The following is a 54104-nucleotide window of genomic DNA, read 5'->3' on the forward strand; positions in this document are numbered from 1 at the left end:
CGGTCGTCGCGGGACGGGGGGGGGCGCGGGCGGCGGCGTGGAAGCGGGGGGGGGGGGGGGGGGGGGGGGCCGGGGGGGGGGGGCGGGGGGGGGGGGGGGGGGGGGGCGGGCGGGGGGGGGGGGGGGGGGGGGGGGGGGGGGGGGGGGGGGGGGGGGGGGGGGTTGGGGCGGGGGGGGGGGGGGGGGGGGGGGGGGCCCCCCCCCCCCCCCGGCTCGCCACGCCGATGTCGACCGGCGCGAGGGTCGGCGCGGGCGGCTCGGCGCGCAGATCGCCGTGCTGACGCTCGTCCAGTTCGTCGGGATGATGAGCGGCACCATCATCGCCACGGCCCTCCCCGCGATCACCAGGGAGATCGACGGCACGACCCTGCACTACACGTGGATGTTCGTGACCACGGCCCTCGCGTCCGCGGTCACGACCCCGCTCTGGGGCAGGCTCGGCGACATCTTCGACGCGAAGGTCGTGCTGCAGTGGTCGCTCGGGTTCTACACGGCGGGTGCTCTGCTGTGCGGGCTCGCCCCGACCGCCGATCTGCTGATCGCCGCGCGCGTCATCCAGGGCATCGGCATCGGCGGACACATCGCGCTCACCCAGGCTCTCGCCGCGCGTCTCGTCGTCCCCCGCAGGCGCGCGCAGGTGAACGGCGTGATGGCGGTCTCGCAGATCGTCGCGACGGTCTCCGGTCCGCTCGTCGGAGCGCTGCTGGTCGGCGTCCCCGGCATCGGGTGGCGGCTGTGCTTCCTGCTCGGCGTCCCGGTCGCCGTGTTCGCCGCCATCGTCGTGCAGATCGTCCTGCCAGGGGCGACGGCGCCGGCCCGGGGTCGCGTCGACTACCTGGGCGCCGTGCTCCTCGTCATCGGACTCACGGGGATGCTGGGCTGGATCTCCCTCGTCGGCGACGTGGTGCCTCCCTTCGGAGCGCCCTCGCTCCTCTGGGTCGCATCGAGTCTGCTCGTCCTCGCCGCCGCCGCGTGGTGGGAGTGGCGGACCGCGGATGCGATCGTGCCGCTTCGCGCTCTCGCCGGACGTGTGCCGGCGCTCGCCGCGGCGGCGAGCCTGTGCGTGGGCGTCTCGATGTTCGGCGGGACCATCTTCGTGACGCAGTACCTCCAACTCGGGAGAGGGCTCGATGCGCTCACCGCGGGCGTCCTGCTCATGCCGATGGCGGCGACCACGTTCGTGTGCGCACTGCTCGTCGGGCGCCTCAGCGCCAGGTCCGGCCGCATCCGGCGCTACCTGCTCGCCGGCGTCGTGCTCGTGCTCCTCGGCAATGCGGGGCTCATCCCGCTGTCGACAGGGACGCCGCTGTGGTGGGTGGTCGTCTCCTCTTCGCTGATCGGCGCGGGGTTGGGGATGACCGTGACGAACCTCGTGCTCGTCGCGCAGAACGCCACGCGGCTGCGCGACACCGGAGCGGTGAGCGGAACGGTCATCTTCACGAGGACGCTCGGCTCGACGGTGGGGCTCGCCGTGTTCGGCGCGATCGTCGCCGGATACGTCCCCGCCGTGGATGCCGTACCCGCATCGGCGCTGCCGGGGCTCTACGCCCAGGCCTCGTCGACGGTCTTCCTCGTGGCGACGGCGATCTCACTCGCGGGGCTCCTCGCCGTCGTGCTGCTGCCGCCCATCAGGCTGCGCTCGACCGCCGATCTGCCCGAGGCGACGCCGACGGTCACCGGATGATCTCCTCGAGAGCGGCCAGACGCTCCTCCGGGGTGCCCGCGAGCTCGATCATTCGGACCGAGCCAGGCACGAGGTCGGGATCCTCGGTGAGGGTCAGTAGTGCGGCATCCATCTCCTCGCGCAGGTCGAGGTCCTCGTCGGCGGGGAGGTGGATGCCGGATGCCGTTGACAGCGGCAGGACGACGAGCAGATCGACGGCCGCCATCGCGGACACGGCCGGCTCGACGAGGTCGGGGATCGCCGCCGCAGCCCGTCCGGGGCGGCCGAGCGCATCCCAGGCCTCGAGGTAGGCGAGGAAATCCAGCGGGCAGCGCTCGAGCACGGCGTCCCGCCCTGCAGGGAGCCGCTGCAGGCGCCGGGCGGCGACGTGGAACTGCTCGATGAAGGAATCCACGCCGCTGCCGCTCCCGGTGAGGTCGTGCGGGTCAGCGTGCACCTCGAAGGTCGGATGCCGTGCGGCGAACGCCGAGATCACCGTCGACTTGCCGGTGCCGTGCGTCCCGGAGACCACGATGCGCATGAGCGCACTCTATCGGCGGGGGCCGGTGAGGGTGAGCACGTGCTCCCACGCGGCGTCGGCGAGCGCCGTCGAGCGCTCCGTGAATGCCGTGAAGCTGCGTTCTCCTGGCCAGTCCTCTGGCAGAAGGGCAGCCGGCAGACCAGGATCGATGTACGGGAGCACACGCCAGGCGTCGACGAGGCGGACGAAGGCCGCGAACGGCTCGGCCGGCAGCCGATCGACGGCGGCGAGGAAGGTCTCGTGCTCGGCGCGGAGGGCGACCAGATCCCACCACTGCGGCACCGCATCGCGCAGCGGGCCGGCGGTCAGCGGGGCCCCTGCCCTGAAGAGAACCGCCTGCGTCCGCACCCCCAGCTCGACGAGGATCTCCTCCGCCTCGCCCTCGAGGTGCCCCGGCAGGATCCACAGCGCCGGCGACACGGCGCCCGCCCCGATCCAGTGCAGCCGCCGCCGCAGCAGGTGCCGCAGATCCCGCCTCGCCTCGGGGATCGAATAAGAGACGAGGCACCAGGAATCGCCGTCCTGCATGAGACGCACATCGAAGATGCGGCGGTCGCCGCGCTCCAGCATCCGCTCCGCATCCGGATTCAGCCGGTAGCCGGCGCTTTCGCGGCGCTCGGGGAGGAGCAGGCCCCGCTGTTTCAGACGGGCGATGGCCGTGCGCGCGGTCGCCGCAGGAACGCCGAGATCGTCGGCGAGCCGCACGAGCCCGGACGTGGGGATCCAGCCGCCGAGGCGTCGCAGGTACAGTCCGACGACCGTCCGCAGCAGCGAGGCGGTGCTCCCCGGCCGTGCGTCGATGTCGTCGAGCACGGGACGGTCCGCTGATGCGACGGCGGTCATGCGGCCAGTGCGTCCCGCACGGCGAGGATGCCGCGCGCGGTCTCCTCGTAGCCCGTGCTCAGCGGCGACAGCCCGAGTCGGATGCCGTCGGGGAACCGGAAGTCGGGGATCACGCCGCCCGCCCACAGCGTCTCGGTGGCGCGCCGGGCATCGGGATGGCCGATCGTCACGTGCCCGCCCCTGGCTGCGGCCTCCCGGGGGCTGAGCAGACGCGCGCCGAGCGGTGCGAGCAGCTCGTCGAAGGCCTGCACGGCGAACCCGGTCAGCGATGCCGACTTCGCCCGTACGGCCTCGATCGACGCCTCGGCGATGAGCTCGACCATCCCCTGCATCGCCAGCATCCCCAGCACCGGCGGCGTGCCGCTGATGAACTGGCGGATCCCGGCGTCCGGCACGTATCCGGCTCCCATCGCGAAGACGTCAGCGGCGCCCATCCACCCCTGGATCGGCTGGTGCAGCACTCCCTGGTGGTCGGCACGGACGTAGGCGAAAGCCGGAGAACCGGGGCCGCCGCCGAGGTACTTGTACGTGCATCCGACGGCCAGGTCCACGCCCCAGGCATCCAGCTGCATGGGCACGACCCCCGCCGAATGGCAGAGGTCCCAGAGCACGAGAGCGCCCGCATCGTGCGCGATCTCGGTGATGGCCGCCATGTCGGCGAGCGCGCCGGAGCGGTAATCGACGTGGCTGAGGACCACGAGCGCCGTGCGTCCGGAGACGGCCGCCGCGACATCGTCCGGCTGCACGCCGAGCACGGGGTCGGGGGAGAGCCAGCGGATCGTGAGACCGCGCTCGGCGGCGACGCCCTCGGCGATGAAGCGGTCGGTGGGGAAGTTGCCCTCCTCGATGAGGATCTCCTCGCGACTGGGCCTGGCCTCGACCGCCGCACGCATCAGCTTGTAGAGCAGCACGGTCGTGGAGTCCGCGACGACCGTCTGACCGGCCGCGGCGCCCAGGCAGACGTCGCCGATACGGTCGCCGAGCTCGAGCGGGAGCTCCATCCACTGCTCGTCCCAGGAACGGATCAGGCGCGTGCCCCAGTCGTGGCCGATGAAGCCGGCCACTCTGTCGGCGAGGTCCTTCAGCGGGCGCCCCAGCGAGTTGCCGTCGAGGTAGGCGGTGACGCCTGGCGCGTCGACGAACGCGTCGGTGAACCGCGCGAGCGGGTCGGCTCCGTCGAGGGCTCGGGCGGCGGTGAGCAGGTCGGTCATGTCAGGCCTCCAGGTCGTCGGGGGAGAGCGCGCGGGCGCGGAGCGGGTCGATGTCGATCTCGTCATCGGCGGGGTGGAAGAGCGCTCGGGTGTCGCGAGGTGCGAGGGCGCGGAGGAGGTCGAGGCCGTGGATGCCTGCCTCGCGCAGCGCCGCGATCTCACGGGGGTTGAGGGCGACCGGCGTCGGGCCGTTGCCCATGTCGGTGCCGTAGAGCACGGTGCCGCCTGCGGCGTGGAATCGGCGGACGTTGTCGACGGCGATCTCGTAAGCATCGCCCTCGTGGATCGAGAGCGTCGAGATCCACTGCACCCCGGTGGCGTGAGCGGCGATCTCCGTGTCGTCGAGGCGCTCGGAGAACGGGGCGTGTGCGAGCAGCCGCGCGCCGAGCCGGACGGCCCGCTGCGCTTCACCCGGCCCTTCCGCGTGGACGATGACGGGGAGGCGCGCGGATGCCGCGATCCCCAGGATCGCGCGGAGGAGCTCGTCGGAGAACACCGGCCCGGCGGTGCTGTTGGAGGCGACCTTGACGAAGGATGCCCCGGCCGAGGCCATCTCGTCGACGGCATCCGCCGCGGCGTCCGCATCAGCGATCTCGCGCACCGAGCCGGGCGGAGCCCATGCGCGGTCGGAGGGGTATCCCCCCGGCGGGGTGAGGAACGCCCCGGCGAAGACGATCTCGACGGGGGCATCCTGAGCGAGCGGCTGCCTCCCCTCCGCTCCCTGAGCGAGCGCAGCGAGTCGAAGGGGATCCCCGCCCAGATCGATCACGCGCGCCAGCACCGACTCCGTGAGCCCCGCTCGATCCACGAGCTGCAGGTGCACGTGGTGATCCGTGAAGCCGCCGCCGATGAACCCGCCGGGGACACGGCGCAGCCCCGGCATGGTCACGCGCCGATCTCGGTACGGACCGTGTAGAGCTCGGGGAAGAAGGTCAGCTCGAGCGCGCGCTGCAGGAAGGCCGCGCCGGTCGAGCCTCCGGTGCCGGTCTTCATGCCGATGGTGCGCGTGACCGTCTTGAGATGCCGGAAGCGCCAGAACTGGAAGTTGTCCTCGAGGTCGACGAGATCCTCGCAGGCCTCGTAGAGGTCCCAGTGCGTCTGGGGGTCCTCGTAGATCGCCCTGATGGCGGGGACGAGCTCCGGGTGCGGGCGGTACGGCTCGCGGACATCGCGATCGATCACGGATGCCGGCACGGCGAGGCCCCGGCGTGCCGCGTAGCGGAGGAACTCGTCGTACAGCGTCGGCCGCTCGAACTCGGCCGTGAGCAGGGCGAGGTTCTCCGCATGGTCGGCGAACACCTGCAGCATCCGCTCGTTCTTGTTGCCGAGGGCGAACTCGACCGCCCGGTACTGCACGGACTGGAAACCGGAGGAGTTGCCGAGCGATCCGCGGAACTGGGCGTACTCGGTGGGGGTGAGGGTGGCCAGCACCGACCACTGCTGGGTCATCACGTCCTGGATGCGCTTGATCCTCGCGACCCGCTTCAGGGCCTCGCGGAGGTCGTCGCTGGCGAGGAGGTCGCGGGCACTGGAGAGCTCGTGGCGCAGCTGCTTGAGCCAGAGCTCGGTCGTCTGGTGCTGGATGATGAACAGCATCTCGTCGTGATGGTCGCTCACCGGATGCTGGGCGGAGAGCAGCCGGTCGAGCTCCAGATAGGAGCCGTAGGTCATCCGATCGCGGAGGTCGGTGACGATGCCGTCTTCGAGTGCGCGTTCGTTCTCCGCCATGCCGGATATGTTACGCATTTGTGTCGATCGTCACAAGAGTGGCATGCTCACGGAACGGCCGGCGACGAAGCGCGGAGGCGTCAGAGCGCGGCGAGGATGCCTTCCGTGTCGTCGAGGGTGATCTGCGGTGGATACAGGCCCATCACGTGCAGGGCTGCCGTGTGGTTCTCCGCGGAGGATCCGGCACAGGCATCCGTGGCGATCGTGATGCGCGCACCCGCATCCGCGGCGGCGAGAGCCGTCGAGATCACGCAGCAGTCCGTTGACACCCCGGTCAGCACCACCTCCGCCCCGCGCCCGACGATCGTCTCGATCGCGGGTCCCCACTTCCCGAAGGTCGGCAGATCGATGCTCGGATGCGGAGACAGCGCCCTCGCCTCGGGCACGAGATCGAACAGGGGGTCGCTCTGCGGCTGGTCGGCGAAGGGCCAGGTGTCGAAGTATGCGCCCCAGCTCGTCGCGCGGTCGGCGGTGGGGAGCCATCTCGTCACGAGCACGCGCTCGCCGAACGCATCGGCGAGCGCCCGGATGCGCGGCATCGCCTCGGAGAAGAACGGCGACGCCCAGGCCGAATCCGGCGAGGCGAAGATGTTCTGCGGGTCGATGACGACGAGCCAGCGCGTGGTCATCACGCCTCCTGGCGGCGGATCTTCCCTGCGCGGGCGAAGAAGCACACCAGGAACGAGCCGATCAGAGCGATGAACACACCGAGGTTCGCGTAGGCCCAGACACCATCGGCCCCGCCCACGAGGAACATCAGGTAGCCCTGCCAGGGGAACAGGGAGGAGTAGACCAGCCCCCAACCGATGGCGGTGAAGGCGAGCATCGTGATCACCGACACCCCGTCCACCGCGCCGTAACGACCAGACGAGTCGAACAGCGCGGCCTCGTCGTAGTCCTTCTTGCGCCGCAGGATGTCCGCGATGAGGATGCCGGCCCATGCCGCCATCGGGACGCCGAGCGTGATGAGGAATGTCTCGAACGGGCCCTTGAAGTCCTGCGCGAAGAACACCACGAAGATCGTCCCCGCCGTGAGGAGCACGCCGTCGATCGCCGCGGCGGAGGGACGGGGGATCCGGATCCCGAGGCTGAGCAGCGTCAGACCCGAGGAGTAGATGCCCAGCACCGCACCCGAGACGAGGGTGAGGATCGCGACGATGAGGAAGGGGAACAGCGCCCAGGTGGGCAGAAGCAGCGCGAGCGCGCCGATGGGGTCGCCGCCGACGGCATCCATCAGCTCGGTGCTGGATGCGGCCAGGAGCAGGCCGAAGAACACCAGGACGATCGGTGCGACCGAGCCGCCGATCGTGTTCCAGGCGACGATCCTGGCATCCGACGTGGTGCGCTTCTGGTAGCGCGACCAGTCGGCCGCGATGTTGATCCATCCGAGGCCGAATCCGGTCATGACCATGACCAGTGCACCGAGCATCGCGGGGAAGGAGCCGTCGGGCAGCGATGTCACGACATCCCAGCGGATGGAGCCCGCGGTGAGGAACAGGAACACGATCGTCATGGCGCCGGTGAGCCAGGTGAGCACCGACTGCAGCTTCATGATCGTGTGGTAGCCGAGCACGGAGGCGCCGACGATGAGCGCGGCCACGAGCACGGTCGCGATGATCTGGGCGAGCAGCGATCCGTCCTCGCCGACCCAGCCGAGCGCGTGCAGGACCGTGTTCGTGGCGAGCACCGCGGTGATCGCCAGCGAGGTCTCCCACCCGATCGAGGTCAACCACGAGACGATCCCCGGCAGCTTCTGCCCCTGGACGCCGAAAGCGGCCCTGGAGAGCACCATGGTCGGCGCAGAGCCGCGCTTGCCGGCGATCGCGATGAGGCCGCACAGGGCGAACGAGACGACGATGCCGATGACGGCGACGACCGTCGCCTGCCACAGCGAGATGCCGAATCCCAGGATCCAGGTGCCGTACGACATGCCGAACACCGAGACATTGGCCGCGAACCACGGCCAGAACAGGTCTCGGGGCCTCGCCGTGCGCTCGGACTCCGGGATGATCTCGATGCCCGCGCGTTCGATCAGCGAGCCGCTCTTCTCACTCATGTGCTCATGATGGCACTGTCGCGCCACGGCAGGGGTCAGCGGGCGGAACGCGATTCCCGCGAACCTCCGCCGCACGGAAGCCGCGCACCCCGTCAGCCGACGAAGAACGCTCCTGCGACGAGGGAGAGGTCGTGCAGATCGCTCACCCCGGCGAGCTCCCGTGCCGAGTGCATCGACAGGATCGGGATGCCGACATCGACGGTGCGGATGCCCAAGCGCGTCGCCGTGATCGGCCCGATGGTCGAGCCGCAGGGCACATTGTTGTTCGAGACGAACTCCTGCGAGGCGACACCGGCCGCGGCGCACCATCCGGCCCAGGCGGCGGCCCCGACGGCATCCGTCGCATAGCGCTGGTTGGCGTTGAGCTTCAGGATCGGGCCGGAACCGAGCAGCGGCTGCACCACGGGGTCGTGCTTAGCCGCGTAGTTCGGATGCACGGAGTGGCCGACGTCGCTCGACAGGCACCACGAGGCCGCGAAGGCCTGACGCTGCGCGGCTGCGTCGGCGCCGAGGTCGGCGTGCACGCGCACCAGCACATCCTCGAGGAAGGGACCGGCGGCACCAGAGCGGGATCCTGAGCCGAGCTCCTCGTGGTCGAAGGCCGCAAGAACCGCGATCGGGCCTTCGGTGAGTGGGGTCTGCGCGAGCGCGGAGAGCGCGACGACGCCGGCGTGCACGGAGGCCAGATCGTCCAGACGCCCTGCGGCGAAGAAGGCGTCGTCCTTGCCGAAGACGGCTCCGCGGGCGGAGTCGGCCACCACGGCGTCGAACCCGAGGATGCCGGCCGCATCCACTCCTGCGGCGGCGGCGAGCTCGCCGAGCAGGTCCTCCGCCGTCGGGTCGCCGAGGCCCCAGACCGGCTGGGTATGGAACTGCTTGTCGAGCGAGAGTCCGCTGTTCGCCTCGCGATCCAGGTGGACGGCGAGCTGCGGGAGTCGAAGGAGCGCGCCGGTGGCGGCGAGGACGACGGAGCCGTCGGCCATCGCCAGGCGACCGGCCAGGCGCAGCTCACGATCGAGCCACGAGTTCAGGAGGGGCCCGCCGTAGACCTCCACGCCGGCCTGCAGCCAGCCGCGGGAACCCGTGGTCGGCTTCGGCTTGAGCTTGAAGCCGGGGGAGTCGGTGTGCGCACCGAAGATCCGCGTCCCGGTGGTCGGACCGGCGTCGGAGGGGACCGCCCAGGCGATCGCCGCGCCGTCGCGCACGACGACGAAGCGCCCACCGCGCTGCGCAGGCCACGCCTCGGTCTCGTCCAGGCGAACGAAGCCGATCGCCTGCAGACGGCGCGCGACCTCCTCGGCGGCGTGATAGCTCGACGGCGACGCCGCGACGAAGTCGGCGAGGTCCTCCGCGTGCGCGAGACGGGTGTCGGTGACGGGCATGAATGACCTCCGGTGTTGCTCCCCCACGATCGTAGACCGCCGCGGCGGAGGTCTCAGCGGAAGTCGATCAGCCCCGCGTGCGCGGCGGCGACGAGGATCTGCACCCGGTCCCGCACCTGCCACTTGGTCATGATGCGCCCGAGGTGCGCCTTGACCGTGCCCTCGGAGACGATCAGCGCCCGTGCGATCTCGGCGTTCGACATGCCCTCGGCGAGGCGGTCGACCACCTCGCGCTCGCGGTCGGTGAGGGGTGCCAGATCGTTGCCGCGTCCACTCGTGGTGGTGTCGTTGTCGCGGACGTGGCGCACGAGCAGCGAGGCGATCCTCGGCGACAGGGCGCTCGCGCCGTCGTACACGTCGCGGACGCCCGCGACAACGCTCTCCGCGCTGGAGTCCTTCAACAGGTAGCCGGAGGCGCCGGCGCTCAGCATCGGCAGCACCGTGTCGCTGCCGTCCAGAGTGGTGACGGCGAGCACGCGCACATCCGGCCAGCGGGCGGCGATCGCCGCCGTGGCCGAGATCCCGTCCATCTCGGGCATCTGCACGTCCATGAGGACGACGTCGGGATGCTCCCGCTCCACCGCGGCGATCGCCTCGAGCCCGTCGACGGCATCGCCGATCACCTCGATCTCGGGATCGCGGGAGACGAAGTGGGTGAGGGCGGAGCGCACCAGCGGGTCGTCATCGACGATCAGGACGCGAATCTCAGGCATATCCGAAGCCTAACGGCGCTGTGGGCGAGGAGCGGGGAAGACCTAGACCTTTGGCTAATCACATCTGATCGAAAGGCAGATGTGCGAGGTGGTTCACCCCCGAGAAGATGGAATCGTTCCTGACCGAACGACAAGTATTTGGAGGTGAAATACTATGACTTTCTGGCAGACAGTTGCTTGGGTGCTTGGTATCAATCGCTAGGCTACCTGGCGAATAGGAGAACGTGAACCCTATGGTGCTTGGCCGGTTCAGCCGCAGAGAAGCCGTTGCGCTCCGTCTGGGGCGCGGCGCTCGCCTGAGCCGTTTCGAGATGATCGCCTTCGTCGTGATCCTCGGTGTCATCACCGCGTTCGACCTCTTCCGCCTTTTCAGCTCACCAGGGCAAGACCCTGGTCCCACTCTTCTGAGCATCGCCTCCACGGCGGTGTTCGCCCTTTTCCTCTGGTCGCCGTTGGCGGCGGTGTGTGCCATCGCCGTGATCTTCGGGCTGTCATTCATCGTCGACAGCCAGATCGAAGTCCTCGCCGCCGCGGCCGTGGCCGCCGGGCTCGTGCTCCGTCTCGGATGGAACGCCCTGATACTCGCGTACGCCGGGGCGTTCCTTGTCGCGACGGCGATCATTGCCATCGGCGACAGCGTCTTCCCCGGCGAGATCGCCATCTATCTGATCTTCGCCGCGGTGGCGGGTGGCATCGGTCTCGCCCTGCGCGTGGCCTTCGACAGAGGAAGCCGTCTCGAGCGCGAACTGGAGCAGCGCGCAGAACAGGAGCGGCAGGCGGTTCTCGCGGAGCGACGCTGGATCGCTGGCGAGCTCCACGACAGCATCGCCCACCACCTGACGGTCGTCTCGCTGCACGTGCAGCTGCTCGACGACCCGACCATGAGCACGGAGTCGCAGGATGCGATCCGCATCGCTGCGCGAAAGGCGATGACCGACCTGCGATTCGTCATCGAACTCGCAGACGATGGCCCCCGTTCAGAAGGCATGCAGACCGGCGACCTCGCCTCATCGATCGAGGAGGCGAGCGCCGAGTTCGCCTCGGCGGGTCACGCGGTGCGGCGCGAGGGCGACCCGCGCGATGACCGGATCCCCCGGATGGCGGAGATCATCCTCGCGCGCATCATGCGGGAATCCGCGACCAACGTGCTCAAGTACGCCGGCCCCGGCGAGGTGACGATCGCCCTGAGCGTCGACGACGCGGCATCCACCCTCGTCGTCAGCAGCCCTCTTCCGACGACGCCGAGGCGCGATCTGCCGTCGAGCAGCACGGGTCTGCGTCGGATGGCCGATCGGGTGCTCGGCGCGAGCGGCGACTTCAGCGCCGGGGAGGTCGACGGGCAGTGGAGAGTCGCCGCCACGGTGCCGATCACCTGAGGCATCCGTCGCAGGTCTAGACGAAGGTCTATATGCCTCTCGACCTTCGAACCTGCCCGTCGGTGCGGTCATTGCTTAGATTTGAAGCATCCCCAGATAGGCGTCCCCAGCGCCAAGATCGCGAGCGCGCTCCCCAAGGATTCTCATTCCGACGCGCTCGCGATCATCGGATTCACGGGCCTTTTCTGGTGCCCTCCGAGCCAGGGGGAATCTCCGGTTAACGGGCGCTGAACACTTCCGCCGATCGCCGATCCGGCTCGCATCGCGATGTCAGAGTGACTTCCGGATCCACGATGAACGGGATCGGGAGGGGCCTCATGACCGCAACGGGAATCGCCGATCACAGGCGCCGCCTCCATCCACCGCGCCAGCTCGATCAGGACGGCTGACGTGCGCACGCTGCTGCCCCACGCGCAGCTGCGCGATATCGCATTGCGGCCCGCAGCGTCGGCCCGAGTATGGCTCGGGTCAGGACAGGCGCTGGAGCGCGTCGCAGTGCCCGGTGTGGGCCTCGCGGCAGGGGACGTCCTCGTCGCCGTCGAGTTGTCGACGATCTGCGGCGATGACGTGCGTGTGGCGTGCGGCGACCGCACCTCCGTCGCACCAGCCGTCCTCGGTCACGAGAGCGTCGGGAGGGTGATCGCCCTCGGCGAGGGCGGCGCACGGACGGTGGAGGGAACCGAGCTGCGGGTCGGCGATCGCGTGGTGTGGACGGTCGCCGTGTCCTGCGGGGACTGCGACCGCTGCCGTGCGGGGCTTCCGCAGGCGTGCCGGTCTCTCGCGCAGTACGGGCGAGAGCGCCTCGAGCCGCGCTGGGAGCTCACCGGCGGGTTCGCCAGCCACGTGCACCTGCGCAAGGGGACATCGATCGTGCGGGTGCCCGAGTCGTTGCCCGCGGCCGTCCTGGCTCCGGCGTCCTGCGCGACCGCGACCGCGTGGGCGGCGGTGGCGAAGACTGGACGCGATCTCGAGGGCGCCCGCGTGCGGGTGTTCGGTGCGGGCCTGCTCGGTCTGACCGCGGCCGCGATCGCGGCCGATCGAGGCGCCAGGGTCGACATCGTCGAACCGGTCCCGCATCGGCGTGCGCTCGCGGCCGGCTTCGGAGCGGATGCAGAGCGGACGGACGAGCTCGTGGACGTCGCGATCGAGACGTCCGGGCACGCCGTCGCCGAGGCGATCGATGCCGTGGACATGGGAGGCACGGTCGTGCTGCTGGCGAGTGCGTCGCCCTCGCCCGCGATCGTCGTGCCCGCGGACAGCCTTGTCCGCAGGCTGGTCACGGTGACCGGTGTGCACGGCAGCACCGGCACCGAGCTGTCGGAGGCCGTCGCCTTCCTCGCCGGCCGGGGTCGTGCCTTCGCATTCGCCGATGCCGTCGGAGCGGTGTTCCCGCTGGAGCAGGCGGACGCGGCAGTGGCGGCCGCGTCCTCACCGGATGCGCCGTTGCGAGTGGGACTCGTCCCGCGGTGATCGCGCGCCGGACGCCTGCGCGGTCGGCGTGGAAAGGTCGTGGCAGTCTTGATCAGTGCATTCGTCCACGGCATCCCGCCCGCTCCTCGGCGCAGCGCTGGTGTTCGGCTCGTGCGTCTCGCTGTCGTTCGGCGCCGCGATCGCCGCGCAGCTGTTCCCCGCGCTCGGCGCCTGGGGCGTGACCGCGCTGCGGCTGGGGATCGCTGCCATCGTGCTCATGCTGGTCGTCCGCCCGAAGGTGCGCACCTGGAGCCGCAGGCAATGGAAGGCCGCGATCCTGTTTGGGCTGGCGCTCGGGGGCATGAACGGCGCCTTCTACGCCGCGATCGAGCGGATTCCCCTCGGGCCGGCGGTCGCCATCGAGTTCCTCGGACCGCTCGCTCTTGCGGCGATCCTCACCCGTCGGCTGCGGGACGTCGGCTGGGTGGCGCTGGCCGTCCTCGGGATCGCCCTGCTCGGCGTCGACGGGATGCTCGGCGCCGATCCCCTCGATCCGCTCGGCGTCGCCTTCGTCCTGGTCGCCGCGCTGTTCTGGGCGCTGTACATCCGCGCGAGCGCCCATGCCGGCGCCGAGATCGAGGGCAACGGCGCCCTCGCGATCGCCTTCGTCGTCTCGGCCGTCGTGCTGGTGCCGTTCGGGGTGCCGACGTTCGGTGTCATCGCGGCGGATCCGATGCTCCTCATCCTGGCTCTTGCCACCTCGCTGCTGGGGTCGATCATCCCGTACACGCTGGAGCTCGCGGCGCTGCGCCGCGTGCCGCAGCGCGTCTTCGGCATCCTGCTCAGCCTGGAGCCTGCGACCGCGACGCTCGCGGGCTGGATGCTCCTCGGGCAGGCCGCGAGTCCGCTGCGGCTGGTGGCGATCGGCTTCGTGATCGCGGCGAGCGTCGGTGTGAGCGTCATGGGCGCCAGGGAGCGTCGCGCCGAGCCCCTCGGCGACGCCGCCACGCCCTAACCGGATGGGCAGGCGGACCGCCGCTGCTCAGTGGTCCCGGAGCGCGGAGATGAGCTCGCTCTTGCGCTTGCCGGAGTATCCGGTGAGCCCGAGCTCCTTCGCCCTCCTGCGCAGCGCGGCCACCGTCCAGTCCTCGTAGTCGCCGGCCTCGCCGCCGCGACGCCCCACCTCGCTTCGGCCCTTCTTCGTGCCTCCGGTCGCGTTGGAGATGCGGGCGGCCTTCTCCTTGGACGCGCCGTCCTTGCGCAGCTCCTCGTAGAGCTCTGGATCCTTCAGACGTGATCGTTGTCCGCGTGGCATGTCGTCCTCCTCACAAGGAGATGCTCTCGACGGTCTCGCCGGTCTCCTGCGCCGGCAGCGACCTGGCGATGTCGGCCTGGCTCACGATCCCGACGAGCAGATGATCCTCGATCACGGGCACACGTCGGATCTGATGCTCCTGCATGCGCTCCAGTGCCACGGTCACGTCGTCCGAGGCCTGCACCGTGACCGGCTTGCCCTCCGCCAGCACCCCGGCGCGTGTGGAGTCCGGATCCAGGCCATGGGCGATCGCCTTCACGACGATGTCGCGATCGGTCAGCATCCCCTTGAGCCTGCTGTCCTCCCCGCAGATGGGAAGCGAGCCGACATCGAGCTCCGCCATCAGTGCGGCCGCGATCTGCAGGGAGTCGTTCTCCCCGACGCATCGGGCGCCGGGCGTCATGATGTCGCTGATGAGTGTCATGTCGTTCTCCTCTCACGTGAACGGGAGCCACGCTAGGAGCGCGTGCGCAGACCGGCACGGGGGTTGACACGGCCCGCGCACGTGGTCTTCGCGACAACGCGGTCGAATGATCAGCTCGCGTCGAGATCCTCCGGCACCAGGGTGATCCCGCCGCTCGAGTTCGCCGAATTGGCCATCGCCGTGATCCATTCGGCGTGCAGCTCAGGCGCCTCCGGGGTATCGAAGACGAAGCGGAGGGGGATCGACGGGTGCAGCCAGAGCGTCGAACGCCCCGGGTCATCGCCGTCCGGGTGCTGCCACGACAGTGTGAAGCTCTCGTTGCGCCGCAGCTTGGTGGCGATCACCACCTTGAGATGAGCGAGGGCGCGATCCTCGATCTGGATCGGATCTGCGGAGGATCCGTAGTAGAGCATGCCCATGCCGCCTACGCTACCGGTAGGGGAACGACACCGACAGGAGCGAGGACAAATGGGCAGATTCATCTACGAGGACGGTGTGAAGGCGGAGATCGAGGATCGCGCGCTGACCCACATCCAGCTCGTCATCAGCGCGAAGCTTCGTCGCGGCGAGCCCTTCCCGTTCTCGTGGCGTGAGGATGCCAGCGTCGGCGGCGGGCGGACCACCGTGTGGGTGCATCCCAGCAGCGCGCTCGTCTTCAAGTACTACGGCAGTCGCTCGCCGGCCCTGAACCGCGCGTGGATCGAGGCGCTCGCCTTCACGGCGAACTCGCCCGGCGGCCTCTACCTCGTCCCCGAGCCCGCCGAGTCCAGCGGTGACGACATCCCGGAGGGATCGACGCCCTCGATCTGAGCGGGAAGCGGGAAGGGCTGATCGCTCACCGGGACGATCCCGGTGAGCGTCGCCCATCCGTCGGCGAGGAGCGCGGCATCGCTGCCCGGCTCCCTCGTGAGCGGTAGGTCCTCCACCGCCAACCGGACGTCGTGCTCGTCGAGCTCGGTCATCGTCGTCTGCACGATGCCGAACGGCGCGAGCGGAGCCTCTCGGAGGCCGCGGATGCTCTCGGTGTTCGGGACGTTGAGATTCACCACCGTGCCCCGCGGCCTCGCCAGCAGCAGAGGAAGGACACGGGAGGCTGCGCTCGCGGCGACATCCCAGTAGAAGCGTTCTGGGCGCATGCCGACGTCGAGCGAGACGGCCATAGCCCATGCTCCGCCGAGCCCTCCGGTCAGAGCGGCTCCCACGGTGCCGGAGTGCAGGATTGCTCGGCCGACATTGGCGCCGTGGTTCACCCCGGACAGCACGAGGTCGACGGGAGGTCCGAAGGCTCCGCGCGTCGCGATCATCGCGATCAGGCCCGGTCCGCCGTGGACGGCGTGCGTGCGCACGTCTTCGAGGCCGGGGAGCTCGCGTCGCTCGATGCGGATGCGTCCGCCGGCCTCTTCGGCGAGGATCGATGCGCTCGAACCGCTGGACTGCTTCGCCGGTGCGGCGATGACGACGTCCAGCCCCTCCGCCACTGCGGCGGTGGCGAGTGCTGCGAGACCGGGGGCGTCGATGCCGTCATCGTTGGTGATAAGCGCACGGGTCATGCGTCCTGCTCCCTGCTCGCCCGTGCCGCGAGGCCCTGGGGGCTGATGCGGTGATCGGGTTCGACCGATGAGGAGACGGGGCGCTCCGCGATGCGCACCCTGTCGCGCAGCTGCCGGATCGCGTCGCCGTCGCCGGTGCCGAGGCCATGCCTGGTGACGTTGAGGGCCCCGGCCGCCGCGCCGAGGGTGATCGCCTGGCGAAGCGTCTCTCCGCCGGCGAGCCCGGCCGACAGGCCCGCAGTCAGGGAATCCCCCGCGCCCCTGGTCTCCGCCTCCTGGAACGCGGGGAGGGCGACCTCGATCGTCCCCTGGGCGTCCATGAGCAGCAGCGGTGACGATGCGCGCGTGACGACGACCGCACCGGCGCCCTCCGCGCGCAGGGCAGACATCGCCTCGATGATCGCGTCCACCGAGTCGTCGGCGATGAGCTCGTCGCGGGTCAACTCCTCATGGCTGACCTTGAGGACGTCGACGCCGCCGGCGACGACCGCGCGCAGCCGCTCACCGGCGAGATCGGCGACGACCCAGCGACCCTCCGCATGCAGGTCCGCTGCAAGTCGGCGGTAGACGTCCGCGCGCACGGTGTCGTCGCCGGCCGGTCCGCTGAGGATCACGACGCGCGAGCGCGAGCCGGCCTCCAGCGCAGTCGTGTACAGATCATCGAGCTCGTGACGGCCGAGCGGATCGCCCTGCTCCTCGACGATGGCGGTGCGGCTGCCGCTGCGTCTGTCGTGCACATATGCCGAACCGCGACCGGATCGCTGCACCGCGGCCAGCCGGATGCCCTCGTCGTGCAGGAGGTGTTCGAGGACCCCTCCGACCTCGCCCGTGAGCACGCAGCAGATCGTCACCTCGCAGCCCAGGCGGCGCAGCATCCTCGCCTGCCACACCCCCTGGCCGCCGGCGTGCACATGCACCTCAGAACCCTGCGGGTGATCCTCCACGGTCACGGTCAGGGTCGGCGACGGAGCGAAGACCGTGACCTCGCTCATGCCGTCCTCTCCTGTTTCTCGCCCGCCGGGCGCGGTGCCGGCTCGTGCGGCGGCTCGGCTCTCGAGCGAGATCCACGGGTTCGGGAGGCCTTCTCCTCCGCGGCGATCTGCTCGTCGCCGGGTGGTTGCGCCCGCACGTGCTCCGGACGCAGACCCTGATCGCCGATCTCGCTCATGGTGCCTCCTCGCGGAGGTCCGTCGGCTCGTCGGCGCCCACCGCGTCGGCCGAGAGCACATCCGGCTCGTCCTCGGGGGCGAGATCGCCCTGTCCGTCCTCGCCCAGCTCGGCCTCCTGGGGCGTGCTTCCCTGCGTGTCCGGCTGCTCCTCGGCATCCGCGTGCTCGACGTGCCCGGGGATGAAGGGCAGCTCCTCGTCGGTGATCGCCCGTGTGCCTGACATGGTGGTCTCCTTCACTCGATGAGCTTCCAGCCTCGCCATCCGGCGTACGGGTGTCAGCGGGGTTGACAGATCCGGATCGGGGAGTCGGCGTCGCGGGCCCGCGTGAAGCGGCGCCCCGATCGGCCTGTCAACCCCCTGGACGCGATGCTCGGAGGGAAGGAGTGTCGAGGGCAGACCATCCCCCCGATCGAATGAGGACGCCATGAGCGACATCCGCCAAGACCCCCGCTACGCCCATACCGACGGTCCATTCCCCCCGCAGGCCCAGGACCAGCCGGGGCTCACCGAGCAGACCGTGCCGACGCCGGACCACGGCGAGCAGACCTACACCGGCAGCGGCCGGCTTCGCGGCCGACGCGCCCTCATCACCGGAGGCGATTCGGGGATCGGCCGCGCCGTCGCCATCGCGTTCGCCAGAGAGGGCGCCGATGTGGCGATCGTGCACATGCCGGAGGAGCAGGAGGATGCCGACGTCACGGTCGGCCTCATCCGCGACGCCGGCCGTACCGGCCTCGGCTTCGCAGGGGACGTCCGCGACGAGGCGTTCGCCGAGGAGGTCGTCGTGGAAGCCAGGCGGGCGCTCGGCGGCCTGGACGTGCTCGTGCTCAACGCGGCATACCAGCACGATGTCGACGGTCTCGCGCAATTGCGCACCGAGGACATGCGGCGCGTGTTCGACACGAACCTCGCGGGCCTCCTCTTCTCCGCCCGTGCGGCTCTGCCGTCGCTGGAGGCAGGGGCGAGCATCATCGTGACGGCCTCCATCCAGGCGTTCGATCCCTCCCCTGGACTCATCGACTACGCGATGACGAAGGCGGCGCAGGTCGCCTTCGTGAAAGCGCTCGCCGAGGAGACCGGCCCTCAGGGCATCCGCGTCAACGCCGTCGCGCCTGGGCCGATCTGGACCCCCCTGATCCCCGCGACTGGCTGGGATGCGGAGAAGGTCGCATCCTTCGGTTCCGACACGCCGCTGGGCAGGGCCGGCCAGCCGGCCGAGCTCGCCGGCGCCTACGTTTATCTCGCCTCGCCGGAGTCCTCCTACACATCGGGCGCGGTGCTCGCCGTGACCGGGGGGAAGGCGCTGTGAGCATCGTGGCGCCTCCGGACCCTCCCGCCGCGGCAGCATGGGAGATCGTGCCGCTCGGCCGTGCGGGGTGGCGGATCTGCGACGCCTCGAGGGCGCACGGAGATGCCGCGCGCCTGGTCGCGTATGCGGAGAAGAGCGAGACGGGCGCGATCGAGGTGCTGTGGCTGCGCAGCCCCTGCCCGAGCAGATCGCGGTACCGCGACGTCGACGAGATGCTCGCGGATCTCGATGCGGCGGTGGCCGCGGCTTCCGGAAGCAGAGCGAGGCGTCCGTGGGAGATCCCGCACTTCCCTCCCCTGAACGGGTAGATCAGCGCCCGCGGTCCGCCTCGTCGGGGATCTCCTCGACGGGGATGACGACGACATCCTGCACCTTCCAGTCCAGCTGCGCCACGCCCTCCGAGGCGTGGCGCAGCCGGTCCATCCGCACGCGGGCGCGGTGCGGACGCACGAACGCCTCGATGTGGAAGACCTGGCCCTCATCGCGCATCCGAACCCCGGATTCGGCGACCCATGGCAGCTCGTTCAGGTAGCCGACGATGCGGTCGGCGAGGGGATGCGGCTCGGCGTCGTCGTAGGTGCGGGCGCGCTGATCCATGAGGTCCGCCACGGCGGCGCGCACATTGCGCACACCGTCGCGCACGATCCCGATGGAGATGAACAGCGCGGCCGCGCCGTCGAGCCACCACGCGCCGACGCCGATGCCGAGCACGCCGACGATCGAGGCCGCGTTCGTCTGCCAGTCGGCCTTGGCCATGGCGGCATCGGCGTGGAGCAGCTTGTTGTGCAGCACAGGAGCCAGACGAGACTTCGCCGGGCCGTAGAAGAACACCGGGCCGATGACGATCACAGCCATCACGGCGATCATGAGCCAGCCCAGCCAGATCGTGTGCCCGAACAGGCGGACCGTGCCGATCGTCGGATGCTCGCCGGAGACGAGCCCGACGACGGCCTCGATCGCCAGGTTCGCACCCACGGTGGCGAGGGCGACGCCGGCGACGACGTGCCCCACCCCCATCGCGCGATGCATGCCGTACGGATGCCGCTGGGTGGGCGGCCGCCGCACGAGGAGCAGCGCGACGAGGAAGGCGACCTGCGGGAGCAGCGACAGCATGTCCTCGATCCAGGCGGTGCGCATCGACTGGGATCCGCCGACGACGAATGCGACGACGGCGATGGTCACGCCGGTGTAGACGATGGTGAAGAACTCCCATCGGATGGCGGAGCGCAACGCCCGGTGCTGCTCCGGCGGCAGATCCGTGCGCCCGAAACGGTGCGGCGGCAGCCGGCTCATCCCTCCGCCTCCTCGTCGAGGTATGCCTCGAGCTCCGCGAGCAGGGCGTTCTCGCCGGCGGGAACCAGGAGCACGATGCTGCGTCCGTCGAGGCCGGGAAGGCCGTCGTAGCCTCGGGTGGCGCCGACACGCTCCGCCCAGGGGGTGCGGTCGCTGAAGCCGCCGACGGCAAGGTCTATGCCGCCGTCCTCGAGCATCCCGATGAGGGTCTCCTCGCCCGCAGCCGTCCACTCCACCGACGCGCCGAGTTCCGCCGCGAATCCGTCCACCACCTCGGCCAGCGGCCCATCGGGCGACGGTGCGCCCGCCTCGATGACTCCCGGCTCCACGCTCATGCCCACCTGCAGCGTGCCTCCGCGCACCTGAGCGAGGGTGCCTCCAGGGTCGACGGGAATCGATGCGACACACCCCGCGAGCAGCCAGGCGAGTGCTGCGAGAGCGAGCGCGGCGTAACCGCGGCGGAGCGGAGGATGATTCATGGATCAACCGTGCGTCCGGGCGAGCCACCGCTCAATCCGGTTGACCGCGCCGCCTCGGCGCGCTAGTCGATCACTCGGCGGGCAGGGGATAGCGGCGTCGCAGGATCACGCGCTGCACGAGCGTCCACGCGACCGTCACCGTGAGGTAGAGGGCGGCGGCGAGCGGTACGAACACGGCGAAGGCCGCGGTGAAGTAATGCAGCGCGCTCATCGTGCGCAGCATCCAGGGAGACGACATCGGGGAGTCCTCCTGCACGATCGGACGGAACACCCTCCGCGTGATCTCCGCCACGACGATCATCACGGCGACCACCGCGCCGAAGTCGATGAGCGTCGCGGCGGAGAACGGCCCGACGAAGAGCATGTGCACGAGGCTCGTGCCGAGCGGTGCGCCGAAGAGCTCATGGGCGAGCAGGTCGTTGGGGTGCCCCGCGATCTCCGTGCGCAGGAACAGCGTGTAGAGGATGCCGACGACGGGCGCCTGCAGCAGGACGGGCAGGCAGCCGGCGAACGGCGAGGTGTTCTCGTCCTGGTACAGCTGCATCGTGGCGCGCTGCAGCTTCTCGGGGCTCTTGCCGTGTCGGCGCTGGAGTTCGCGGAGCCGGGGCGCCAGGCGAGCCCTGGTCTGCTCGGCCTTGGCCTGCGAGACGCCGACGGGGATGAGCAGGGCGCGCACGAGGAGCGTCACGAGCACGACGGCGGCGGCCGCCGCCGATGCGCCGGCAAGAGGTTCGAGAAGGTCGGCGAGGCCGGCCAGGGCGCCGTAGGCGGCGTCCAGCAGCGCGGCGAGGGGAGGGAAGGCGAAGATGTCCATGGGGGTCCGTTCGGTCGTCGGGAGGGTCGGCGGATGCCGTGTCCCGACGCGAACGGACGGGTCACACGGCGCGCACGACTCCCGGCGCTCGCGGACGAGGGTGGCCTGCGGCATCAGGGTCGCTCTGCGGCAGGAGCACTCCGACGTCGATGGCGCGCAACGGATGCGCGGCAGAGCCGCCGCCGACGTGAACCACGCCGATGGTCACCGCGACGATCAGCGCCGTCATGGCGAGCAGCGCGATGGCGAGGCCGATGGCGGCGAGATCGGGGAGCGCGGTCAGCCCGAGCGCGGACAGCGCGAACCGCGTGAGCAGTTCGAGGAAGTCCGTCATGGGGCAGAGCGTATCAGCGCCGCCGGGGGATCAGCTCCATGGTTCGGCCGGATCCCCATCCACGTCTGGTGCGGTCGCACCCTGGCGATCGCCTGCGAGACGCTCGGTCGTGGACGAGCGGTGCGTCCCTGAGTCGGAGCCGCCTTGGCCGGAGGCATCCGCGGTTCCCGGATCCTCGGCGCGCAGATCCGTCTCCTCGGCATCCTCATCGGCCATCGGGATGTCGGCGTCGACGGGATCCCCGGAGTCGCCCCGGTAGTCAGGACGCGGCGGCTGCAGCGGCTGATCGGAGTACTCGCCGCCCTGGCGGCCGCCGAACGGACGGCCGTGGTCGGCGGACTCCGCGCGTCCGTACACGAGCTGCCACTCGCCGATGGTGAAACGCGCCCCCGTACGGAGGATCTCCGTGCGTGCACCCGAGTCGTCGAGGGAAGCGGCGTTGGTCTCGCCCTCCCCGTGCATCGTCAGGACGTACTCGTCGCGCTCATCGTGCGTGATCGTCGCGTGCACGGGGTCCGTTCCGGAGAGGACGAGGGTGCAGCCTTCCGCCGAGCCGATCTGCACGAGGTCGTCCCGCAGGGGGAAGACCGTGCGCTCGTCGCCCAGAGTGATGCGCAGATGCGGATCGCCTGCGCCCCAGCTGTCGTGCGTCGTCGTGGGTGTGCTCATGACTCGAACGCTATGGGTGGTCGCCACCGTCTGCGAGGGGGTTGACAGACGTTTCGGGCGTAGCCTCGGAGCATGAGCGATCTGCGCGAACTCCTCGGCCTCCGGCATCCGATCGTCCTCGGCCCCTTCGGCGGTCTCTCCTCGGTCGCCCTGACCGCGGCCGTCAGCAATGCAGGAGGGCTGGGTTCCTTCGGCCTCTACGGCTATGACGGGGTCCGCATCAGGGAGACCGTGGCGCAGCTGCGTGCGGCGACCGACGGCCCCTTCGGTCTCAACATCTGGCTGCCCACCGGGGACGAGGTCGAGCCGGGGCCGCAGCATGCCGTGTTCGCGCAGGCGCTGGAGCCGTTCTTCGAAGCCGTCGGCGTCGAGGTGCCTCCGCGCCCCGAGCGCTATCTCCCGGGTCTCGACGAGCAGCTCGACGCGATCTGGGACGCGGAGCCTGCGGTGCTGAGCGTCGTGTACGGCGTGCCGTCCGCCGAGCTCATCGAAGAGGCGCACCGCCGCGGCATCCGCGTGGTCGGCACCGCGACGACGGTCGCCGAAGCGCTGGCGCTGGAGGCGGGCGGCGTCGACGCCGTCGTGGCGACGGGCATGGAGGCCGCCGGCCACCGGGTGTCCTTCCTTCGTTCGCCCGCCGACTCCCTGGTCGGCACCTTCGCGCTGGTCCCGCAGGTCGCCGATGCGGTCGAGATCCCCGTCATCGCCGCGGGAGGCGTGGCGGATCGGCGAGGCGTCGCCGCCGCGTTCGCGCTCGGCGCCACGGGCGTGCAGGTCGGCACCGCGTTCCTCGTGACGCGGGAATCGGCGGCGAACGATGCCCATCGAGCGGCCATCCGGCGTACGGCGGCTGACGGCAGCATCCTCACGACCGCGATGAGCGGGCGACTGGCCAGGGGCGCGCGCAACCGGGCCATCCGCGCCATCGAGGCGAGCGGCACGATCGCTCCGTTCCCGATGCAGAACTGGCTCACCGGACGGTTCCGTCAGGCCGCAGGGGAGCAGGAGCTCGGCGAGCTCCAGTCGCTCTGGCTCGGCCAGGCGGCTCCGCTCTCGCGATGGGATGCGGCGGACGAGGTCTTCGCGGAGCTCCTCGCGGGAGTGCCGTCGCGCTGATTCAGAGGATGACGGTCGAGCGCCCGTGCACGATCACCCGGTCCTCGGCGTGCCACTGCACGGCGCGGGCGAGGACGAGGCGCTCCACGTCCGCGCCTCTGCTCTGCAGCTCGGCCGCGGACTCCGCGTGCGTGACGCGGGTGACGTCCTGCTCGATGATCGGGCCCTCGTCGAGGTCGGCCGTCGCATAGTGCGCGGTCGCCCCGATCAGCTTCACGCCGCGATCCTTGGCGCGCGCGTAAGGGTTCGCGCCGATGAAGGCGGGCAGGAAGGAGTGGTGGATGTTGATCACCGGAGCCCCGAGCTGCTCGATGAAGGAGTCGGTGAGGATCTGCATGTACCGCGCGAGGACGACGAGGTCGACGTTGCCCTGCAGCAGCTCGAGCTGGCGCTGCTCCATGGCCTGCTTGTCGCCGGCCGGGATGTGCACGAACGGCACGCCGAAGCTGCGCACCGACTCGGCGAGATCCGGATGGTTGGAGATCACCATGGTGATGTCGATGTCGAGCTGACCGCGCTGCGCGCGCCAGAGCAGCTCCATCAGGCAGTGGTCGTACTTGGAGACGAAGATCGCGACCCGCTTGCGGCGAGACACGTCGTGCAGCGACCATTCCATCCCGAACCGCGCCGCCACTGCCTCGATCGATGCCTCCAGGGCAGGGCGTGCGGCCGCGAGTCCGGGGAGGTGGATGACCGTGCGCTGGAAGAAGCGTCCGTCCTCGGAGTCCGTGGAGTGCTGGTCGAGCGAGATGATGTTGGCGCCGTGCTCGGCGAGCACGCCGGCGACGGCGGCGACGATGCCCGGCTGGTCGTCGCAGGCGATCAGCAGGCGCGCGGTGTCTGGCTGGGACATGGATGCTCCTCGGGAAGGGTCTCGGTCGATTCTGCCGCTTCGACCGCGGGGAGACGAATCGGCAGCGGTAGCGTGGGGGGATGACCTCCGCCGCCGCACTTCTGGACGATGCGCGCTCAGCGCTCGCCGATGTGTCGAAGGAGGGCCTGGGAGAGGAGCGCCGCTCGCGCTTCCGCGGGCATCGCATCGTCAGGATGGGCGAGGCGTGGCACGTCGGCGTGCTGCTGCTCACCGACGAGCATACGCTCGAGACCGCCGAGGTGCTGCGCGCGGCCGACCCCGGCCGACGCGGCTACACCGCTGAGTCGGCGCGCGAGCGCGCCGCCAGACGGGAGCTCGCCCTGCGCGGCGGCTTCGGGGAGGGGGAGGTCGCGCACGTGGGCTGGAACGTGATCGACGTATCGGCGGTCGACGAGGGCGGGCGCTCGGGTCCGCTGGCGCTCATCGACGACGTGCCGCAGGTGAGATGGTCGGCCGCTGCCGGCTATATGCCGCTGGCCGCATATCTCACCGAACGGATCGCGCTGCTACGCGGCGAGTGAGGCGAACCGGCGCAGCAGCGCCTCGCCCTCGGTGACGGCGGAGGCCAGGACCTCCTGCTGCACGGCGTCGAAGCGCGTGGGGTCGAAGTAGCCCTTGGTCCGGTAGAACGTCATCCGGTCGGCGAAGTCCTGCGGGCTGGGCTCCGGATGGAACTGCGTCGCGTACAGCCGTGCACCGACGCGGTACGCCTGCACCGGGCAGGCTTCGCCCACGGCGAGGAGCTCCGCCCCCAGCGGCGTCTGCGCCGCCGACTCCTTGTGCGCGGTGAAGACGGCGAGCTCTGGCGCGCTCGGCCCGAAGACCGGATCCCCGGCGCCCGCCGGGGTCGTCCGGATCGTCACGGCGGACGCCGCCTCCGGATGGTCAAGGGTGACGGTGCCGCCGAGCATCCTCGTCACGACGCCGATGCCGTAGCAGGTGAAGAGCACACGCGGGCCCTCGGCGATGGCGGCGCCAGCCAGCCGCTCGAGATCGTCCTCGACGCGGCGTTGGAGCGCACTGCGGGAGGAGTCGGTGACATTGAACGGAGAGCCGCCGATGACGATGCCGGCATAGGAGGCGATCGCGCGGTCGTCCAGGGGTGTGGTGAGCAGGTCGAGACGATCGAGCTCGTCGATGCCGAGTCCTCGACGGAACGACGCGTACTCGGCATCCGCCGCGGGTCGCTCCGGGCGCACGCTGATGTAGAGAAGCGAGGCCATCCAGTGATTCTAGCCAGCAGAATCATCGTGCCGCGGAGCGTGAACGTCCGTGACGGCTACCGCGAGGAGTTGGCTGTCCGCCCGCGGATGATGCCGACGAAGGTCTCGACGTCGGCGGTGGTCCGCTCTCGCGGCCAGACGAAGGCGACGGCCGAGAGCGGTGCTCCGCGCAGCACCCTGTGGTCGAGGTCCTTGCGGTGATGAAGACGCGCGATCGACATCGGCACGACGGCGATTCCGACGCCGGTGGCGACGGTCGCGATCATGTCGGCCGTCGTCGGGAGCACGCCGAAGGCCGGCGCGGTCGTCCCTGGTAGTTCGAGGCCGTCGATGACGTCCTGCCGCGAGGAGAGCAGCACCTCGCCCGCGAGGTCCGCGGGGTCGAGCTCGTCCGCCGCGAGGAGGTGCGACTCGACCGGGGCCACGACGACCGGCAGCTCCTCGTAGAGTCGGATCACGTGCAGCCCGGCCTCATCGATCGGCAGGCGCGCGAGGCGCGCGTCGAGGTGGTCCACGACCTCGGCATCCGGATCGTCCGTGCGCACCAGCTCGAGGGGGACGTGCGGCATCCGCCGCTTCCAGATGTCGACCCACTTGCCCGGAGTCGCTCCCTCGAAGATCCCGAGGCGGAACGTCCGCGGCTCCTCCTCAGCGGGAGCCGGCGCGTCGAACACGACCTTTGCCGCGGCGGGCTTCTTCGGCGTGCGCGTGGCTTTCGCCGCCTTCGCCGCGCCGGTACCGCCCTTCTGCGAGCGCTTCGCCGACGCGGCGGACGGCGGACGACGCCTTCCGCCCCCGCCCGGACCCTTGCCTCTGCTCACCTGCTCAGGCTACCGGGCCCCGACCTGTCGCTGTCCCGCTGCGGGTCAGGCTGCGAGCCAGAGGCCCTTGCGGTCGGTCGCGATGGTGAGGCCTGCAGCGACGATCTCGTCGTCGCCGATGCGCGAGCCACGCACGATCCGTGCGCCGGCGCCGACCTCGGTGCGGACGCCGATGTGCGCCCCCGCTCCCACGGCGGCGCCCTGGCCGATGTGCGCGTGCGCGTCGATATGCGCGTTCTCGCCGATCACGGCATCGGGTTCGACCCAGGCACCGCGGGCGACCTTCGCCCCCGCGCCGACCTTGGCTCCCGGTTCGACATAGGCGCCGGCCTCGATGACGGCCATCGGGTGCACCTTCGCGCCGTGCGCGACGAGTCCGCGGCCGTTGGCGTGCTTGCGGTATCGCAGCGTGGCGCCCTGGTCGTCCTCGATATCGATGTAGTTCTTGCCCACAGTTCCTCCCGTGTCCGGAGTTCTCCGGATATATCAACAACCACGAGGAGACGCGATTCATTCCCGCAGAGGGATGGGCTTCATCGTTGGCAGATCGGACACCAGAAGGTGACGCGCTCCCTGGTGGGGTCGGCGCCTTGCTCACCCCGGAGGATCAGCGTTCCGCACCGACGGCACGGACGACCGGCACGGCCGTATACCCAGTCCGTCTCGCCGCGACGAGCCGTTCCGGTGAAGGTGCGATCAGGACGGTCGCGGTTGGCGCGGATCGTGCGGGCGCCGAGATCGAGAAGGGGCGCGGCGTCCACCTCCGACGCGGGAGTCGTCGGCAGGATGCCGCGCAGGAAGAGCAGCTCGGCGGCGTACTCGTTGCCGAAACCGGCGACGTTGCGCTGATCGAGCAGCGCGACATGGATGCTGCGTGCGTCAGCCTGGATCCGGCGCACCGCCTCGGCGGGATCCCAGTCATCGCCGAGCGGATCGGGCCCGAGGTGCCCGAGCAGCTGCTCCTCGTCCGCCGTGCGGATGAGGGCGACCTCGGCGATGTCCACCCCGACGGCATCCCGCTCGCTCGTCCCGACGATCGCGCGCACGCGGAAAGCCGGATGCCGCCACCGCTCGTCCCGGCGGTACACGAACCACGCCCCGTCCATCCGCAGGTGCGAGTGCAGGGTGTGATCGCCGATGCGCAGCAGCAGGTGCTTGCCGCGCGCGCCGCACCCGTGGATGTGCTCGCCGGTGAGGTCAGCGGTCGCAGCTCGAGGGACGCGAAGGTCGAAGCGCGTCACTGTCTCGCCCGCCAGAGCCAGGTCCAGGCGTCGCGCGGTGCGGAAGACGGTGTCGCCCTCAGGCATGCGGCCGCGGATCCTGTGCGTCTGGCGCGGTGTCTCCGGAAGGCGTGGCGGTTCCGAACGCACCGCTGCTTCGGGACGGTGCGATGCCTCCGGCGGGGATCGTGGGAGCGACCGGCATCGCCCGCTCGGCGAGCCCGCGCGCGAGGAGCGTCGACCCGGCGACGGCGGCCGGCATCGTGATGACCGCGCCCAGCGGCACGAGGAAGCACAGCTGGGTCGCCACTCCGAACCCGAGCACCCTGGCGCGTCCAGCCCCCAGCAGCTCCGAGCGGGTGAAGGTGCTGAGACCTCGCGCCTCGAAGGCTCTTCCGGTCAGCTCACGTGCGAGGAGGCGCCCCGTGAGCACCACGCCGGTGACGGAGGCGAGCAGGCCGCCCACCACGGGGATGAACCCGATGACGAGGGTGAGTAGCGCCACGAGGACGCCGAGCACGACGAGGCGGATGCCTTCACCGACGGTCGTCCAGAACCCGGCCTCGCCGGTCGGCTCCTCGCCGAGGGAGCGCTCGACCCCGCGCCAGATGCGCTGGTAGAAGGGGTCTCCGATCGTGAGCGTCAGCGCGGTGAAGACCGAGGCGGCGAGAGCGAGCGCCGCGATGAAGACGACGATGCCGATGCCGACCCTGAACAGCTCGCGCCAGGGGCTGACCCAGCCGTCGGCGAACGGCGTCGCCCAATCGGTGAGCGCGCCCAGCGACAGACCCAGCGGGACGAGTGCCGCGGCGAGGGCGAGGAAGGCGATCGCCGCGGGGAGGAGGCCCAGCGCCATGAGGCGAGGGTGGGTGCGCCAGTAGCCGAAGCCGCGCAGCAGCGTGCGGATGCCGAGGCCGAACTCGCGGATCATGCATCCAGGGTACGGGGCGTGTCGCTGGCCGGTGCCGGTCAGATCGCCCTGCGCAGCGTGAAGCCCCTGGGCGTCGGCACGAAGCCCGCCTCCTGCAGGGCGCGGGCGAGGTCGGTTCCGTAGACGGCCTCGCCGTCGACCTTCTCGACGGTGAGCGTGTCGAGTCGGCGGGAGCGCGCGGTCGCCGCCAGGTCGGATGCTGCTGCATGCAGCACATCCGGGTCGTCCTGGAACGCCAGCACGGTGCGCCCGCCCCGCTCGAGGTAGAGCGTCAGCGCGCCGTCGACGAGGACGACCAGCCCGCCCGCCTTGCGTCCTGGCCGATGAGTCGCACGCTCGTGCTTCGGCCACGGCAGCGCCGCCCCGTAAGGATTGGCCGGATCGGTCGCGGCGAGCGTGATCGCCGCGCGTGGCGGTGGGTCGCCGAGGCCGGCGAAGGTGCGGAGCCGGTCGACCGTGGTCGATGCGGCGAACTGCGCGGCGCCCAGCTTCTCGATGACATAGCCTCGGCGGCAGTGCCCTGCCTCCTCGAACCCTGCGAGCATCCGGTAGACCTGCGCGAACCCGCCTGGCACACCCTCGGACTGCGCCGAGCCGCGCGTCACGACGCCGTACCGGTCGAGGAGGAGTCCGGCCGTGACGGTCGCCCGTCTGTTCGCCTCCGACGGGTCGCCTCCCATGCCCGTCGAGGGCAGCAGAGACCAGCGCCCGCCGGTGATCGTCGGTCGTGGAGCGGATGCCGAGAACGAGACGCCTCGATAGGTGCGGGCGCGCGGTGCGCGGCGGACGGCCTTGTGCGCCTGGGACCCGCCGGCGAGGAGTTGGCGAACCGGGGCGAAGGTGTCGTTGGTGATGCGCCCCATCCACGTGAGCGACCAGAGTGCATCGAGCACGGACTGCTCGTTCTCCGCTTCGGTTCGCTCCTTCAGCTGCGCGGCGAACGACGCCCCGCCGTGGCCCAGTGCGCCGAGAAGGCGGGCTTCGAGCGATCCGGCCGCGATCTCCGTCTCGTCCGGCTCGGGGAGCGTGAAGGGCGCGAGATCCACGGGATGCAGGGAGATCCACCCGTCCCTGCCTGGCAGCGTGCCGTGCCCCGACCAGACGATCTCGCCGCTCGCGGTCAGTTCGTCGAGCAGCGCGGGGGAGTAGTCGCGTACCCGCGAAGGCAGTACGAGCGACTCCCATGCGCTCGCGGGGATCGGCACCCCGGCGAGCTGCTCGACGACGGTCATCACGCCGTCCGTTCCCTCGAGCGGGCGCGTGAGGTGCTGCCAGTCCGGGAGGAACCGGGCGAAGGCGGTGGGTTCGACCGGCTCGACGCTGCCCCGGATCGCCGCCAGCGACCGCATCCGCAGGCGGCGGAGCACCGCCGTGTCGCACCACTCCGGACCCGCGTCCGGATGGCCCGCGCCTTCGCTCCCTGAGCCCGCGCTCCCGCTCCCTGAGCCCGCGCCTTCGCTCCCTGAGCCCGCGCCCCCGCTCCCTGAGCCCGTCGAAGGGAGGAAGTACCCGCTGTTGAGCCGCCCCGCGCTCTCCAGACGCTGCAGCGCATGCCTGGCGACGGCGGCGCCGACGCCGAACCGGGCTGCGAGCGCGTGGGTCGTGAACGGCCCATGGGTGCGGGCGTAGCGGCCGACGAGGTCGCCGAGCGGGTCGGCGACCGGCTCCAGGAAGGCCACAGGGATGCCGGTGGGCAGCGCCGCACCGAGGGCGTCGCGGAGCCGGCCGGCATCCTCGATCGCCGCGACCCGAGGGGCTCCGGCGATGGTGACCGGGATCGCCCTGCGGGCGGTGATGAGCGCGTCGAGGTGATCGGACGCGGTCTCGAGGTCAGCGCTCGCTGCACCGCCGTCTGGCTCCAGCCGCGCGGCGATCTCACCTGCATCCATCGGCCCGAGCATCCTCAGCAGGTCGGCGACGCCCTCGATGCCCCGCGCGCGGCGCTCGGGATCCAGGCGCTGCGCCTCGCGCTCGAACTGCGCGATCACCTCCGGGTCGAGCAGCTCGCGCATCTCCACCGTGCCGAGCAGCTCGCCCAGCAGCGCGGGGTCGACCGAGAGCGCCGCAGCGCGGCGCTCGGCCAGCGGGGAATCGCCCTCGTACATGAAGGCGCCGACGTAGCCGAAGAGGAGATCGCGGGCGTATGGCGACGGTTGCGCCGGCTCGGTCTCCACGAGCCGGACACGGCGGTCGGCGATCCAGCCCGCCAGCCTGCGCAGCGAGGGCAGGTCGTAGACGTCCTGCAGGACCTCCCGCAGGGTCTCCAGGATCACCGGGAAGGTCGGATGCCGTCTGGCGACTTCCAGCAGCTGCGCCGAACGCTGACGCTGCTGCCAGAGCGGCGTGCGCCGGTTGGGGTTCGTCCGCGGCATGAGCAGAGCCCGGGCGGCGCACTCGCGGAACCGCGAGGCGAACAGCGCGGAGCCACCCACCTCCTCGGTCACGATCTGTTCGAGCTCGTCCGGCTCGAAGACGAACAGCTCGGCGCCCGGTGGCTCGCTGTCGGCATCCGGGATCCGCACGATGATGCCGTCATCGCTGGCGACGGCAGACCCCTCGACGCCCAGTCGCTCGCGCACGCGCGCGTTGATGGCCAGAGCCCATGGCGCGTGCACCTTCATGCCGTACGGCGAATGCAGGATCACACGCCAGTCGCCCACTTCGTCATGACCTCGCTCGACGGTCAGAGTGCGGTCGGTCGGCAGCGTTCCGGTGGCCTCGCGCTGCTCGGTCAGATGGGCCATGAGGTTCTCTCTTGCCATCTCGTCCAGCCCGGCGTCCATGAGCCGCTGGGCCGCCTTCGCCGGCTCGGCCGACGACACCTCGCGCGAGAAGGCGCCGAGGGCCTCGCCGAGTTCGAAGGGGCGCCCGATGCCGTCGCCGTGCCAGAACGGCACACGCCCCGGCTGCCCGTAGGCGGGGATGACGTTGACCCGGTCGTGGGTGATCTCCGCGATCCGCCAGCTCGTGGTGCCGAGCGTGAAGACGTCGCCGACCCTGGACTCGTAGACCATCTCCTCGTCGAGCTCCCCGACGCGCGCGCCCGTCGTCTCGCCCGCGACGAACACGCCGAACAGCCCGCGATCGGGGATGGTGCCTCCGCTGGTCACGGCGATCCGCTGCGCGCCCGGCCGCCCCGTCAGTGTTCCGGCATCCCTGTCCCAGACGAGGCGGGGGCGCAGCTCCGCGAACTCGTCGGAGGGGAAGCGCCCGGCGAGCAGGTCGAGCGTGGCTTCGAACGCCGATCGCGGCAGCGACTGGAAGGGTGCGGACCGCCGGACGGTCTCGAACCAGTCCTCCACGCCGATCGGGTCGATCGCGCAGGCCGCGACGGTCTGCTGGGCGAGGATGTCCAGGGGATTGCGCGGCACCTGGATGGCCTCGATCTTGCCGGCTAGCATCCGCTCGGTGACGATCGCGGTGTGCAGCACATCGCCGCGGTGCTTGGGGAACAGCGCGGCGCGGCTCACCTCGCCGACCTGGTGCCCTGCACGTCCGACGCGTTGCAGGCCGGAGGCGGCGGACGGCGGAGCCTCGACCTGGATGACGAGGTCGACGGCGCCCATGTCGATGCCGAGCTCGAGGCTGCTCGTCGCGACGACGCAGCGCAGCATGCCGGATTTCAGCTCCTCCTCGACCTGCGCGCGCTGCTCCTTGGAGACCGAGCCGTGATGCGCCTTCGCGAGGATCGGATCGACTCCGGCCGTCGATCCCCCCTGCGCGATCATCGCGGCGGGCGGTCGGGTGCCCTCTGGCACGGCCTCGCCGGTGCGCTCGGCGTAGATCTCGTTCAGGCGGCCGGTGAGGCGCTCGGCCAGTCGGCGCGAGTTGGCGAACACGATCGTCGAGTTGTTCTCCAGGATGCGGTCGACGATCGCCTCCTCGACGTGCGGCCAGACCGATCCGGTGACCTCTGCCTGCCCTGAGCCTGCCGAAGGGTACTCGGCGTCGGTGGGAACCATCGGGTCGGGTGCTCCGGGCGGCGCCGGCGGATTGGTCATGTCGGGGATCGGCACGACGACGCCGAGCTCGAAGGTCTTGCTGGCGCGTGGGGCGACGATCTCCACCGGCTCCGATCCGCCGAGGAAGCGGGCGACCTCGTCGATGGGGCGCACCGTCGCGGAGAGGCCGATCCGCTGGGCCGCCGCCTCGGCGCCGCGGGCGCGCCGGAGGGCGTCCAGACGCTCCAGGCTGACGGCGAGGTGGGCTCCGCGCTTGGTCGCGGCGACCGCGTGCACCTCATCGATGATGATGGTGTGCACATCGCGCAGCGTATCGCCGGCGCGGCTGGTGAGCATCAGGTACAGCGACTCTGGCGTCGTGATGAGGATGTCGGGCGGGTTCGCGACGAGCTTGCGCCGGTCGCTCGACGTGGTGTCGCCGGAGCGGACGCCGACCGTGAGGGCGGGGGCCGCGACGCCGAGGCGCCTCGCGGACTGCCCGATGCCGACGAGCGGCGATCGGAGGTTGCGCTCGACATCGACTCCGAGCGCCTTGAGAGGGGAGATGTAGAGGATGCGGGTGCTGCGTGGCGTCTTGTCGTCGCTCGGTTCCGATGCTGCCGCGCGTTCGCGGAACACGCTGTCGATGGCCCAGAGGAAGGCGGACAACGTCTTGCCCGAGCCCGTCGGCGCGACGACGAGTGCGTGCCTGCCCGCAGAGATCGCCTTCCACGCGCCCGCCTGGGCATCCGTGGGCGCGGTGAACGCTCCCCGGAACCAGTCCCGCGTGGCCGGGGTGAAACGATCGAGCACGGAGTGCGCTGCGTCGGAGGCGGTATCACCCATGCCACTATCATCGTCGCCGGCTCCGACATCGGGGCTCGTCGTCCGCGGCGGCATCGGAGCCGGCATGCGTGGACATGCTCTGCACAGGCGACGGAGTCGACGAGTTCTCCACAGGTTTGCGGCGTGACGTGCTCCGGGAGAAACCCCGCTGCTGCCGAACCCCGTACGGTGATGGTGCTCGCACGCCGCTCGGCGCAGAATGGGAGGGTGTTCGTGTCCCCGGATGTGATCGGAATGATCATCGCGCTGTTCGCCTTCACCGTCACGGTGCTCGGCGGAGTCGCCGCGCTGCTCTCTCGGCAGACCAGGGCGCTCGATGCGCGGTTCGAGCAGGTCGATGCGCGTTTCGAGCAGGTCGATGCGCGTTTCGCGCAGGTCGATGCGCGTTTCGACAGGATGGATGCGCGGCTCGACAGGATGGACACCCGATTGGACAGGATGGACGGGCGCCTGGACAGGATGGACGTGCACCTGGAGCGGATCGACGGTGAACTCGTCGAGGTCAAGGTGGCGATCGCACGCCTGGAGGGGCCGCCGCGGCGACTGCAGCAGCTCTGACCGTGAGGCGCCATGACCGGGCGGTCTGCACAGGGTATTTCCATGCGCGTGGATGCATCACTCGGCCGCGGGCGTAGGCTGAACAGGGCTCCCGCACCACGGTGAGCCGTGAACCGCGCGCCATCAGCGCGCCAGTGCCGGGTCGTCGCCCGGAGAGAGCAACAGAACGATGAAAGCACTCCAGTACCGTGAGATCGGAAGCCGCCCCGAGCTGGTGGAGGTGCCCAAGCCCGTACCGGGCCCCGGCCAGATCCTGCTCAAGGTGACGGCGGCCGGTGCCTGCCACTCCGACGAGTTCATCATGGGCACGAGCGCGGAGGACTACTACTTCAAGCCGCTGCCGCTGACGCTCGGGCACGAGGTCGCAGGCATCGTCGACGAGCTGGGCGCCGGTGTCACCGACCTCGAGGTCGGCGAGAGCGTCATCGTCTACGGGCCGTGGGGCTGTGGCCGCTGCTACGCCTGCGCGAGCGGGCAGGAGCAGAACTGCGAGAAGGGCATGCGCGCGCCCGGCATCTTCAGTGATGGCGGCATGGCCGAGTACATGCTCGTCGACGACGCCCGTCACCTCGTGCCGATCGGCGACCTGGACCCGGTCAAGAACGTCTCGTTGACCGACGCGGCGCTCACCCCGTACCGCGCCATCACCTCGACTCTGCCGCACCTCACCCCTGGCACCACCGCCGTGGTGATCGGCTCCGGCGGGCTGGGGCACGTCGCGATCCAATTGCTCAAGGCGCTCACCCAGAGCAACGTGGTCGTACTCGACGTCGCAGAGGACCGCCTCGCCTTCGCCAGGGAGGTCGGTGCCGATGAGGCGTTCCTGTCGAACCCCGATGCGATCCCGGCGGTCAAGGACCTCACCCGCGGGCTCGGAGCGGATGCCGTCTTCGACTTCGTCGGCATCCAGCCCACGGCCGATCTTGCCGCGGGGATGATCCGCGTCGGCGGGCAGATCGTCGTGGTCGGCGTCGCCAGCGGATCCGTTCCGATCGGTCAGACGACCGTCCCCCTCGACGTCAACGGGCGTGCGATCAACTGGGGCTCGCGTACCGAGCTCATGGAGGTCGTCGAACTCGCCAAGCGCGGCGCGATCACGATCCACGTCGAGGAGTACTCCCTCGATGATGCGCCCCAGGCCTATGAGAAGCTGCACGCGGGCCAGGTTCGCGGCCGCGCCGTCATCGTCCCCGGCAGGTGACCGGCGCGGGGACGACGTGAGCCGTCGTCCCCGCCATCGCTCAGTCCACCTGTCGCAGTGTCCCCTCGGCCTCGATCTCCAGCGTGAGATCGAGGCCGAGGCGGTCCAGGAACGCGTCGTCGTGACTCACCACGAGCACGGCGCCCCGGTAGGCGCGCAGCGCCTCGACGAGCTGATCGACCGTGTCGAGGTCGAGGTTGTTCGTCGGCTCGTCGAGCACCACCAGCTGCGGCGCGGGGTCTGCGAGGAGCAGCTTCGCCAGCGCGACGCGGAACCGTTCCCCGCCGGACAGCGCGCCGACCGCACGGTCGACGGTGCCGCCGCGGATGAGGAAACGGGCGAGCCGGTTGCGCAGCTCCTTTTCCGGGATCCCCGGTGCGGCGTCTGCGATGTTCTCGAACACGGAGCGCTTCTCGTCGAGACCGTCCACGCGCTGCGGCAGGTAGCCGATGCGGTCGGTGTGCGCCTCGGCGCGGAGCTGATCGCCTGGCCGACCTGCGACCAGCCGTTCGAGCAGCGTGGTCTTGCCTGCGCCGTTGCGCCCGATCAGGGCCACGCGCTCCGGGCCCTGCACGATCCACTCGCGCTCGGCGTCGCCGATCGTCGCGATGCGGCGGGTGCGGGAGAGCTGCGGATCGGGGAGCTCGATCTTCATCGACTCGTCCGACCGTACGCGTCTGCCCGCCTCATCGAGTGCGGCGCGAGCGGCATCCTCCTTCTCCGCCACTTCGGTACGGAGCTTTCCCGCGGAGACCTCCGCGGCCATCTTCCGGCCGTTCGCGATGATCTTCGGCACGCGCTTCTCGATCTGCGCCTTCTTCGCTGTCCTGCTGCGGGCGGCGAGTTTCGACTCGGCCTCGATGCGCTGGCGCTTCTCCTTTCGGACCGCCTGCGCGGCAGTGACCTCCGCCTGCTTCGCCGCCTCCTGCTCGCCGTCCAGCCAGGCGCGCCACGCGGAGTACGGTCCGCCGAAGACGCTGAGCGTGTGGGCGTAGAGCTCGGCGGTGTCATCCATCAGCTCCAGAAGTGAGACGTCGTGGCTGACGACGATGAGCGCGCCCTTCCAGGTGCGCACCATGTCGGCGAGCTTCGCGCGCGCATCGCGGTCGAGGTTGTTCGTCGGCTCGTCCAGCAGCGTGATCGGTGCGCGACGCAGGCGGATGCCTGCGATCGCGACGAGCACGGCTTCACCGCCGGACAGCTCACCCACCCGCCGATCCAGGAACGCGGGATCGAGGCCGGCCTCGGCCAGAGACGCGATCGCGCGCGCCTCGATGTCCCAGTCGTCGCCCACGGCGTCGAAGTGCGCGGGGTCGACGTCGCCGGACTCGATGGCGCGGACGGCATCCAGCGCGGCTGCCACGCCGAGGAGATCCGCGACGCGGCGCCCGGTCTCCAGGGTGAGCCGCTGGGGCAGGTACGCGATGTCGCCGCCGGCATGGATGCTTCCGGAGGTCGGTGTCAGCTCGCCGGCGATGAGCCGGAGGAGGGTGGATTTGCCCGAGCCGTTCCGGCCGACGAGGCCGGTGCGTCCGGTGCCGAAGCTTCCGGAGACGGCGTCGAGCGCCGTGGATCCGTCCGGCCAGGTGAAGGTCAGGCGGTCGAGCGTGAGGGATGCGTGCAGAGAGGGGGTGGTCATGAGGTGCTCCTGTCGGTGCGGGTGCACTGACACCGGTGCGGCTCCCTGGCGTCGCAGGCGTGTGCCTGATCGCCGGGCGGCTCGGGACCGGATGGCCTGTCGAAGGCTCAGGGTCGCCGAGCGGCGGGGAATGCCGTGTCCACGAAGGATCGTCGGTTCAGCGCGCGGTCAGAGGGGCGCGGAGGCGACGATTCAGATCAAAGGACTTCCAGACACGGCGGACAGGACGCATTGAGATTACCCTCGCTCCGAGCGGATCGCAACCCGGGCGTGTCGCGGCGGCGTCCGTCTCACGGGGGATGCGCGGGTACCCCGTGAGACGTAGCGTCGAGGCATGGCGGATGATCGGATGAGCGGGCACGAGGCCCGCCAGCGGATGAGTTGGGGCATCGGGATCGCCCTGGGCATGGGTATCGGCGTGGCGATGGGAAGCGCCCTCGGCAACATGGGTGCCGGCATCGCGATCGGCCTCGCCGTCGGAGTCGCCTTCGCCGCGGCGTTCGGCATGATGCGCGGCGGCACGCGCGAGGTCGACGCGACCGACGAGGGGGAGGGCGCCGAAGGCGGTGACCCGCGTGACGGCCGCCCTGGAGCGGGCCCCGCCGATTCAGTCGGCTGAGGCGTCCAACCACTTCTCCAGGAAGACACGGACGTCGGCCAGCTCGTCCTCCGAGATGCTGTGCGTCAGGCCGGGATAGACCCTGCCCGACAGCTCCGTGTGCTCGGGCAGCCACTGCGCGGTGTGCGCGATGAGCTCGGAGGGGATCACGTCGTCGTTCGTGCCCCTGCCCCAGAACACAACGGGGCGTTGCTGTCTCAAGGCCTCGTCGTCCGGCAGGGCGCCGGGGGTCGCGTAGCCGCTCAGCGCCACCACGGCTCCGAACCGCGCAGGTTCGAGCCGCAGGGCCTGCAGGGAGACGGCAGCGCCCTGCGAGAAGCCGAGCAGTGCGACCGAGGTCGCGGATGCTGCGGCGTCGTCCAGCCACTGCAGCAGTGCGCGTGCGGCGGCCGTGGTGGCCTCTGGATCGCGCGCGTTCAGGCCCTCGATGGGGTACCAGGAGCGTCCTGGCGTGGGCCAGGGTGGCGTGAGCGGTGCGGCGACGGATGCGACCGAGACGTCGTCCGGCAGGAACGGGATGAGCCCGAACAGATCGTGCTCATCCGCGCCGTAGCCGTGCAGCAGGACGATCAGCGGCCGGTCCTGTCGGGGGCCGTCCTTCCATCGCGTCGCGGTGTCGTCGATCCTGATCTGCTCTGCCACGCACCCATCCTGCCAGCGTCGGCCCGCACTGGTAGAAATGTCCCATGACCGTCCGCACGCCAGATCCAGACCCCTCGGAGGAGAACGACGACCTGCCTGCGTTCTCCGAGTCGGCAGCCGGCGCGGGCAATCCCGCCTGGCTCACCGAATTCGAGCTCGCGGAGGCGCGCCGGCGGCTTCCCATGCTCTACGTCGAGGCGCTCCCGGTGCGCACCGACGGTTCTGGACAGGTGACGGAGGTCGGCATCCTGCTCCGCTCGACCCCGCTGGGGGAGATGACGCGCACGATCGTCTCCGGCCGCGTCCGCTTCGGCGAGACCATCCGCGATGCGCTCTTCCGGCATGTCGAGAACGATCTCGGGCCGATGGCGTTCCCGCTCCTTCCCCCGCAGCCGTTGCCCTTCGCGGTGGCGGAGTACTTCCCGATCCCCGGCGTGAGCGCGTTCCACGACGACCGGCAGCACGCCGTCTCGCTCGCGTTCGTCGTGCCGGTCACGGGTACGTGCGAGCCGCGTCAGGATGCTCTCGAGGTGACCTGGTTCACGCCGGAGGAAGCCGCCTCCGACGCGGTCTCCGCCGAGATGGAGGGCGGCAGGGGCACCCTCATCCGGCAGGCCCTCGCCAGCCTCGGTCTGCTCCGCTGACGCACTGCGCGTGGGGCAGCGCATCCGCGCGTCGCATTCTTATCCCATTTCCTATAGGATTCTGAGCAAGCGACGCGCCCCCGGCGCACAGAGGAGACCGCAATGACGCGCTTGTTCAACGATCCAGACGACTTCGCCGCGGACTCGGCTGCGGGCTTCGTCGCCGCTTCCGGACGCTGGGTGCGTCCTGTGACGGGGGGAGTGGTCCGCTCCACCCGCGGGGCAGAGCCGACCGTCGCCGTCGTGATCGGCGGCGGAAGCGGCCACTACCCCGCCTTCGCCGGCCTCGTGGGGCCGGGTATCGCGCACGGCGCCGTGATGGGCAACCTTTTCGCCTCGCCGTCCGCGCACCAGGTGCACTCGGTCGCCACGGCCGCCCAGGAGGGGCGCGGCGTCCTGCTCAGCTACGGCAACTACGCCGGCGATGTGCTGCACTTCGGACAGGCCCAGGAGCGGCTGCGCGCAGCAGGGATCGACTGCCGCACGGTCACCGTCACCGACGATATCTCCAGCGCGCCCGCCGCCGAGCACGAGAAGCGCCGCGGCATCGCCGGAGACCTCGTGGTGTTCAAGGTGGCAGGCGCCGCCGCCGAGGAGGGGCTCGATCTCGACGAGGTGGAGCGTCTCGCCCGCAAGGCGAACGGCCGCACGCGCACGCTGGGCGTCGCCTTCGGCGGCTGCACGCTCCCCGGCGCCGACGAGCCGCTGTTCACCGTGCCGGAGGGGCGCATGGCCGTCGGGCTGGGCATCCACGGCGAGCCGGGGATCGATGAGGTCGACATCCCCACCGCTGCCGGCCTCGCCGATCTGTTCGTCTCCTCGCTGCTGGCCGAGATCCCCGACGGCGTCGAGGTGGCAGGAGCGCGCGTCGTCCCCATCCTCAACGGCCTCGGCAGCGTCAAGTACGAGGAGCTCTACGTCGTCTACGCCACGGTCGATCGCCTGCTCGCGGAAGCGGGCGTCACCGTCGTCTCGCCCGAGGTCGGCGAGTTCTGCACGAGCTTCGACATGGCTGGCGCCTCGCTGACCCTGCTCTGGCTGGACGACGAGCTCGAGCGTCTGTGGCAGGCATCCTGCGACACCCCTGCATTCCGTCGCGGATCGATCGACGGCCGGATCGCCGTCGATGTCGTGGCCGAGGTCGAGGAGGAGCGCATCATCGGCCCGGCGAGCGTCGAGTCCCGCTCGGCCGCCCAGGTCGTCGGGCGCGCGCTCGGCGCGGTCGCGGCGATGCTCGACTCGGAGGCGGACGAACTCGGGCGCATCGACCGGATCGCAGGCGACGGCGACCACGGCATCGGGATGCAGCGCGGCAGCCGTGCGGCAGCCGCAGCCGCGGCCGACGCCGTGGAACGGGGCGCCGGCGCGCGCACCGCGATCCAGCACGCCGGTGACGCTTGGGCGGACAAGGGCGGCGGAACCTCGGGAGCGATCTGGGGGGAGATGCTCGTCGCGCTCGGCGATGCGCTCGGCGACGAGGCGGCCGTCGATGCGGCTGCCGTCGGCGCGGGGGTGGGTCGGATGAAGGACGCCGTGATGTCCTTCGGGAAGGCCACCGTCGGCGACAAGACCATGATCGACGCGATCGTGCCCTTCGCGGATCGCCTCCGCGAGCGACTGGATGCCGGTGACGGACTCGTCGCCGCATGGACGGACGCCGCACGGACCGCCGAGGCGGCCGCGCAGGCGACCGCGGACCTCACCGCCAAGCTCGGACGCGCGCGCTCGCACGGAGACAAGAGCCTCGGCACCCCCGATCCGGGCGCGATCTCCTTCGCGCTCATCACACACACGGTTCTCGACATCCTGAAGGGGGATGACTGATATGGCACTCCGACTCGTGATCGGCTCTGACGACGCAGGCTACGACTACAAGGAGCGGATCAAGGCAGATCTGCTGGCGAACCCGCTCGTCGCCGAGGTGGTCGACGTCGGCGTGGACGCCGATGGCCACACCAACTACCCGACCGTCGCGACCACTGCGGCGGAGAAGGTCGCCGCCGGCGATGCGGATCGCGCCATCCTCATCTGCGGAACGGGCCTCGGCGTCGCGATCGCCGCGAACAAGGTCGCCGGCATCCGCGCAGTCACCGCACACGACTCCTTCAGCGTCGAGCGCTCCGTGCTCTCCAATGACGCTCAGGTGCTGTGCATGGGGCAGCGCGTGATCGGGATCGAGCTGGCGCGCCGCCTCGCCGCGGAGTGGCTGACCTACACCTTCGACCCGCAGAGCGCCTCCGCCGAGAAGGTGCGGGAGATCTGCGCCTACGAAGGGCTCTGATCGCATGCCGATGCTCATCGGCACGAGCCTGAAGATGTATTTCTCCCACGCCAGGACCGTGGCCTGGGTGACGGAGGTGGCGGCGATCCTCGCCGAGCATCCCGCGGATGTGACGGCGTTCGTCATCCCGCAGTATCCGTCGATCCCGGCATGCGTCGAGCATGCGCGAGACCTCCTCGTCGGTGCTCAGGACGTGGCGACCGATGACGAGGGCGCCTTCACGGGCGAGGTCTCCGCCGCCGTGCTCGCGGAGCTGGGCTGCCGGTACGTCGAGGTCGGCCATGCCGAGCGGCGTCGTCTGTTCGGTGATACCGACGAGGTCGTCGCCGCCAAGACGTATGCCGCCCTGCGCAACGGCCTCGTGCCCATCGTGTGCATCGGCGAGCCCGATCGTGTCGATGCGGATGCCGCGGCTGATGCCTGCATCGCCCAGCTGCGCTCGGCGCTCTCGTCGGCGGATGCGGCCGGCGTCGGCGGAGAGATCGTGGTGGCCTATGAGCCGCTGTGGGCGATCGGTGCTCCGGAGCCCGCCGCGCCGGAGCACATCCGGGGCGTGTGCCGCAGGCTGAAGGAGTTCCTGTCCGGGCGGGAGGGACGGGCATCCGTGATCTACGGCGGAAGCGCGGGCCCAGGGCTGCTGACGCTCATCGCTGACGACGTGGATGGTCTCTTCCTCGGCCGTTTCGCGCACGACCCCGCCGCGGTTCGTGACATCCTCGATGAAGCGGGTGCCGTGGCGGCGTGAGCCGTCTGGTACGAGGGGAGAAGGATCCATGGCCGATGGCGGACGTCTGCGCGGGCTCGAAGCGACGATCGAGCGACGCGGCCTGCGCGATCACGTCTACGAACGCATCCTTCAGCTCCTGCTGAGCGGCGAGGCCGCTCCGGGCGAGCGCCTGTCGATCGACACGATCGCGCGCCAGCTGGATGTCTCGCCGACGCCTGTGCGCGAGGCGATGGTGCAGCTCGAGCGCACGGGTCTCGTGACGCGCGAAGCACTCAAGGGCTACCGGGTCGCCCCGCCGTTGGGGGCCGACCAGCTCCGCGAGTTGTTCGACGCGCGCATCATGCTCGAGTCGCGGGCGGCCAGGCTCGCGACGCCCGCGGGCTCCGCGATGCTGGATGAGCTGCGTGCCGCAGAGGAGGAGCACCGCCGGATCGGCGAGCGCGTGATCACCGCCATGCGCTCGGGGATCACCGACGTCGAGCTCACGACCGCCTACTTCTCGGCCGATGCCGCCTTTCATCGCGTGATCTTCGCGCACTGCGGCAATCGCTACATCACGGACATGTCCGAGTCCCTCGGCGCGCAGCTGCACCGCATGCGGCAGTCCGTGCTGCACGGGGTGACGGACGTGCGCGAGGCGATCGCGGAGCACGAGGCGATCGCGGATGCCTTCGCCGGCGACGACCCCGATGCGCCCGAGAAGCTCATGCAGCGGCACATCGAGCAGGTTCGCGCGCGGTCACTGGATCTCGAGCAGGACTGACTCGGATCGAGCAGGAGCGGCCTGTCCTGGCGCGTTCAGGCAGGCTTGACTCTTTTCAAAGATCCTATAGGATCTAGGAATACGGACGCGGAAGCATCCGTCAGAAACCACGTCAACGGAGTCGTCATGACCGCAACGTCGCACCCCCTCATCAGTGAGAACTGGCCCATCGCCGTCTGCATGCACGGCTTCGCTCCTGTCGCCGCAGACGGCACCCGTCTGCACGATGCCCCGAGCGAGACCTGGGACGGCGTGTTCCGCACGATCGAGCGCCTCGGCTTCACCGCCGTCGAGATCGCGGACAGCCACATCCGTCCGTCCGAGCTGACCGACGAGCGACGCGGCGAGCTCAAGGCCATCGCCGCCTCGCACGGCGTCGACATCATCTCCGTGCACGTGCAGCGCCAGAGTGTCATCGAGCCGGGCAAGGGTGAGCAGAACCTCGCCTACGCGCACCGCGCGATCGACGCCGCCGCAGAGCTCGGCATGCGCGTCTTCTCCACAGGGCTGCACCAGCCGTTCACCGAGGCGCAGCGCAAGGCGCTGTGGTTCTGGACCGCCCAGGGCCCCGTCGACCCAGACGACGCCGAGACGCGCGCGCTCGCCGTGAAGCGTCTGCGCGAGCTCGGCGAGCACGCGGCATCCGTCGGCCTGCCGATGTCGCTGGAGATGTACGAGGACACCTACCTCGGCACCGCGGACAGCGCGGTGCGCCTCATCGAGGAGATCGGGCTCGACAACGTCGGCCTGAACCCCGACATCGGAAACCTCATCCGCCTGCCGCGCCGCATCGAGAACTGGCGCGAGATGCACGAGAAGACCCTTCCGTACGCCAACTACTGGCACGTGAAGAACTACACGCGCGACGAGAACGCCGACGGCACCTGGCAGACCTCGGTGCCCACCAGCATGGAGCTGGGCCTCATCAACTACCGCGACATGGTGGCCCGTGCCATCGAGCTGGGCTTCTCCGGGCCCTTCCTCATGGAGCAGTACGGCGGCGACAGCCTCGGCGTCTGCGCCAGCAACCGCGACTACCTGCGCACCCTCCTCCCCGACGCCGACTGAGCACGAAGGAACGATCGACATGACTGAAACCACCCGTCCCGTCTACGCGGTCATCGGCAGCGGCTACATGGGCGGCGGCATCGCCCAGTCGCTCGCCCTCTCGGGCGCCGACGTGCGCATCGCCGACGTCGACATCGACATCGCCCGCGGCAACCGCGACCGCCTGATCGCTGAGGCAGAGCAGTTCGCCGCCGACGGGCTCTTCCCCGCCGACGCGCCGACGATCATCGCCGAGCGTCTCACCGCCGCGACGATCGAGGATGCCGTCGCCGGTGCCACGTTCATCGAGGAGGCCGTGCCGGAGAAGATCGAGATCAAGCACGCCACGCTGCGCCGGATCTCCGAGGCCGCTGCCCCCGACGCGATCATCGGCAGCAACACCTCCACCATCCTCATCGGCAAGCTGGCCGAGGCGGTGGTGAACCCGGAGCGCTTCCTCGGCGTCCACTTCTCCAACCCCGCCCCGTTCATCCCCGGTGTCGAGCTGATCCCGCACGCGGGAACGGATGCCGGCGTCCTGCCGGTCGTCGAGGAGATCGTCGCCGCCACCGGCAAGGAGACCGCCCGCGTCAAGGACGCCACCGGCTTCGTCCTCAACCGACTGCAGTACGCACTGTTCCACGAGGCGACCCAGCTCGTCGAGGAGGGGGTCGCGACGGCGGAGGACATCGACACGATCGTGCGCACCACCTTCGGGTTCCGCCTGCCGTTCTTCGGGCCGTTCGCCATCGCCGACATGGCGGGGCTCGACGTCTACGCGTTCTGCTACGCCTCGCTGCAGACCGAGTTCCCCGAGCGCTTCGCCACGCCGAAGGCGCTGCAGGCCCTCATCGACCAGGGCAAGTTCGGAACCAAGACCGGCGCCGGATTCCTCGACGTGCCCGCAGACCGCACGCCCGAGCTCATCGCCTACCGCAACAAGGCCTACGTCGCGATGAAGAAGCTCATCGACGAGCTCGGTCCCGCCCCCATCCACCCCGCACAGAGCTGAGGACGACCGACATGGCCACATCCTTCCCCGCAGAGCGCACCGTCATCCTGACGGGAGCTGCGAGCCCCCGCGGCATCGGCCGCACCACCGCCTTCTACCTGGCCGAGCGCGGCTGGAACGTCGGCATCATCGACGTCGACGGCGAGGCCGCAGCGGCCACGGCTGCCGAGGTCGCCGCGCAGCACGGCGTGAAGGCCGTCGGTGCCGGAGCGAACGTCGCCGACCGCGAGCAGGCCGTCGCCGCAGTGGACGCGCTGGAGGCCGCGCTGCCGCAGGTGGTCGCCCTGGTGAACTTCGCCGGTGTCTCCTCGCCCGTGCCCTACCTCGAGGTCACCCCCGAGGAATGGCACCGGGTCAACTCCATCAACCTCGAGGGCGTGCACTGGGTCACCCAGCGCGTCGCGCGCACGCTCGCCGAGAACGGCGTCGGACGCCTGGTCGGCATCTCCTCCGTCTCCGCACAGCGCGGCGGCGGCACCTTCTCCAAGACGCCGTACTCGGCCTCCAAGGCCGGCGTGATCGGCCTCATGCGCTCGATCGCCCGTGAGCTCGGGCCGGTCGGCGTGACCGCCAACGTCATCTCGCCCGGTCCGATCGACACGGACATCATGGGCGGCACACTGACCGACGAGCGCAAGACCGCGATGGCCGCCGACGGCGTGCTGTCGCGCATCGGCACCCCGACGGACATCGCCGCCGCGGTCGCCTACCTCATCAGCGAGGATGCCGGATTCGTGACGGGGCAGACCCTGAACGTCGACGGCGGCCTCTACATGCACTGACCCGAACGATCGGAGCACCATGTCCCGTCCCTGGACCAAGGGCCGGATCGCGTTCCTCGCGCTGGGGGTGATCTGCGTGGCCGTCGGCCTCGTCATGATCATCCCCGCGCTGGGAAGCTGACCGGCATCCCACCCCACACCCACCCCTCACTCAAAGGAGAGTCCTCGTGTCCGCATCCGAACACGGCGAGACCACGCGCGCCAACGTGACCGTCGCGCAGAACCTGCTGTCCAGCCCGCACCTCGCGAGCGGCATCCGCAAGGCGACCTTCCGCCTCATGCCGATGCTCATCATCCTGTACTTCGTCGCCTTCCTCGACCGCACGAACGTCGGCTTCGCCGAAGCAGCGCTCGAGGTCGACCGCGGCATCACCGCCGGTGCCTACGCGCTCGGCGCCGGCATCTTCTTCATCGGCTACGCGCTGTTCGAGATCCCCTCGAACCTGCTGCTGGACAAGTTCGGCGCGCGTTTCTGGCTGGCGCGCATCGCCATCACCTGGGGCATCGTCGCATCGCTGTTCGCCTTCGTGAACGGCGAGACGATGTTCATCATCCTGCGGTTCCTGCTCGGCGTCACCGAGGCGGGTCTGTTCCCCGGTGTGATCATGTTCCTCGCGCAGTGGTTCCCGAACAAGCGCCGCGTGCAGATGTTCGCGCTGTTCTACCTCGCGCAGCCGTTCTCGCAGATGCTCGGCGCTCCGCTGTCCGGCGGCCTCATCAGCTTCGGCGAGCAGGTCACCCCGTGGGCCGGGTGGCAGGTGATGTTCTTCGTCGAGGGCATGATGGCCGTCGTCGCCGGTATCGCCGCGCTGTTCTTCCTCGTCGACTCACCCCAGAAGGCGAAGTTCCTCACCGACGACGAGAAGGCCGCGATGAAGGCCGTCATGGAGCACGAGGACGGCGTGAAGGAGGCCGACGGACCCCGTGGCATCGGTGCCGCCCTGATCAGCTGGAAGGTCTGGTACTTCACGGTCATCTACTTCTGCCTGCAGATCGCGGTCTACGGCACGACGTTCTACCTGCCGCAGCAGGTCGCCAGCCTGATCGGCAAGTCCGTGGGCTGGGAGGTCGGTCTCGTCTCGGCCATCCCGTGGGCCGTCGGCCTCTTCGCCTGCTACTACGTCGGCAAGCACGCCACCACGGTGCAGCGCCGCCGCAGCTGGGGCACGCTGTTCTTCGTCATCACGGGTATCGCGATCCTCGTCTCGGCGTGGGCAGGTGCCAACGGCCAGGGGCTGCTCGGCATCGCCGCCATCACCATCGCCGTCGCGGCCTTCCTCTCCACCGGCCCGATCACCTGGTCGTTCCCGACCTCGTTCCTCACAGGGGCGGCGGCAGCCGCCGGTATCGGCCTCATCAACTCGCTGGGCAACCTGGGCGGCTTCGTCGCCCCGATCATGCGCACGGGCGTGAACGAGTCGATCCCGACGGAGAGCGGCGCCTGGGGTGTCGTCTCGCTGGGCGTGTTCGCATTCCTCGCGGCCGTGATGATGTGGGCCACGCGGTTCTTCAGCGCCAAGGCCGATGCGCTGCTCGTGGAGAGCACGCCGGGTCACTGACCGCAGGCGGGGCGCGCGGCCTGCTCCGGCCGCGCGCCCCGTCCCGTCTTCAAGGAGGCAGATCATGACGAAGAGGATCGCATTCGTCGGGCTCGGAGCCATCGGACTGCCGATGGCGAGGAGCATCGCCCGCTCCGGCGTCGACGTCATCGGCGTCGAGCCAGCGGAGCAGGGCAGGACGCGGGCGGCGGATGCCGGCATCCGCACCGTGCCCTCGATCGCGGAGATCGGCGAGGTGGACGCGATCGTCGTCATGGTCGCCACCGCGGACCAGCTGGACGACGTCCTCGATGCCGCCCGCGAGACGGGGCGCGGTGCGCGCTGGATCGTGATGTCCACCATCGGACCGGAGGCCGTCCGCGCGGCCGCCGTGCGGATCGCCGAACTCGGCGGCACGGTCGTCGACGCTCCGGTGTCGGGTGGCATCGCCAGGGCGGAGTCCGGCGACCTGTCGATCTTCGTCTCCGGTGAACCCGGCGACATCGCGGCCGTGCAGGACCTCCTCGACGCGATGGGCTCGCCCCGGGTCGTCGGGGATGCCGTGGGGGACGGGCAGTCCGTCAAGGTCGTCAACCAGCACCTCTGCGCCGTGCACATCGTCGCGGCGGCGGAGGCTCTCGCGCTCGCGGAACGCCTCGGCCTCGATCCCGCGTTCGTGCTGGACGTCGTCGGCGGGGGAGCGGCTGCCTCCTTCATGCTCGGCGACCGCGGTCCGCGGATGCTGGAGGGCGAGGCGGCCGAGGTGCGCAGCCAGATCGGGATCTTCGTCAAGGACACCGGCCTCGTCGCGGATGCCGCGGACGAGGCGGACATCGAGCTTCCGCTGCTGGCGGCGGCGCGCGAGCGCTATCTGCGCGCGGAGGCAGCAGGATTGCGGATACGGGACGACTCCAGCGTCATCGAGACCTACCGGCAAGGGGCTGCATCATGAAGACCGTCGTCCTGGATGACGACCCCACCGGCACGCAGTCGGCGAGCGGTGTCTCCGTGCTCCTGGAGTACGACGCGGAGCTCATCCGCCGCGCCCTCGAGCGTGCGGACAGCGTGTACGTGCAGACGAACTCGCGCGCCGTCGACGAGGCGGCAGCCGTCGCCCTCGTCTCCGATGTGCGCGAGGCCTCGCTCCGCGCCGCCGCAGCGCTCGGTGAGGAGGTCCAGTTCGTGCTCCGCGGCGACTCGACCCTTCGTGGCCACGTCTTCGCCGAGACCGAGCAGTTCCTCGACGAGGACGCCGTCATCGTCTTCAGCCCCGCCTTCCCCGACGGCGGACGCACGACCGTCGACGGGGTGCACCTCGTCCGCATCGACGGCGAGAATCATCCCGCGCACGAGACCGAGTACGCGCAGGACCCCGTCTTCCCGTTCAGCACAGGCGTGCTGACGGACTACGTCGCGGAGAAATCCGGCCGGCCGACGGCCCGGATCGACCTCGCCGTCCTCCGCGCCGGTCGTGCGGCCCCGGTCATCGCGAGCGCTCCGGCGGGCGCCGTCGTCCTGCCGGATGCCGTGACGAACGACGACATCCGACTCGTCGCCGATGCGATCTCCGTGGCGCGCCGTGCAGGTCGATCCGTCGTGGTCCGCAGCGCGGCGCCGCTGGCCGCCGCGCTCGCCGGCGTGCAGAGCGACGGCTTGCTGACGCGTCCGCTCGTGCCTGCGCCCGTCCCGACGCTGCTCGCCTGCGGATCGCACACCGCCGGGGCGACGGCGCAGCTGGATGCCGTGACCGCCGCGCACGGTCCGGCGATCGTCATCCCGACCGACGACGCCTTCGCCGACCCGGTCGCCGCAGGCCTCGCCGCCGCCGAACGCGGACGAGCGCAGCTGGCCGTCGGTGGTCTCGCGATCATCACGACCGAGCGCCACCGCAGGGCGGAGCACAACACCCTCCGGCACGGCGAGCTCGTGATGACCGCTCTCACCGTCGCCGTGCGCGCGCTCGTCCCCGAGGTCGAGGCCGTCATCGCGAAGGGCGGCATCACCTCCGCCGAGCTCGCGCGCACGGGCGTCGGGGCCTCGAGCGCCGAGGTCCGCGGGCAGGTGCTCCCCGGCGTCTCGGTGTGGGATCTCGTCTCCGCCGAGGGCGACCCGCGTCTCTACGTCGTGGTGCCGGGCAACGTCGGCGACGCCGACGCCCTCACCGAGGTCCTCGCCGCCCTCGGCCGCTGAAGCTCCTGCCGGCCCTTCAGTCGGTGGTCAACCGCGACAGCTCGCCGATGAAGGCATCCACATCGTCCTCGGAGGTGTCGAAGCTGCACATCCAGCGCACCTCGCGGCGCGCGGCATCCCAGTCGTAGAAGCGGAACCGGGAGCGCAGCCGATCGGCGACGCCCTCCGGCAGCGTCGCGAAGACGCCGTTGGCCTGGGTGGGCTGGGTGAACTCCACGCCCTGGATCGATCCGTCGGCGAGCCCCGCCTCGACGCCCGTGCGCAGCCGCGTGGCCATCGCGTTCGAGTGGGTGGCGTTGCGCAGCCACAGATCGCCCTCGAGCAGGGCGATGAGCTGCGCCGAGACGAAGCGCATCTTCGAGGCGAGCTGCATGTTGAACTTGCGCGAGTAGGTGAGCCCGGCCGACGCCTCGGGGTTCAGGACGACGATCGCCTCGCCGAGCATCGCGCCGTTCTTCGTTCCGCCGAAGCTGAGCACGTCGACGCCGGCATCCCGCGTGAAGGAGGCCAGCGGGGCATCGAGGGCGGCCGCGGCGTTCGCGATGCGCGCGCCGTCGAGGTGCAGCCGCATGCCGCGCTCGTGGGCGTGGTCGGCGAGCGCGCGGATCTCGTCTGCCGTATAGAGCGTGCCGAGCTCGGTGGACTGGGTGATCGAGACGACCAGCGGCTGTGCGCGGTGCTCATCGCCCCAGCCCCAGGCCTCGCGGTCGACCAGCTCGGGGGTGAGCTTGCCGTCCTCGGTCGGAACGGTGAGCAGCTTGAAGCCCCCGATGCGCTCGGGAGCGCCGCCCTCGTCCACGTTGATGTGCGCGGTGGATGCCGAGATCACCGCGCCCCAGCGGGGCAGCATCGACTGCAGGCCGGTGACGTTGGCGCCGGTGCCGTTGAACACGGGGAAGGCCTGGACACCATCGCCGAAGTGCGCGCGGAAGACCTCCTGCAGGCGCTCGGTGTACGCGTCCTCGCCGTACGCGATCTGATGGCCCTGGTTCGCCGCCGCGATCGCGGCGAGGACCTCGGGGTGGATGCCGGAGTAGTTGTCCGACGCGAATCCGCGGATCGCGGGGTCATGAAGGGTGCTCACCAGACAAGCCTATGTCGGATGTCCGTGCCCCTCGCTACCCTCGGATGCATGGACAAGGCGGTGGCGAAGCAGGCGTTCACGAACGTGCTCATCAACACGCTCGTCGCCAATGTGACGACGAGCTTCCTCTGGTTCGCGCTCACGTTCTGGGTGTACATCGAGACGCAGTCCGTGCTGGCCACCGGCATCATCGGCGGCGCGTACATGCTGCTCGTCGCGCTGTTCGCGATGGTGTTCGGCACCATCGTCGACCGGCATCGGAAGCACGCGGTGATGGTGCTCTCCAGCGTGATCTCCGCGGCGGCTTTCCTCGTCGCAGGCATCCTCTACCTCTGGCAGCCCGAGACCGAGCTGCTGAACCTCTCCGGCCCGTGGTTCTGGCTGTTCTCCGGCATCATCCTTTTCGGCGGCGTGATCGAGCAGCTGCGCAACATCGCGCTGTCGACGACGGTCACGTTGCTCGTCGAGGAGGACAAGCGCGATCGGGCGAACGGCCTGGTCGGCACCGTGCAGGGCATCGCCTTCCTGGTCACCAGCGTGTTCTCCGGGCTGTCCATCGGCTTCCTCGGCATGGGCGGGACGCTCCTCATCGCGATCGTGGCGATGGGGGCGACCTTCCTGCATCTCCTGTTCGTGCGCATACCGGAGGAGCAGCCCCGGGCCGATCCCGATGCGCCCAGCGCCCTCGACTTCCGCGGCAGCGTGGCGGCGATCCGGCTCGCGCCAGGGCTGTTCGCGCTCATCATCTTCTCGACGTTCAACAACCTCATCGGCGGCGTCTACATGGCGCTCATGGATCCGTACGGTCTGACCCTCTTCTCCGTGCAGGTGTGGGGCTTCGTGCTCGCCTTCGCCTCGACCGGGTTCCTCATCGGCGGTGGGCTGGTCGCGAAGTTCGGGCTGGGCAAGCGTCCCGTGCGCACCATGCTCCTCGTCGTGATCGCGATGGGGCTGCTGGGTGCGGTGTTCATGCTGCGCGAATGGTGGTGGCTGTACGCCCTCGGCATGTGGGCGTACATGGCCCTGGTCCCTCCGGTGGAAGCCGCCGAGCAGACCGTCATCCAGAAGGTCGTGCCCTACGAACGGCAGGGGCGCGTATTCGGCGTCGCGGCCGCGATGGAGGCGGCTGCGGCACCGGTCACGGCCTTCCTCATCGCCCCGCTCGCGGAGTTCCTCATCATCCCGTACATGGACTCGTCCGACGGTCAGCGCACCTGGGGCTGGCTGCTCGGCGAGGGCGAGGCCAGGGGCATCGCGCTCGTCTGCCTCTTCGCCGGGCTCATCATGGTCGTCGCCGCGGGGCTGGCCTTCCTCACCCGCTCGTATCGTCAGCTCACCCTGTTGTACGAGCAGGCTCCCACCCAGCAGCCGGGTTCGGACGACGCCGAAGCATCCGGTGACACGCACCTCCCCGATGCACCTCCGCCGCTGCGGGGGCTTCCGCCGGAGATCCCCGAGCACCGCGGCTGAGGACCCCGCTTAAGAGTTCGAGGCGGGGGAGAGTGAGCAGGCTGAGGTCTCGCCCCCGATCAGCGCGTCAGAGATCGATGACGCGATCGTTCAGGCTCGCGGCGTCCTCCGACCACAGTGAGAGGACCGCCCCGGCGAGAACGTCAGGATCGAGCTGCTTCGCGCGCAGGATCACGGACGCGGTCCGCAACGCCTCACCGGCTTCCCTGGCAGCCTTCGCGTAGCCCTGAGCGACGGCGCGGGCCCAGGCCTCGCTCGCCGCCTTCACCGCCGCGTAGTTCGCTCCGCCGGCCAGCGGTCGGGTGGCGGAGGTCGAGGAGACGATCGCGAAGCGCCCCGCCTCCGACGCACGCAGCGCGTCGTCGAAGGCGCGGCTCGTCGCACGGACGGCCTGCAGTGCAGGCAGAAGCGCGTCGAGATCCTCGTCGGTTTGCCCGGCCAGGCCGCCCCCGCCGCGCCACCCGCCGACGAGCGGGATCACACCGTCGACGGGTCCGAGCGACGCGGCAAGCCGCGTCATCTCGGTGAGCGAGGCGGCGTCGGCGACCTCGACGCGTGCGCCGGCGTCAGCCAGGGGCTCGAGGCGTGCGGCATCGCGCCCCGTGGCGACGACGCGACCTCCAGCCTCGATCAGGGCGCGGGCGACCGCAAGGCCGGAAGCGCTGGTCGCGCCCGCGAGCACGATGACGCGGTCGGTCACGCTCATCGTGCTGCCCCCGTCACGAAGTGTGCGCGCATCTCACTCGTCCGTGCCGCGGATGCCGGCCGTCGACGCGATCACGTCGCGCATCTTCTTCTCCAACGCTTCGAAGAACATCGACAGCGGGAACTCGTCGTCCAGCACGGCGTCGGTGTAACCCTTCGGTGCGCCGGCGAGCACGTCGTCAGGGAGCCCCCGAGCCCACGCGGAGGCGGGGTTCGGAGTGAGCACCGAGCGGACGAGATCGTAGGCAGCCAGCCAATGCGCCGTCTTCGGGCGGTCGATCGAGCGCCAGTACAGCTCGTCGATCGCGGCCCCGAGCGCGATGACCGCCTCGGGCACGCGCTCCCAGTCGAAGGCGAGCGCCGTGTCCGTCCAGTGCAGCACACCGCGCTGATGCAGCCACGCGAACAGCAGCTGCCCGCCGAGGCCGTCGTAGTTGCGCACACGGGTACCCGTGATCGCGAAGCGGAAGATCCTGTCGAAGATCACGGCGTACTGCACGAGCCCGGCGTGCTCGAGCATCTCCTGCTCCGCCTCGGACAGGTCGTCCTGCGCCGTCAGGCGCCGCTGGATGGCCACGCTCTCGCGGAACGCCGTCAGATCGCACCGCAGCTCCTCCAGCGAGTAGAGGAAGAAGGGCATCCGCTGCTTGATCATGAAGGGATCGAAGGGGAGGTCGCCGCGCATGTGGGTGCGGTCGTGGATGATGTCCCACATCACGAAGGTCTTCTCCGTGAGGTCCTGGTCGTCCAGCATCCGCGCTGCCTGATCGGGCAGGTCGAGTTTCGTGATCTCCGCCGCCGCGCGCACGACGCGGCGGTAGCGCGCGGCCTCGCGGTCTTGGAAGATCGCGCCCCAGGTGAACGCCGGAATCTCGCGCATGGCGACGGTCTCGGGGAAGAGCACCGCCGAGTTCGTGTCGTAGCCGGGGGTGAAGTCGATGAGCCGGAGAGAAACGAAGAGCTTGTTGCCGTAGTCGCCAGCCTCGAGCTCCGCGATGAAGTCCGGCCAGATCGCCTCGACGATGAGCGCCTCGACGAGGCGGTCCGGCGACCCGTTCTGGGTGTACATCGGGAAGACGACGAGATGGCGGATGCCGTCCACCCGGTGCTGCTGAGGCTGGAACGCCTGGAGCGAGTCGAGGAAGTCCGGCACACCGAAGCCCTCCGCTGCCCAGCGCTCGAAGTCGGCGATCGATGCCATCAGGTACGCGGCGTCGTGCGGGAAGGCGGGGGCGAGGGCCTTGATACCGGCGACGATCGCGGCGACGTGGACGCGCGCGGCGTCGTGTGCTGTGGGGACCGAACCGTCCTTCACCTGCAGCTCCCGCAGCGCGATGGCGGCGTCCTTCAGCATCCGCCATGCCGCGGATGCCTCTGCCGCGCGGGCATCCTCGACGACTTCCGGTTCGCCGATGATGGCCGTGGTGGTGGGGCTGGTGAGGGACATCGGGACCTCCGATCGCGACGTGGATGGAAAATTTCCGGCAGAAGACGACTGCTAACGGTATTATTCCATCTATGGATGATGCTGTCGACCGCGCTCTCATCGCCGAGGTCTCCTGTGACGGAAGGGTGACGCTCGCGCAGCTCTCCGACACGGTCGGTCTCGGCACCTCCGCCGTCCAGTCGCGCCTCAAGCGGCTCGAATCCCGGGGCGTGATCACCGGTTATCGTGCGCTGGTCGATGCGGAACAGGTGGGCAAGCCGCTGTCCGCGTTCATCGAGATCACCCCCCTCGATCCCGCGCAGCCGGACAACGCTCCTGAGCTGCTCGAGCATCTCGACGCGATCGAGGCCTGCCACTCCATCGCGGGAGCCGCGAGCTACATGCTCTTCGTTCGTGTCGCCTCGCCGCGCGCGCTGGAGGAGCTCATCCGCGACATCCGTCTCGCCGCGAACGTCAGCACGCGCAGCACGGTCGTGCTGCAGACGTTCTACGAGCACCGTCCG

At 70.3% G+C, this 54104-nt stretch carries 58 protein-coding genes (1 of these 58 only partly in view); 25 read left to right on the plus strand and 33 right to left on the minus strand.

What is annotated here, in order from left to right:
- The first annotated feature begins 274 nt into the window (after positions 1-274).
- Positions 275-1684: an MFS transporter gene (locus ACWGJP_RS08555; RefSeq protein ID WP_452329332.1), complete on the plus strand. Its 1410-nt coding sequence runs from the start codon at positions 275-277 to the stop codon at positions 1682-1684.
- Here the strand turns inward: ACWGJP_RS08555 and ACWGJP_RS08560 are convergent.
- The 9 genes from ACWGJP_RS08560 to ACWGJP_RS08600 all read right to left on the minus strand — a co-directional run bounded on the left by ACWGJP_RS08560 (position 1674) and on the right by ACWGJP_RS08600 (position 10137).
- Positions 1674-2204 (minus strand): AAA family ATPase, encoded by a 531-nt coding sequence (locus ACWGJP_RS08560; RefSeq protein WP_452329333.1) that lies wholly within the window; start codon positions 2202-2204, stop codon positions 1674-1676. The two genes, ACWGJP_RS08555 and ACWGJP_RS08560, sit on opposite strands and share 11 nt — an antisense overlap.
- A 9-nt stretch (positions 2205-2213) precedes the next feature.
- Positions 2214-3047, minus strand: a complete 834-nt coding sequence (locus tag ACWGJP_RS08565; RefSeq protein WP_452329334.1) for a PaaX family transcriptional regulator — start codon at positions 3045-3047, stop codon at positions 2214-2216.
- The gene (locus ACWGJP_RS08570) at positions 3044-4258 is read right to left on the minus strand and encodes a kynureninase (RefSeq protein ID WP_452329335.1); all 1215 of its coding nucleotides are present in this window, start codon (positions 4256-4258) and stop codon (positions 3044-3046) included. The genes ACWGJP_RS08565 and ACWGJP_RS08570 overlap by 4 nt, the downstream gene beginning before the upstream one ends.
- 1 nt (position 4259) lies before the next feature.
- A complete protein-coding gene (locus tag ACWGJP_RS08575; protein ID WP_452329336.1) occupies positions 4260-5147 on the minus strand; it encodes an amidohydrolase family protein in 888 nt (295 codons plus the stop codon).
- Positions 5144-5986 (minus strand): tryptophan 2,3-dioxygenase, encoded by an 843-nt coding sequence (locus ACWGJP_RS08580; protein WP_452329337.1) that lies wholly within the window; start codon positions 5984-5986, stop codon positions 5144-5146. The genes ACWGJP_RS08575 and ACWGJP_RS08580 overlap by 4 nt, the downstream gene beginning before the upstream one ends.
- A gap of 80 nt (positions 5987-6066) precedes the next feature.
- Entirely contained in the window at positions 6067-6615 is a 549-nt protein-coding gene (locus ACWGJP_RS08585; protein WP_452329338.1) for a cysteine hydrolase family protein, read from the minus strand.
- Complete coding sequence (locus ACWGJP_RS08590) at positions 6615-8042, minus strand: purine-cytosine permease family protein (RefSeq protein WP_452329339.1); 1428 nt, start codon at positions 8040-8042, stop codon at positions 6615-6617. The genes ACWGJP_RS08585 and ACWGJP_RS08590 overlap by 1 nt, the downstream gene beginning before the upstream one ends.
- Before the next feature lie 92 nt (positions 8043-8134).
- A complete protein-coding gene (locus ACWGJP_RS08595; protein WP_452329340.1) occupies positions 8135-9424 on the minus strand; it encodes a M18 family aminopeptidase in 1290 nt (429 codons plus the stop codon).
- 53 nt (positions 9425-9477) lie between these two features.
- Positions 9478-10137 carry a response regulator gene (locus ACWGJP_RS08600; RefSeq protein ID WP_452329341.1) on the minus strand — a complete coding sequence of 220 codons (660 nt, stop codon included), beginning with the start codon at positions 10135-10137 and terminating at the stop codon, positions 9478-9480.
- Between the two features lie 311 nt (positions 10138-10448).
- Between ACWGJP_RS08600 and ACWGJP_RS08605 the strand changes: the two genes are divergently transcribed.
- The 3 genes from ACWGJP_RS08605 to ACWGJP_RS08615 all read left to right on the plus strand — a co-directional run bounded on the left by ACWGJP_RS08605 (position 10449) and on the right by ACWGJP_RS08615 (position 13938).
- Positions 10449-11513 (plus strand): sensor histidine kinase, encoded by a 1065-nt coding sequence (locus ACWGJP_RS08605; protein ID WP_452329342.1) that lies wholly within the window; start codon positions 10449-10451, stop codon positions 11511-11513.
- A gap of 390 nt (positions 11514-11903) precedes the next feature.
- A complete protein-coding gene (locus ACWGJP_RS08610) occupies positions 11904-12983 on the plus strand; it encodes an alcohol dehydrogenase catalytic domain-containing protein (RefSeq protein WP_452329343.1) in 1080 nt (359 codons plus the stop codon).
- A 55-nt stretch (positions 12984-13038) separates the two neighbouring features.
- A complete protein-coding gene (locus ACWGJP_RS08615) occupies positions 13039-13938 on the plus strand; it encodes an EamA family transporter (RefSeq protein WP_452329344.1) in 900 nt (299 codons plus the stop codon).
- A 27-nt stretch (positions 13939-13965) separates the two neighbouring features.
- Here ACWGJP_RS08615 and ACWGJP_RS08620 read toward each other — a convergent pair whose 3' ends face one another.
- The 3 genes from ACWGJP_RS08620 to ACWGJP_RS08630 form a co-directional block, all read right to left on the minus strand.
- Positions 13966-14238, minus strand: a complete 273-nt coding sequence (locus ACWGJP_RS08620; RefSeq protein ID WP_452329345.1) for a DUF7218 family protein — start codon at positions 14236-14238, stop codon at positions 13966-13968.
- 10 nt (positions 14239-14248) lie between these two features.
- A complete protein-coding gene (locus tag ACWGJP_RS08625) occupies positions 14249-14662 on the minus strand; it encodes a CBS domain-containing protein (protein ID WP_452329346.1) in 414 nt (137 codons plus the stop codon).
- Positions 14663-14772: 110 nt separating this feature from the next.
- A complete protein-coding gene (locus ACWGJP_RS08630; protein WP_452329347.1) occupies positions 14773-15081 on the minus strand; it encodes a DUF7882 family protein in 309 nt (102 codons plus the stop codon).
- A 49-nt stretch (positions 15082-15130) separates the two neighbouring features.
- Here ACWGJP_RS08630 and ACWGJP_RS08635 point away from each other — a divergent pair, with 49 nt between their 5' ends.
- Positions 15131-15472 carry a DUF7882 family protein gene (locus ACWGJP_RS08635; RefSeq protein WP_452329348.1) on the plus strand — a complete coding sequence of 114 codons (342 nt, stop codon included), beginning with the start codon at positions 15131-15133 and terminating at the stop codon, positions 15470-15472.
- Here the strand turns inward: ACWGJP_RS08635 and surE are convergent.
- The 4 genes from surE to ACWGJP_RS08655 are packed head-to-tail and all read right to left on the minus strand — an operon-like array spanning position 15403 to position 17604.
- Positions 15403-16212 carry a 5'/3'-nucleotidase SurE gene (gene surE, locus ACWGJP_RS08640; protein WP_452329349.1) on the minus strand — a complete coding sequence of 270 codons (810 nt, stop codon included), beginning with the start codon at positions 16210-16212 and terminating at the stop codon, positions 15403-15405. The genes ACWGJP_RS08635 and surE overlap by 70 nt on opposite strands.
- Positions 16209-17204 (minus strand): 1-phosphofructokinase family hexose kinase, encoded by a 996-nt coding sequence (locus tag ACWGJP_RS08645; protein ID WP_452329350.1) that lies wholly within the window; start codon positions 17202-17204, stop codon positions 16209-16211. The genes surE and ACWGJP_RS08645 overlap by 4 nt, the downstream gene beginning before the upstream one ends.
- Positions 17201-17380 (minus strand): hypothetical protein, encoded by a 180-nt coding sequence (locus ACWGJP_RS08650; RefSeq protein ID WP_452329351.1) that lies wholly within the window; start codon positions 17378-17380, stop codon positions 17201-17203. The genes ACWGJP_RS08645 and ACWGJP_RS08650 overlap by 4 nt, the downstream gene beginning before the upstream one ends.
- Positions 17377-17604, minus strand: a complete 228-nt coding sequence (locus tag ACWGJP_RS08655; RefSeq protein ID WP_452329352.1) for a hypothetical protein — start codon at positions 17602-17604, stop codon at positions 17377-17379. The genes ACWGJP_RS08650 and ACWGJP_RS08655 overlap by 4 nt, the downstream gene beginning before the upstream one ends.
- 202 nt (positions 17605-17806) lie before the next feature.
- On the opposite strand from ACWGJP_RS08655, the gene ACWGJP_RS08660 reads away from it, so the two are divergent.
- Together ACWGJP_RS08660 and ACWGJP_RS08665 are read left to right on the plus strand one after the other, a co-directional pair.
- Complete coding sequence (locus tag ACWGJP_RS08660; RefSeq protein ID WP_452329353.1) at positions 17807-18691, plus strand: SDR family oxidoreductase; 885 nt, start codon at positions 17807-17809, stop codon at positions 18689-18691.
- Positions 18688-18999 carry a hypothetical protein gene (locus ACWGJP_RS08665; protein ID WP_452329354.1) on the plus strand — a complete coding sequence of 104 codons (312 nt, stop codon included), beginning with the start codon at positions 18688-18690 and terminating at the stop codon, positions 18997-18999. Before ACWGJP_RS08660 ends, ACWGJP_RS08665 begins: the two co-directional genes overlap by 4 nt.
- A 1-nt stretch (position 19000) precedes the next feature.
- Here ACWGJP_RS08665 and ACWGJP_RS08670 read toward each other — a convergent pair whose 3' ends face one another.
- The 5 genes from ACWGJP_RS08670 to ACWGJP_RS08690 all read right to left on the minus strand — a co-directional run bounded on the left by ACWGJP_RS08670 (position 19001) and on the right by ACWGJP_RS08690 (position 22280).
- Complete coding sequence (locus tag ACWGJP_RS08670; protein WP_452329355.1) at positions 19001-19984, minus strand: cation diffusion facilitator family transporter; 984 nt, start codon at positions 19982-19984, stop codon at positions 19001-19003.
- Complete coding sequence (locus ACWGJP_RS08675; RefSeq protein ID WP_452329356.1) at positions 19981-20463, minus strand: hypothetical protein; 483 nt, start codon at positions 20461-20463, stop codon at positions 19981-19983. Before ACWGJP_RS08675 ends, ACWGJP_RS08670 begins: the two co-directional genes overlap by 4 nt.
- 70 nt (positions 20464-20533) lie before the next feature.
- Positions 20534-21277 carry a YidC/Oxa1 family membrane protein insertase gene (locus ACWGJP_RS08680; RefSeq protein WP_452329357.1) on the minus strand — a complete coding sequence of 248 codons (744 nt, stop codon included), beginning with the start codon at positions 21275-21277 and terminating at the stop codon, positions 20534-20536.
- 61 nt (positions 21278-21338) lie between these two features.
- Complete coding sequence (locus ACWGJP_RS08685; RefSeq protein WP_452329358.1) at positions 21339-21611, minus strand: DUF6412 domain-containing protein; 273 nt, start codon at positions 21609-21611, stop codon at positions 21339-21341.
- 30 nt (positions 21612-21641) lie between these two features.
- Positions 21642-22280, minus strand: coding sequence for a hypothetical protein (locus tag ACWGJP_RS08690; protein WP_452329359.1), 639 nt, complete (start codon positions 22278-22280; stop codon positions 21642-21644).
- Between the two features lie 72 nt (positions 22281-22352).
- On the opposite strand from ACWGJP_RS08690, the gene ACWGJP_RS08695 reads away from it, so the two are divergent.
- On the plus strand, positions 22353-23396 hold the full coding sequence (locus tag ACWGJP_RS08695; RefSeq protein ID WP_452329360.1) for an NAD(P)H-dependent flavin oxidoreductase: 1044 nt from the start codon (positions 22353-22355) through the stop codon (positions 23394-23396).
- 1 nt (position 23397) lies between these two features.
- On the opposite strand, the gene purU is transcribed toward ACWGJP_RS08695, so the two are convergent.
- Positions 23398-24249: a formyltetrahydrofolate deformylase gene (purU, locus tag ACWGJP_RS08700; RefSeq protein WP_452329361.1), complete on the minus strand. Its 852-nt coding sequence runs from the start codon at positions 24247-24249 to the stop codon at positions 23398-23400.
- Between the two features lie 80 nt (positions 24250-24329).
- Between purU and ACWGJP_RS08705 the strand changes: the two genes are divergently transcribed.
- Positions 24330-24791, plus strand: coding sequence for a glutaminase (locus ACWGJP_RS08705; RefSeq protein WP_452329362.1), 462 nt, complete (start codon positions 24330-24332; stop codon positions 24789-24791).
- On the opposite strand, the gene ACWGJP_RS08710 is transcribed toward ACWGJP_RS08705, so the two are convergent.
- The 6 genes from ACWGJP_RS08710 to ACWGJP_RS08735 all read right to left on the minus strand — a co-directional run bounded on the left by ACWGJP_RS08710 (position 24777) and on the right by ACWGJP_RS08735 (position 33252).
- Positions 24777-25493, minus strand: a complete 717-nt coding sequence (locus ACWGJP_RS08710) for a glutamine amidotransferase-related protein (RefSeq protein ID WP_452329363.1) — start codon at positions 25491-25493, stop codon at positions 24777-24779. The two genes, ACWGJP_RS08705 and ACWGJP_RS08710, sit on opposite strands and share 15 nt — an antisense overlap.
- A 56-nt stretch (positions 25494-25549) precedes the next feature.
- Positions 25550-26314, minus strand: a complete 765-nt coding sequence (locus tag ACWGJP_RS08715) for a substrate-binding domain-containing protein (protein WP_452329364.1) — start codon at positions 26312-26314, stop codon at positions 25550-25552.
- A gap of 45 nt (positions 26315-26359) precedes the next feature.
- Positions 26360-26767, minus strand: a complete 408-nt coding sequence (locus ACWGJP_RS08720) for a transferase (protein ID WP_452329365.1) — start codon at positions 26765-26767, stop codon at positions 26360-26362.
- 80 nt (positions 26768-26847) lie between these two features.
- Positions 26848-27621: a DNA-formamidopyrimidine glycosylase family protein gene (locus tag ACWGJP_RS08725; protein WP_452329366.1), complete on the minus strand. Its 774-nt coding sequence runs from the start codon at positions 27619-27621 to the stop codon at positions 26848-26850.
- Entirely contained in the window at positions 27614-28465 is an 852-nt protein-coding gene (locus ACWGJP_RS08730) for an EI24 domain-containing protein (protein ID WP_452329367.1), read from the minus strand. The genes ACWGJP_RS08725 and ACWGJP_RS08730 overlap by 8 nt, the downstream gene beginning before the upstream one ends.
- A 38-nt stretch (positions 28466-28503) precedes the next feature.
- Positions 28504-33252, minus strand: coding sequence for an ATP-dependent helicase (locus tag ACWGJP_RS08735; protein WP_452329368.1), 4749 nt, complete (start codon positions 33250-33252; stop codon positions 28504-28506).
- 207 nt (positions 33253-33459) lie between these two features.
- Here ACWGJP_RS08735 and ACWGJP_RS08740 point away from each other — a divergent pair, with 207 nt between their 5' ends.
- Both ACWGJP_RS08740 and ACWGJP_RS08745 read left to right on the plus strand, forming a co-directional pair.
- Complete coding sequence (locus tag ACWGJP_RS08740; protein WP_452329369.1) at positions 33460-33810, plus strand: response regulator; 351 nt, start codon at positions 33460-33462, stop codon at positions 33808-33810.
- A 169-nt stretch (positions 33811-33979) separates the two neighbouring features.
- Entirely contained in the window at positions 33980-35011 is a 1032-nt protein-coding gene (locus ACWGJP_RS08745) for an NAD(P)-dependent alcohol dehydrogenase (protein WP_452329370.1), read from the plus strand.
- 40 nt (positions 35012-35051) lie between these two features.
- Here ACWGJP_RS08745 and ACWGJP_RS08750 read toward each other — a convergent pair whose 3' ends face one another.
- A complete protein-coding gene (locus ACWGJP_RS08750) occupies positions 35052-36650 on the minus strand; it encodes an ABC-F family ATP-binding cassette domain-containing protein (protein ID WP_452329371.1) in 1599 nt (532 codons plus the stop codon).
- A 334-nt stretch (positions 36651-36984) separates the two neighbouring features.
- Between ACWGJP_RS08750 and ACWGJP_RS08755 the strand changes: the two genes are divergently transcribed.
- Positions 36985-37269 (plus strand): hypothetical protein, encoded by a 285-nt coding sequence (locus tag ACWGJP_RS08755; protein ID WP_452329372.1) that lies wholly within the window; start codon positions 36985-36987, stop codon positions 37267-37269.
- Here the strand turns inward: ACWGJP_RS08755 and ACWGJP_RS08760 are convergent.
- On the minus strand, positions 37258-37911 hold the full coding sequence (locus tag ACWGJP_RS08760) for an alpha/beta hydrolase (protein WP_452329373.1): 654 nt from the start codon (positions 37909-37911) through the stop codon (positions 37258-37260). The two genes, ACWGJP_RS08755 and ACWGJP_RS08760, sit on opposite strands and share 12 nt — an antisense overlap.
- 44 nt (positions 37912-37955) lie before the next feature.
- On the opposite strand from ACWGJP_RS08760, the gene ACWGJP_RS08765 reads away from it, so the two are divergent.
- The 11 genes from ACWGJP_RS08765 (at position 37956) to ACWGJP_RS08815 (ending at position 48895) form a co-directional block, all read left to right on the plus strand.
- Positions 37956-38555, plus strand: a complete 600-nt coding sequence (locus tag ACWGJP_RS08765; protein ID WP_452329374.1) for an NUDIX hydrolase family protein — start codon at positions 37956-37958, stop codon at positions 38553-38555.
- A gap of 102 nt (positions 38556-38657) precedes the next feature.
- Positions 38658-40379, plus strand: a complete 1722-nt coding sequence (locus tag ACWGJP_RS08770) for a dihydroxyacetone kinase family protein (RefSeq protein ID WP_452329375.1) — start codon at positions 38658-38660, stop codon at positions 40377-40379.
- A 1-nt stretch (position 40380) separates the two neighbouring features.
- A complete protein-coding gene (locus tag ACWGJP_RS08775) occupies positions 40381-40836 on the plus strand; it encodes a ribose-5-phosphate isomerase (protein WP_452329511.1) in 456 nt (151 codons plus the stop codon).
- A 4-nt stretch (positions 40837-40840) separates the two neighbouring features.
- Positions 40841-41581, plus strand: a complete 741-nt coding sequence (locus tag ACWGJP_RS08780; protein ID WP_452329376.1) for a triose-phosphate isomerase family protein — start codon at positions 40841-40843, stop codon at positions 41579-41581.
- 28 nt (positions 41582-41609) lie between these two features.
- Positions 41610-42326, plus strand: a complete 717-nt coding sequence (locus ACWGJP_RS08785) for a GntR family transcriptional regulator (RefSeq protein ID WP_452329377.1) — start codon at positions 41610-41612, stop codon at positions 42324-42326.
- Positions 42327-42452: 126 nt separating this feature from the next.
- On the plus strand, positions 42453-43394 hold the full coding sequence (locus ACWGJP_RS08790) for a sugar phosphate isomerase/epimerase family protein (protein WP_452329378.1): 942 nt from the start codon (positions 42453-42455) through the stop codon (positions 43392-43394).
- A 19-nt stretch (positions 43395-43413) separates the two neighbouring features.
- On the plus strand, positions 43414-44385 hold the full coding sequence (locus ACWGJP_RS08795) for a 3-hydroxyacyl-CoA dehydrogenase family protein (RefSeq protein WP_452329379.1): 972 nt from the start codon (positions 43414-43416) through the stop codon (positions 44383-44385).
- Positions 44386-44396: 11 nt separating this feature from the next.
- Positions 44397-45167: an SDR family NAD(P)-dependent oxidoreductase gene (locus ACWGJP_RS08800; RefSeq protein WP_452329380.1), complete on the plus strand. Its 771-nt coding sequence runs from the start codon at positions 44397-44399 to the stop codon at positions 45165-45167.
- A 167-nt stretch (positions 45168-45334) separates the two neighbouring features.
- The gene (locus tag ACWGJP_RS08805; RefSeq protein ID WP_452329381.1) at positions 45335-46726 is read left to right on the plus strand and encodes an MFS transporter; all 1392 of its coding nucleotides are present in this window, start codon (positions 45335-45337) and stop codon (positions 46724-46726) included.
- Positions 46692-47657 carry an NAD(P)-dependent oxidoreductase gene (locus tag ACWGJP_RS08810; RefSeq protein ID WP_452329382.1) on the plus strand — a complete coding sequence of 322 codons (966 nt, stop codon included), beginning with the start codon at positions 46692-46694 and terminating at the stop codon, positions 47655-47657. Before ACWGJP_RS08805 ends, ACWGJP_RS08810 begins: the two co-directional genes overlap by 35 nt.
- Complete coding sequence (locus ACWGJP_RS08815; protein WP_452329383.1) at positions 47654-48895, plus strand: four-carbon acid sugar kinase family protein; 1242 nt, start codon at positions 47654-47656, stop codon at positions 48893-48895. The genes ACWGJP_RS08810 and ACWGJP_RS08815 overlap by 4 nt, the downstream gene beginning before the upstream one ends.
- A 16-nt stretch (positions 48896-48911) precedes the next feature.
- Here the strand turns inward: ACWGJP_RS08815 and ACWGJP_RS08820 are convergent, their stop codons facing one another.
- Positions 48912-49979 (minus strand): threonine aldolase family protein, encoded by a 1068-nt coding sequence (locus ACWGJP_RS08820; RefSeq protein ID WP_452329384.1) that lies wholly within the window; start codon positions 49977-49979, stop codon positions 48912-48914.
- Positions 49980-49997: 18 nt separating this feature from the next.
- Between ACWGJP_RS08820 and ACWGJP_RS08825 the strand changes: the two genes are divergently transcribed.
- Positions 49998-51449 (plus strand): MFS transporter, encoded by a 1452-nt coding sequence (locus ACWGJP_RS08825; protein ID WP_452329385.1) that lies wholly within the window; start codon positions 49998-50000, stop codon positions 51447-51449.
- 67 nt (positions 51450-51516) lie between these two features.
- Here the strand turns inward: ACWGJP_RS08825 and ACWGJP_RS08830 are convergent, their stop codons facing one another.
- Both ACWGJP_RS08830 and ACWGJP_RS08835 read right to left on the minus strand, forming a co-directional pair.
- A complete protein-coding gene (locus tag ACWGJP_RS08830) occupies positions 51517-52155 on the minus strand; it encodes an SDR family NAD(P)-dependent oxidoreductase (RefSeq protein WP_452329386.1) in 639 nt (212 codons plus the stop codon).
- Positions 52156-52188: 33 nt separating this feature from the next.
- Positions 52189-53601: a DUF6421 family protein gene (locus ACWGJP_RS08835; protein WP_452329387.1), complete on the minus strand. Its 1413-nt coding sequence runs from the start codon at positions 53599-53601 to the stop codon at positions 52189-52191.
- Between the two features lie 71 nt (positions 53602-53672).
- Here ACWGJP_RS08835 and ACWGJP_RS08840 point away from each other — a divergent pair, with 71 nt between their 5' ends.
- A protein-coding gene (locus ACWGJP_RS08840) for an Lrp/AsnC family transcriptional regulator (protein WP_452329388.1) crosses the window boundary here: on the plus strand, positions 53673-54104 show its 5' portion. It continues 30 nt past the right edge of the window; the window shows 432 of its 462 coding nt (coding positions 1-432); the start codon lies at positions 53673-53675; the stop codon falls past the right edge of the window.

This window comes from Microbacterium sp. NPDC055903 (assembly GCF_053615555.1).

Excerpts from the sequence above, each read along its gene's own strand:
- ACWGJP_RS08800 (WP_452329380.1), top strand. The coding sequence starts at position 44,397 with ATGGCCACATCCTTCCCCGCAGAGCGCACCGTCATCCTGACGGGAGCT.
- ACWGJP_RS08780 (WP_452329376.1), top strand. The coding sequence starts at position 40,841 with ATGCCGATGCTCATCGGCACGAGCCTGAAGATGTATTTCTCCCACGCC.
- ACWGJP_RS08570 (WP_452329335.1), bottom strand. The coding sequence starts at position 4,258 with ATGACCGACCTGCTCACCGCCGCCCGAGCCCTCGACGGAGCCGACCCG.
- ACWGJP_RS08790 (WP_452329378.1), top strand. The coding sequence starts at position 42,453 with ATGACCGCAACGTCGCACCCCCTCATCAGTGAGAACTGGCCCATCGCC.
- purU (WP_452329361.1), bottom strand. The coding sequence starts at position 24,249 with ATGTCCCAGCCAGACACCGCGCGCCTGCTGATCGCCTGCGACGACCAG.
- ACWGJP_RS08630 (WP_452329347.1), bottom strand. The coding sequence starts at position 15,081 with ATGGGCATGCTCTACTACGGATCCTCCGCAGATCCGATCCAGATCGAG.
- ACWGJP_RS08810 (WP_452329382.1), top strand. The coding sequence starts at position 46,692 with ATGCGCTGCTCGTGGAGAGCACGCCGGGTCACTGACCGCAGGCGGGGC.
- ACWGJP_RS08645 (WP_452329350.1), bottom strand. The coding sequence starts at position 17,204 with ATGAGCGAGGTCACGGTCTTCGCTCCGTCGCCGACCCTGACCGTGACC.
- ACWGJP_RS08705 (WP_452329362.1), top strand. The coding sequence starts at position 24,330 with ATGACCTCCGCCGCCGCACTTCTGGACGATGCGCGCTCAGCGCTCGCC.
- ACWGJP_RS08835 (WP_452329387.1), bottom strand. The coding sequence starts at position 53,601 with ATGTCCCTCACCAGCCCCACCACCACGGCCATCATCGGCGAACCGGAA.
- ACWGJP_RS08670 (WP_452329355.1), bottom strand. The coding sequence starts at position 19,984 with ATGAGCCGGCTGCCGCCGCACCGTTTCGGGCGCACGGATCTGCCGCCG.
- ACWGJP_RS08580 (WP_452329337.1), bottom strand. The coding sequence starts at position 5,986 with ATGGCGGAGAACGAACGCGCACTCGAAGACGGCATCGTCACCGACCTC.
- ACWGJP_RS08655 (WP_452329352.1), bottom strand. The coding sequence starts at position 17,604 with ATGTCAGGCACACGGGCGATCACCGACGAGGAGCTGCCCTTCATCCCC.
- ACWGJP_RS08830 (WP_452329386.1), bottom strand. The coding sequence starts at position 52,155 with ATGAGCGTGACCGACCGCGTCATCGTGCTCGCGGGCGCGACCAGCGCT.
- ACWGJP_RS08650 (WP_452329351.1), bottom strand. The coding sequence starts at position 17,380 with ATGAGCGAGATCGGCGATCAGGGTCTGCGTCCGGAGCACGTGCGGGCG.
- ACWGJP_RS08795 (WP_452329379.1), top strand. The coding sequence starts at position 43,414 with ATGACTGAAACCACCCGTCCCGTCTACGCGGTCATCGGCAGCGGCTAC.
- ACWGJP_RS08725 (WP_452329366.1), bottom strand. The coding sequence starts at position 27,621 with ATGCCTGAGGGCGACACCGTCTTCCGCACCGCGCGACGCCTGGACCTG.
- ACWGJP_RS08560 (WP_452329333.1), bottom strand. The coding sequence starts at position 2,204 with ATGCGCATCGTGGTCTCCGGGACGCACGGCACCGGCAAGTCGACGGTG.
- ACWGJP_RS08770 (WP_452329375.1), top strand. The coding sequence starts at position 38,658 with ATGACGCGCTTGTTCAACGATCCAGACGACTTCGCCGCGGACTCGGCT.
- ACWGJP_RS08730 (WP_452329367.1), bottom strand. The coding sequence starts at position 28,465 with ATGATCCGCGAGTTCGGCCTCGGCATCCGCACGCTGCTGCGCGGCTTC.
- ACWGJP_RS08605 (WP_452329342.1), top strand. The coding sequence starts at position 10,449 with ATGATCGCCTTCGTCGTGATCCTCGGTGTCATCACCGCGTTCGACCTC.
- ACWGJP_RS08785 (WP_452329377.1), top strand. The coding sequence starts at position 41,610 with ATGGCCGATGGCGGACGTCTGCGCGGGCTCGAAGCGACGATCGAGCGA.
- ACWGJP_RS08590 (WP_452329339.1), bottom strand. The coding sequence starts at position 8,042 with ATGAGTGAGAAGAGCGGCTCGCTGATCGAACGCGCGGGCATCGAGATC.
- ACWGJP_RS08675 (WP_452329356.1), bottom strand. The coding sequence starts at position 20,463 with ATGAATCATCCTCCGCTCCGCCGCGGTTACGCCGCGCTCGCTCTCGCA.
- ACWGJP_RS08765 (WP_452329374.1), top strand. The coding sequence starts at position 37,956 with ATGACCGTCCGCACGCCAGATCCAGACCCCTCGGAGGAGAACGACGAC.
- ACWGJP_RS08750 (WP_452329371.1), bottom strand. The coding sequence starts at position 36,650 with ATGACCACCCCCTCTCTGCACGCATCCCTCACGCTCGACCGCCTGACC.
- ACWGJP_RS08625 (WP_452329346.1), bottom strand. The coding sequence starts at position 14,662 with ATGACACTCATCAGCGACATCATGACGCCCGGCGCCCGATGCGTCGGG.
- ACWGJP_RS08825 (WP_452329385.1), top strand. The coding sequence starts at position 49,998 with ATGTCCGTGCCCCTCGCTACCCTCGGATGCATGGACAAGGCGGTGGCG.
- ACWGJP_RS08690 (WP_452329359.1), bottom strand. The coding sequence starts at position 22,280 with ATGAGCACACCCACGACGACGCACGACAGCTGGGGCGCAGGCGATCCG.
- ACWGJP_RS08565 (WP_452329334.1), bottom strand. The coding sequence starts at position 3,047 with ATGACCGCCGTCGCATCAGCGGACCGTCCCGTGCTCGACGACATCGAC.
- ACWGJP_RS08680 (WP_452329357.1), bottom strand. The coding sequence starts at position 21,277 with ATGGACATCTTCGCCTTCCCTCCCCTCGCCGCGCTGCTGGACGCCGCC.
- ACWGJP_RS08815 (WP_452329383.1), top strand. The coding sequence starts at position 47,654 with ATGAAGACCGTCGTCCTGGATGACGACCCCACCGGCACGCAGTCGGCG.
- ACWGJP_RS08685 (WP_452329358.1), bottom strand. The coding sequence starts at position 21,611 with ATGACGGACTTCCTCGAACTGCTCACGCGGTTCGCGCTGTCCGCGCTC.
- ACWGJP_RS08755 (WP_452329372.1), top strand. The coding sequence starts at position 36,985 with ATGGCGGATGATCGGATGAGCGGGCACGAGGCCCGCCAGCGGATGAGT.
- ACWGJP_RS08600 (WP_452329341.1), bottom strand. The coding sequence starts at position 10,137 with ATGCCTGAGATTCGCGTCCTGATCGTCGATGACGACCCGCTGGTGCGC.
- ACWGJP_RS08595 (WP_452329340.1), bottom strand. The coding sequence starts at position 9,424 with ATGCCCGTCACCGACACCCGTCTCGCGCACGCGGAGGACCTCGCCGAC.
- ACWGJP_RS08635 (WP_452329348.1), top strand. The coding sequence starts at position 15,131 with ATGGGCAGATTCATCTACGAGGACGGTGTGAAGGCGGAGATCGAGGAT.
- ACWGJP_RS08735 (WP_452329368.1), bottom strand. The coding sequence starts at position 33,252 with ATGGGTGATACCGCCTCCGACGCAGCGCACTCCGTGCTCGATCGTTTC.
- ACWGJP_RS08710 (WP_452329363.1), bottom strand. The coding sequence starts at position 25,493 with ATGGCCTCGCTTCTCTACATCAGCGTGCGCCCGGAGCGACCCGCGGCG.
- surE (WP_452329349.1), bottom strand. The coding sequence starts at position 16,212 with ATGACCCGTGCGCTTATCACCAACGATGACGGCATCGACGCCCCCGGT.
- ACWGJP_RS08775 (WP_452329511.1), top strand. The coding sequence starts at position 40,381 with ATGGCACTCCGACTCGTGATCGGCTCTGACGACGCAGGCTACGACTAC.
- ACWGJP_RS08660 (WP_452329353.1), top strand. The coding sequence starts at position 17,807 with ATGAGCGACATCCGCCAAGACCCCCGCTACGCCCATACCGACGGTCCA.
- ACWGJP_RS08585 (WP_452329338.1), bottom strand. The coding sequence starts at position 6,615 with ATGACCACGCGCTGGCTCGTCGTCATCGACCCGCAGAACATCTTCGCC.
- ACWGJP_RS08745 (WP_452329370.1), top strand. The coding sequence starts at position 33,980 with ATGAAAGCACTCCAGTACCGTGAGATCGGAAGCCGCCCCGAGCTGGTG.
- ACWGJP_RS08695 (WP_452329360.1), top strand. The coding sequence starts at position 22,353 with ATGAGCGATCTGCGCGAACTCCTCGGCCTCCGGCATCCGATCGTCCTC.
- ACWGJP_RS08620 (WP_452329345.1), bottom strand. The coding sequence starts at position 14,238 with ATGCCACGCGGACAACGATCACGTCTGAAGGATCCAGAGCTCTACGAG.